Here is a 55,215-nt window from a genome sequence, read left to right as displayed (position 1 = left end):
ACCGTGGAGAAGCGCACGAACACCGGCGTCTCCTCGTCCTCGGCGAGGAACGCCGCCTTGGTCACGGAGGCCGCCGTGCCGTAGCTCTGGAACGTGCCGTGCGCCGCGGCGCCCCGGGCGTGGACCACGCGCTCCGGGATGCGCTCGTGGTCGAAGTGCATGACCTTCTCGCGCAGATGGTGGTCCTGGAGCAGTACCGGCCCCCGGGGCCCCGCCTTGAGCGAGTGGTCGGTGTCGTGGAGCCGGGTGCCCTGGGCGGTCGTGAGATAGCTGCCGGACTGCGCCGAGCGGGCCTGGTCGGCGCCCGTGGGCTGTCCGGTCGGCGACACCGTGTCGGGGCCGCTCTGGTCCGGCTTGGGCGGCAGCGGATCGCGGGGCTCCGTCGGCTCCGCGACGGACGGGGACTCGGGCGCGGGCTTGCCGGGAATGCCGTCCTCCGGCTTCCCTCCGTGGCCCTGGAGGCTGTCGGTGATCTTCTGGGCCGCCCGCTTGAGGGGGTTGGTCTCGGTCATGGGATGACAGTCCTCCGATGGGAACCGAAAATGTATAAAAAAGGACATTTGGTGTGTCACGCTCTCACGGCCCGGAGGGCCGCGCACCAGGCGCGTACCGATGGGGTGAACCTCGTGGCGCCGGGTTCGGTCGGACCATCGGGGTTTCCGCGCCGGGCCGGACCAAACGGCCTTCCGGCAGTCATCGCGCGGCGAGGCGGACGCGTACCGGCGCGTTTGGGCGGCCGCCGGCACGAAACCCAGCAGACGCGAGGGACGCATTCCAAGGAGGCGCGGAACCGATGGATCGTGAAGAGGTCGAGGCCCGGTTGCTCGACGGGCTGACGGTGGACGACCGCAGACCGGAGCAACCGGTGCTGCTCGACGGCGCCAGTCAGCCGATCACGACGTGGCGGGAGAACTATCCCTACGACCGCAAGGTGAGCCGCAAGGAGTACGAACGCACCAAGCGCGTCCTCCAGATCGAACTGCTCAAACTCCAGCGCTGGGTCAACGACACCGGCGCCCGCGTGGTCGTGATCTGCGAGGGACGGGACGCGGCGGGCAAGGGCGGCACCATCCAGCGATTCACCGAACGCCTCAATCCACGCGGCGCGAAGATCGTGGCCCTCGGCAAGCCCACGGACCGGGAGAAAGGCCAGTGGTACTTCCAGCGTTACGTCGACCATCTCCCCGGGCCGGGTGAGATCGTCTTCTTCGACCGCTCCTGGTACAACCGGGCAGGCGTCGAACGGGTCATGGGCTTCTGCACCCAACAGGCCTACGAACTGTTCCTCAAGCAGTGCCCGCTCTTCGAGGAGATGCTCGTCGAGGACGGCGTCATCCTGGTGAAGTTCTGGTTCTCCGTCTCCCGGGCCGAACAGCGGACGCGGTTCGCGATCCGCCAGGTCGACCCGGTACGCCAGTGGAAGCTCTCACCCACCGACGTCGACTCCCTCGACCGCTGGGACGAGTACACCACCGCCAAGGTCGAGATGTTCCGCGTCACCGACACCGCGCACGCCCCCTGGACGGTCGTCAAGAGCAATGACAAACGGCGGGGCCGCCTCGAAGCCATGCGCATTCTGCTGCACCGCATCGACTACGCGGCCAAGGACGCCGAGGCGGTCGGCAGTCCGGACCCCCTGGTCGTCGGCGCCGCCGCCACCCTCCTGGAGCCGGGCGAAGAGGACACCGTCCTGTCCCCGACCCCGCTGACCAACCGGACCCAGGGCCCCGGACGGCATCCCGGCGGCACGAACTCCTGAAGCGTGGCGCGGGTCCGTCGGCACGGGGGCCCGCACAGCGGTGCCGGCGAGGCCCTGGCAGGGGCGGGGCCGGTCAGAGGCGGCGCCGGCGCCCCCTCACGCAAGCGGCGGCGGCCAGCAGGCCCGCCGCCGTCAGGCTGACCCCCATGCCGATGTCCCAGCCGGACGGACCCGCGGTCACGGCGCCGCCGACGCCGCCGCGCACACCGAGGCTGGGCAGCGCCGCAGGGCTGATCGCGACCGGCGCCGCGCCGGTCGGGACCGGCGCGGGAATGCTCGTGGCGGGAACGAGGGTGGGCAGCGACCGGCGAGGGAGGACCTCGCAGGCGATGCCGTCGTCCGGTCCCTGGTCCTCGTCGAGGCGGTTGGGGTCGCTGGTGTTCCGGTCGAACTCCGCCTGGGCGTCCTCCTGGTAGGTGAAGTCGCGGCAGTCGAGGTCCTGGGCGTGGGCGACTCCGGACAGCGGAGCCAAGGTCATGATCGTCGCGGCTATGCCCGCGACGACGGTGCGATGGGGCATGGGTGTCTCCTCCCGGCCGGGCGGCCGTCGCTTCGACGCTAGGCAAAGACCGGCGCCGTCGCGCGAGGCGAGCGGCCATCCGAGTGGACCCGCCCCGATCCGCCGGGCCGCCGGCGGTGGCGTACCGGCGCCGGCGCGGCAGGACGACCTCCGACCGCCACGGCCGGGCGAAGTCGCGAGCGCTGCGTCCTGTACCGCGTGGGGGAAGACCCGGGCGCAGGCCCGACGTGTCCCGTTCGCGGCGGGGATGTCTTTCCCGCCGGTCATCGGGTACCCGGTGCGGCACCAAGAGGAAGGGGTGAAGGCGATGGCTGAAGCAGGACGGTACGGCACGGACGGCGAGCGCGACGCGCGGACCGCCGACGGCGGTGACTCGGCCGGCGACCTGGTGCAACGCGCTTCGCAGCAGCTGACCGAACTGGTGCGCGGCGAAATGCAGCTCGCACGGGCGGAGATGGTGGAGAAGGGCAAGCGTTACGGCAAGGGCGGTGGACTGTTCGGCGGGGCCGGACTCTTCGGCTTCCTCACCCTTCAGGCGCTGGTCGCCACCGCGATCGCCGCGATCGCGGTACCGCTCCCGGTGTGGGCCGCGGCCCTGATCGTCACGGCCGTACTGGCGGTGATCACCGCCGTGCTGGCCCTGACCGGCAAGAAGCAGGTCGGCGCGGCCGCCCCACCGGTGCCCGAGCGGACCGTCGACAGCGTGAAAGCCGATGTGTCGGAGATCAAGGAGAGTGCACGACGATGACCCAGCCACCCCACGACGAGCCCACCGCGGCCGGCCCCGAGGAACTGCGCCGACAGGTAGAGCAGACCCGCCATGAACTCGGCGAGACGGTTGAGGCGCTGGCCGCCAAGACGGACGTCAAGGCCCGCGCGCAGGAGAAGGCGACCGCGCTGAAGGAACAGGCCGGCACCACGGCGGCGCATCTGTCCGAGCAGGCCAGGACGAAGGCGGCCGAGGCGGCCCATCTGCTGGAGGAGAAGGTGCCCGCCCCGGTCAAGGACACGGCCGCCGCGGCCGCTGTCCAGGTCAGGGCCAAGGCCGGGCAGGCCGAGCAGATGTGGCAGGACAAGGCGCCCCGCCAGGTGCGTGACCACCGCGCTGCCCTCATCGGGGCCGCCACGGCGGTCGCCGTCGCCTACCTGCTGCTGCGCCGCGGCAAGAAGTAGCCGACGGCGGGACGGGCGCCGTCGGCCTCACCGGGCGGGCGGCGCCCTTCGCCGAACTGCGGATCATGCCGCCGGGCGTGAGACTGCGGCCGAAGCGATCGGTCCGTCCGGTCCCCGCCCGCACCGGCCGTCCCCGCCCACACCGGTACGACGGCCGTCCGGCCAGGCAGGCCGGACAGGCCGGGCAAGTCAGGCACAGTGGAGTCTTGATGGTGCTCGCCGTGGTGTTCGCCGTCCTCGGCGCCGTCAGTAACGCGGTGGGCACGGCGTTCCAGCGCAAGGCCGCCTCCACGGTGGAACAGGGCGGCGGAGTACGGCTGCTGCTCGCCCTCGTGCGGCGGCCCGCCTGGTCGATCGGCATCGCGGGCGTGGTGGGCGCCGCGGTGTTCCAGGCCCTGGCCCTCATCAACGGTCCCATGGCGCTGGTCCAGCCCCTGTTCATCCTCGAGCTCCCCTTCGCGCTGCTGTTGGCGGTGCCCCTCATGCACCGCCGGCTGTCGTCCGAAGGCTGGTGGGCGGTCGGGGGAGTGGTGGCCGGACTCGCCGTGCTCCTGGCGGCGGCCGCCCCCTCCGGCAGCCGGGAACAGGCCTCCATGGCGCGCTGGATCCCGGTCCTGGCGCTCACCCTGGGAGCGATGGCCGTGGCGTTCCTCCTCGCCCGCTCCGCCTCCTCACCGTTGTTCCGAGCCGCCGCGCTGGCCTCGGCCGCGGCGGTCGGCAACGCCCTGACCGCCGCCCTGCTGAAGTCCGCCACGGGACGCCTCGCCGACGCGGGCCTGCCCGCGTTCCTCACCGCCTGGCAGACCTACGGATTCGCGATCACCGGGGTCCTGGCCCTCCTGTTGCTGGAGAACGCCCTGCAGGCCGGCCCCCTGGCCGCGTCACAGCCCGCGCTGACCATCGGAGACGCGGCGGTGAGCCTCCTGCTGGGCGTGGCGCTGTTCGACGAAAGCATCCGAACGGGCTGGTGGCTGCTGCCCGAGGCGATCGGCGCACTCCTCATCCTCTGGGCCGTGGTGCGGCTCACCCGGGTGGTGCCCCACCTCGTCGACGTCGTGCGCTGAGACCCGCTCGAACGGGTGCGACGCTCGTGCATCCGGACGGCACGACCGGTGCCGCCGACCGTGCCGTGCTGTGCTGGGCGGGACGGGCGGGAGTCCCGGGCGCGAAGGAAGGGGCGAAGATGGGTGACCTCCACGGTCCGGACCACGAGCACCGGCGTCCCCCGGGCGTCGGCGACGCGACGGTGGAAGCGCTGGGCTCACTCTCCAAAGCGCTGGAGACGGTCGAGCGGGCCCGTGGGCACCTCTACTCGTTCCACCAGCTCACCGGCACCGCGGACCTGGAACTCGACCGGGCGGTCGCACTGCTGCGCAGCGCGGGCCACGAGACCTGGGCAGAACGTGTCGAGACGGAGATCCTGGGGCGCAACGTCATCCCCGGACACTGGACGTTCCAGCTCGTCGAAGCCTACGACGGGACGTACTACCGGGTCTTCAGACAGCTGGAACACGAGGCGGTGCAACAGCTCGCCCAAGGGCGCGACCACCTCTACGAGGCGGAGCTGAAGGAAGCCCGCCGCACCCGCGACCACCCTGATCACACAGCCACCCCCGCCACCCCCGCCACCCCCGGCACCCGCGACCCGTCCGGCCCTTTCGACTGACGGAAACGGAACGAGACCCTCGACGTCCTGTGTCAGGGCGTGGTCGAGGGTGCGGAGGAACTGGCGAGGCGGGGTTCGATGCGGGCGACCACCCGCTGCCCGGCCGGTTTGCGCGCGGCACGGAGTCTTGCCTCGGCGGCGAGGAGAGGGACGTACAGCAGCCATCCCCACAGGCTGAAGTCGACCAGCCCACTGGCCGTCAGGGGCCGGTTCACGGCGAAGAAGGCAAGGAACGTCAACCGCGTAGGCCGCGCAGCGGTGTGCCGGCAGCAGCCGAGGCGAGGACCCGCACGCCGCCGAACTGGCCAGCCGCCGCCGGTTCCGGGCGGGTCACAGGCGTAGGACGATCAGGGCCGTGTCGTCGGTGGTGCCGGTGGTGGGGAGGAGGTCGGTGAGGAGGGCGTCGGCCAGGGGTTCGGGGGCCGAGTGTCTGTGGTGGGTGAGGGAAGCGGAGAGCCGGGCCAGGCCCGTGTCGATGTCCTCGTCGCGGCGCTCGATCAGGCCGTCGGTGTACAGGACGAGGGTGGCGCCCTCGGTGAAGCCGGTGTGGGCCTGAGGGCGGGGGAGGTGCTCCGGGCGGGCGGCCAGCGGGGGATCGGTGGCCTGGTCGAGGAAGGTGACGGTCCCGTCGCGGTGCACGAGGGCGGGCGGCGGGTGGCCGGCGCAGCTGTAGGTGATGGTGTGGCTGTCCCAGTCGATGAAGGTCGTCACGACGCTGGTCGCCTCGGCGCCCTCGACGAAGCGGGCGTACAGGCCGAGGGCCTCCAGGGCCTGGGCCGGGCCGTCGGCCACGCGGCAGGCGGCGCTCAGGGCGCTGCGCAGCTGTCCCATGGTGCAGGCCGCCGCGAGGCCGTGCCCGACGACGTCGCCGACGGCGACGGCGAGATTGTCGCCGGGCAGGTCGACCAGGTCGTACCAGTCGCCGCACACGTTCAGCGCGCCGACCGCGGGCCTGTAGCGCACGGCAGCGGCGTGCGGCCCGGTCGGGCCGGGCGCGGGCAGCATCGCCGCCTGGAGGGCCAGAGCGACCTCCCGCTCGTGGGCGTGGGACCGGCGGAGCCGTTCGTTGACCTCTTGCAGCTCGCGGGCCCGGGTGTACAGCTCGGCCTCCAGGACCCGGGCTCGGGCCCCGCCGTTCGGGCCGCCGCGCGCGTGGATGAGTTCGGTGACCTCCTCCACCCGGTGCACGACCAGCGCCACGTGCCCGTCGGGGCCGTGGACGGGCGCGTTCACCGGGCTCCAGTAGTGCTCGCGCCACACGCCGGGCCGGTGGGGGTCCTCGATGTCATAGCGCAGTAGTGCCATCGTGTCGCGTTCGCCGGTGGCGACCACCCGCAGCATCGACTCCCGGGTCTCCCGCATGCCGGCCGCGGCCGGATCGTTCGGGTTCTCCGGGAAGACGTCGAAGATGTACCGGCCGAGCAGCTGCTCGCGGGTGCGTCCGGCCAGCCGCAGGAAGTCGTCGTTGGCGTCCGCGTAGATCAGGTCGGGGGTGAGGAGGGCCACCATGCCGGGCAGGGCTCGGAAGACCGCCACATAGTCGATCAGTGGTTTCCGCATGTCCTGCCGCCTGTCTCGGTGCCGAGCCTCACTGTGCCGTTCCACGATAGAAGGGAGATCGCGGCGGGGCCTGGAAACCGCGTCTCTCGAGACGGACGCGTTCCCCGATCGGCCACGGCGCAATCGGCCGTGGCCGAGGGCCGGCGGCATCCACCTCACCTGCGGAGGAAGCCGCACGAAAGGGTGGTCGGCGTGGCGGTCTCAGCTCCTTGCGCGGGGCTCTCCCGCCGCGCCGGTGGGCCCGCCCGCGCAGGTGACGTCCGCGGCGGGCAGCCTCCCGGTGCGCAGGTAGGCGTTGACCGTGCCGTCGACGCAGGTGCTGCCGTACGGCCCGTAGACGCCGTGCCGGTCGGAGCCGGTGACGGTGACCAGGAGGGAACCGTGGTCGCCTCCGTTCGGCAGGAGGTCCAGGGTTTCCGCGAAGTCGGAGTCCGGTACGGCCGGGCGGCCCTGCGCGGCCCGACCCATGGTGCGGATCGAGGCGGCGAACGACCGCCGCGCCTCGTCCGTGAGGGGGGTCGGGTCAGGGCGGGCGGGGACGATGCGGAGACCGGGGTCGCGGACGCCGCCGGCACGAACGCGGTGGCCAGGGACGCCGTCGCCGTGCACGGATCGTCGAGGAGCCCCATGCGGTCCGACGCCAGGCCGTTTCGCTCCCCGCCTCACTCCGGTCAGCTCCCCGTTCCGCCTGGTGCCAGCCTCACCGCCGGCCGTCGGGGCGGCCCCCGGCGCCTGGATCGTTGAGCGGTTGCCCGGACCGCGACGGCACGACCTCGCCATGGCGTGACCCGCCGGAGCGCGTCCGTGAGCAGCCACGTCAGTCCGGTGCGGGCGGCGGCTGTTCGCCCGGTCCGACGCCGGCGTTGCGGACGGCCAGGAGCGCCGCACCGATGTCGGCCACCGCGCGCGGGTCGGAGAGGGAACGGCCCGTCAACTCCTCGACACGGCGCAGCCGGTAACGGACGGTGTTGGGGTGGACGAAGAGGCCCCGGGCCGCGTCGGTGGCCGAGCCGGCGGCGCCGAACCAGTGTTCCAGGGTCTCCAGCAGGCGAGCGCGCTCCGCGACCGGGAGGTCGACCAGGGGCTGGAGGACCACTTCCACGAGGTGCGCCGCCTCCGCCGGAGCGGCGGCCACCACCATGGCCAGCGGGTTGTCGTCGAACCGCGCGACGCCGGGACCGGTGCCCCGCAGCCCGGCCAGGGCCAGACGGGCGAAGCGCAGCGCCTGTGGGGTGTCCCGCAGGGAGTGGAAGCACGGGCTGACGCCCACGCGGGCCGGGGCTTGACGCAGGACCCGCAGACAGGTGCTCTCCGCCGCCGGCGTGGGCAGGGCGATCACACCGATCTGATGGTCGGGCAACAGCCGCCAGGCCGAAGCGAGTTGGGCCTGGCGCAACACGGCTTCGATGCCCGCCGGCGGCTCCTCGCCGGGAGCGCCGGCCGCCGCCGCGGCCACCGCGTAGGGGCCGTGTTCCGGCAGGCCCAGCTCGCGGGCCGCCTCCCACAGCGTGGTCCGGTCGGCGATGACGCCGGTGAACAGCGCCTCCACCAGTGCCGAGCGCCGGGCGTGGCGCTGCGAGGTCAACTCGGCGGAGGTCTCGCGGTAGGCCACCGCCACCGCCTCCGCGTACAGGCCGAACAACGCCCAGATCTCCGCGGACTGGGACACCAACTGGTCGTCGGAGACCTCGGGATGCGTCCGTGACTCCAGCAGGATCTCCGTCCACAGCAGTTCGAAGCCGACCCGGTACGCGTGCAGGGTGTCCGCCAGGGGCACGCCCTGCTCGGCGCGCACCCGGCCGGTCTCGCGGGCCGGGCTCGGATCCGGGGCATCCGCGTCACCGAGGTGGCTCAGCACCAGGTCCGCGTTGGCGGTGCACGAGCGGCGCAGCGAGTCGAAGGGGATCAGCGACTCCTCGTCGTAGGCGTCGACGTCCGAGCGGATACGCTGCGCGATCCGCTCACCCAGTTCCGGAAGTCTGGAATGAAGGGCCGCGGCCACGCCCGAGATCTCCATTCCCGCAGCTTAACGCCATCGTTTTGTTCCCCGGGACAATCCGGGAGGGGTGGCGCTGTCCCGTCGCCCATGGTCCGTCGCCATGCGTGGCAGCACGATGTCGCGCAGGTGAACAGCGGATTTCATCGGTGACGTTCGTGGAGGCGGGTCATGGCCAATCTGGCGCAGTTCCTGGTGGAGACGGCACAGCGGCAGCCGGGGCGCCCCGCGCTGCGCCTGGGCGAGCAGGTCACCAGCTACGCGGAGCTGGACGAGCGCAGTGCCCGCGCCGCCACGCTGCTCCGGGCCGAGGGCGTGCGGCCGGGGGACCGCGTCGCCCTGATGCTGCCCAACGTTCCCGAGTTCGTCGTCCTGTACTACGCAGTGCTGCGCGCCGGGGGGATCGTCGTACCGATGAATCCGCTGCTGAAGACGCGGGAGACCGAGTACCACCTCGACGACTCCGGGGCGGTGCTGCTGTTCGAGTGGCACCAGGCGCCGGGAGAGGGCGCCCAGGGCGCGGCCGCCGCCGGAGTGCGGCACCTGGCCGTCGAACCCGCCGCCTTCGCCGCACTGCTGGCCGGGCACGAGCCGCTGCCCGAGACGGCCGAGACCGGCGTCGACGACGTGGCCGTGCTCCTCTACACCTCCGGCACCACCGGCCGCCCCAAGGGCGCCACGCTCACGCACGGCGGGCTGCGGCACAACACCGAGGTCAACACGGTCCACGTCCAGCGGATGACACCGCAGGACGTGGTGGTGGGCTGTCTGCCGCTGTTCCACATCTTCGGCCAGATCTGCACGATGAGCGTGGCCGTCCGCGCCGGCGCCTCCCTCACCCTGATCCCCCGTTTCGAACCGCAGACCGTGCTGGACGCCATCGCCCGCGACCGGGCCACGGTCTTCGAGGGCGTTCCCACGATGTACGCGGCGCTGCTCCAGCACCCGTCGCAGGCGGACGTGTCCACGCTGCGGATGTGCGTTTCGGGCGGGGCCTCGCTGCCGGTGGAGGTACTGCACGGCTTCGAGCGGCGCTTCGGCTGTGCGGTGCTGGAGGGCTTCGGCATGTCCGAGACCAGCCCGGTGGTCACCTTCAACCACCCCGACCGACCGCGCAAGGCCGGCTCCGTCGGCACCCCGATCCGTGACGTGCGGGTGCGGCTCCTCGACGACAAGGGCCAGGACGTCGCCCCGGGCGAGGTGGGCGAACTGGTCGTGCGCGGCCCGAACGTGATGAAGGGCTACTGGAACCGGCCCGAGGAGACGGCGGCCGCCGTCCAGGACGGCTGGCTGCGCTCCGGCGACCTCGCGCGGCAGGACGAGGACGGCTACCTGTACATCGTGGACCGCAAGAAGGACATGATCATCCGTGGCGGCTACAACGTCTACCCGCGCGAGCTGGAGGAGGTCCTGCACGAGCACCCGGCCGTCGCCCTGGCCGCCGTGGTGGGCGTGCCGCACACCCACCTGGGCGAGGAGATCGCGGCCGCCGTCGTCCTGCGCCCGGGCGCCCATGCCACGCCGGACGAGCTGAGGGAGTTCGTCAAGAGCCGGGTGGCGGCGTACAAGTACCCGCGCGAGGTGTGGCTCGTGGACACCCTGCCGACCGGCCCCAGCGGCAAGATCCTCAAGCGGCAGATCGCCGCGACCGTCGGGCCGGGGCGAGGCTGAGGCCGAGGCCGCGGAGAAGCCGGCGGGGAGGGCAACTACGCTGCCGCCATGGCCGATTCGGATGTTGCCGCCACGAGCTGTGAACGACTGGTCCGGCTCGTGGCGCCACCGGCCGAACCGGTGCACGCCCGCGGGGACTGGACCGCCGTGGAGGCCGGGATCGGCAGTCGGCTGCCCGTCGACTACCGACGGCTCGTGGAGACCTACGGCTGGGGGGAGTTCTGCGACTTCCTCTACCTCCGCACGCCGTTCGGTACGAGCAGGCACAACGGCATCGAATGGCGGAGCGCCGACCTCACGACATCTCCCGCATTTCCCGCAGCTTCCGCATTTCCCGCAGCTTCCGCAGCTTCCGCAGCTTCCGCAGCTTCCGCAGCTTCCGCAGCTTCCGCAGCTTCCGCGGCTCCCGCACGGGAGCGTGACTGCCGCCCGCATCCACTGCGCCCCACCCCCGGCGCTGCCCCGGAGGCGCTGCTGATCTGGGGCACCACCATGGACGCCGACCGGCTGTGCTGGCTCACCGGCGGGGCCACCGAGGTGTGGCCGGTCGTGGTGTGGAGCAGCGAGGGCCGGTACGAGACGCATCACATGGGCGCGGCCGAGTTCCTCGCCGGATGGGTCGGCGGACACGTCAGCTCCGGCTTGCTGTCGGACATGGAGCCGGACCTGAAACCGTGGTTCAACGTTTTCCGCCCCCGCACCGACCGATGCCTGCGACTGTCCGAAGGACCCCTCGCCCACGCCGAGCGCCTGCGGATCCTGCGCGACGCGCTGGCTCCCACCGTCGACCGGGGCTCATGGCGCTCCGCGCACGACGAGATGAGCCAGGACCACTTCGCGACCGTCGACACCGACTGGCATCTCACCTACGAGACAGCCGGCCCCCACCAGATCCGGATCGCCTTTCCGCCCGAGGACGGCGAACGGGTTCGGCAGCGCCTCTTCGCCGCCGTGCCGCTCATGGGGTGCGAGGTGCTTCAGGTGACGACCTCCGCCGGACTGCCCCTGCCGGCCTGGAACGCGCCCACGGACGAAGACCGGTCCGCCTGACCTGTCCCGGAACAACCGCATCACGGAAGGGGATCCTCGGCATGGCCGTCATCCACCGCACCGCCCTCAGGCCTACCAAGCTGGAACTGCTCACCTCCTGGCTGCCCTCCCGGCCGTGGTACGCGGGCGGCACGAACGGACCGGAACTGGCGAAGGCCGGCGGCTTCCGGCTGGACGACCCCCAGGGCGAGGTCGGGATCGAGTTCCTGGTGGTCACCGACACCTCCGGCAGCCGTCCGGTCACCTACCTGATTCCGTTGACCTATCGCGGCGCCCCGCTCGACGGGGCGGAGCATGCCCTCGTCGGCACCATGGAGCACGGGGTGCTGGGGCGGCGCTGGGCCTACGACGGCTGCCATGATCCGCTGCTGGCCGCCCAGTTGACGGCCCTGGTCGAGGGCCGGGTCCAGGCCCAGGACCAGTACACGAGTGACGCCCCCGACCGGGAGGTCACCCGCTCCTGCACCGGTGCCGGTTTCGCACCCACGGACTTCACCGCCGGTGCCATGGACGATCAAGAGGGCACCGCGCTGCCCGCACCGCAGGGCACGACCCTCCGCCTGCACCGGGTCCTGCGCCCCGCCCCGGACGACGAGCCCTTCCTGCCCCCGCAGGCGATCGGCCACGTCGCCGGCTTCTGGCGGCTGCCGGACGGTACTCGCACGCGGGGCCTCTTCGTCGTCCTGCACAGCGGCTTCCGTGCCCAGGACCAGGCCGCCGACGCCCAGGTGGACGTCGAGGTGGACGTCGACGTCACAGCGTGAACCGGTGCCACGGCCAACCTTCCTGTGCCGCATCTCCTCTGACTGCTGCTGATGAAGAGCGCGGATCGGGGTACCTGGGCCCACATGGCACAGAAAACTGATCACGTCGAATCCGTGCGTGCCGTGCGGCAGCTGCGGCGTATCCGCCCTGTCTACGCGGGCGGTGCGGCATTGTGGGCCGCATCGGCCGCCTGGACGGGATGGGACGACCCCGGGAGCCGGCAGATGTGGGTGTCGGTGCTCTTCCTGGTGGTCTTCGCCGGTCTGCTGTCGGTGACCTCGCTGTGGCTGTGGCGTCGGCAGACGGCCGGTGAGGGCAGGTCCGTGCACCACGCCGCTCCGCGAAGGACGGCCGCGCGCCGCCACGCCAACGCCTGAGGGACCGACAAATCCATGGCCCGCCACGCCCCCGGCGTCCTACAGTGAAGGCCGCCGGGTGGAGCAGGTAGGCAGCTCGCTGGGCTCATAACCCAGAGGTCGCGGGTTCAAATCCCGCCTCGGCCACCGAAGACCGGGCCCGCCGCACACGCGGCGGGCCCGCGTCGTGCGCCGGGGCGGGATGTCGACGAGCCTCGGCGGCCCGAACCGTCCGGCACGGTTCTCACGGAACTCCGACGTGAGCGGTGCAACGAAGCTTCGTCCGCGGCAGAACGCCCCGGGCCCGCTCACCGCGTGCCCGGGGCGTCTCTCCGGACGTGTGCCCGACTCGCACGGGTGTCGGTGCGCCTCGCCGCACCCCGCCTCGCGGAGGATTGCCGATTGCCGCGCGGGGTGTTCGGTGGTCCCATGGGGGCGCGGTGCCGCTACGACATGACGGGCGGTACGGCGTGGCCTTCGCGCGCGTGCGACTCGAGGATGGGGAGTGCTCATGTCAGGACGGTTCGAGGCGACGGTGGAGGTCGATCGGGCTGTCGAGGAGGTGTTCGCCTACCTCGCCGACGGGCGCAACGATCCGCAGTTCAGCCCCCGGGTGCTCAAGATCGAGCGGATTCCCGAGGCCCCGACCACGGTGGGCACCGTCTTCCGGAGCACGGTCAAGGACGCCGGGATGAAGACGGCGAGAGAGTTCCGCATCACCGCTCTCGATGCCCCGGTGAAGATCCGATGGGCCGAGGTCTCGAAGAACACCGTGACGGTACGTGAAGGCGGTTACGACCTGGCGCCGCTGCCCGGCGGCGGAACCCGGGTCCGTATCTTCAACGTTCTCGAAGGCCACGGGCTGGGCAAGGTCCTCGTCGGCCTGGCGCTGGCGGCCGCCCGCAAGGACGCTCCCGGCTTCGGCGCGCGCATCAAGGCGGCGGCCGAGGCGGCGATCGCGCCGCGTTGACGAGTTGACGAGTTGAACGCCTCGCGGGCGCCCCGCCGTCCACCGAACGGGCCTACGGCGGCGGGTCGCCCGCCCCCACGCGGCGCACGCCACCGCCGTGACCGCCTCACTGCGCCGCGAGGCCGACGCCAAGCGCAACCCCCCGCCCGCCGTCATCGCCGACGCCGTCGGCAGGGCCGTCACCGCCCGCCGCCCCAAGACCCGCTACGCCACCGGTTCCGGCGCCCGGCCCCTCGTCGCTCTTCGCTCTTCGCCGGATCCTGCCCGACCGCGCCTTCGACACCGTCATCTCCCGGGCGGTCGGTGCCCGGTGAACCATCGCGACGAGGCCGGTCAGCGGGCGATACGGTGCTTCCTTCCGCCACGGCGGAAGCGGACCGCGGCGTAGCAGAGATCGGCGAGGAGGACGACGGCGCCGATGATCAGCAGGTAGAACAGCCCATGGACGGCGAAACCGATGATGCCCAGGACGAGGGCCACAAGGATCAGAAACAGAAACAGGCTCATTGGCTCTCCCGCCGGCCTCGATGTGTCAACGACGGGCGAGGCGTCGCTCGCCGCCGACGCCCGGCGCGTAGTCCAGTTCGTAGTGCGCGAAAACCTTCGGTTCCTCCGAGGCGTGCAGTTCGCCGTCGAGGTCGATCGACGGGGCCTTCTTCACCGCGTTCTTGTCGTGGGCGACCTTCAGGTAACCCGGACCGACCGTCGCCCCGAGGAGCGGCACGAACACCAGACGACGACGGGTGGGAAGACCGACGGTCACCGTGGCGAAGCACGGCATGTCGGTCCCGGTGTCCACGTAGACCGACTCCAGGACGCCGATCCTGTGCCCCTGCGGGTCCACCACGTCATGACCGCGCCACTCACGGATATCGCTTGCCTCGAACATCAGCTACCTCCGCAGCTGCGGGTACCCGCCTTCGCGTCTCCGATGTCATGCGCACCCGCCACGACCGCACCCGCGGGGCTGTACCGGGCACTACGGACACGGGCGTGCCGGGGACCGCGCGGCACCGCATCGCCCGGGGCTTCGTCGGCGCCCGCGTCCCCGCGCCGCGATGGGGTACCCGGGGCCGCAGGAAGATCCGGAGCCGCTTTCCGCCGGAAGGGTAGGAGCGCCGTGTACGAGTACGCCCTCGACGGTCCCCTCGTACATCTGACGCTCTTCGACGCCATGGGGTATGACACCGCGGCCGGGCTGTGCGGGGCCCTGGCACTGGGCGCCTGCCGCAACTCCCGCCGACAGGGGAACCGGCCTCGTCGCCAAGGGCGAGGCCGTGGAAGCCGCGCTGATCGACCAGTACGGGAACCGCCGCTATGTCACCGGCATCCTCGCCACTCTCGACACCCGCACAGGCGTGCTGAGCTGGGTCAACCGCGGCCACCAGCCACCGATCATCATCCGCGGCAATCGCCGGAGCAGCCACCTGCACTGCCCTCCGGCCCACCCCATGGGCACCGGCCTGGGGCTGGCCGGCACTGTCTGCCGCGAACAACTGCAGCCAGGTGATCGCGTCGTGCTCTGCACCGACGGCATCACCGAGGCCCGCCGCCCCGGCGACAGCGAGTTCGGCCTCGAACGCTTCACCGACTTCCTCATCCGCCATCACGCCGACGGCCTGCCCGTCCCCGAGACCCTGCGCCGTCTCATCCAGGCCGTCCTCGACTATCACGGCGGGGAACTCCAGGACGATGCCACCGTCCTGATGTGCGAATGGCTCGGCCCTGCCGTGGACGACACCGCCTCCGCGGCGGCCCTGACGGGACTGTCGGCCACCGCCGACCTGCCCGCCGCCCACAGCACCCAGCACGGGAGCAGCCCGTCATGAACTCCGTCCTGCGCGTCGATGTCACCGACACCCGCGGGCAGACGACCGCCCTCACCGTGGCCGGTGAACTGGACCTGAACACCGCGGACATCCTGCACCGCACCGTGGAGGACGTCCTCCACGACCACCGCACCGCCATCCTCGACCTGACCGGCGTCACCTTCTGCGACTCCTCCGGCCTCAACGCCCTGCTGCGCCTTCGTCGCCACACCCAGGAAACCGGCGGTGGCCTCGTCCTTGCCGCACCGCCCTCGCAGATGCTGCGCCTGCTGACCGTCACCGGCGCCGGCGCCATCCTCACCGTCTACGGCAGTCTGGCCGAGGCCTGGGAGCCGCATCCCCCGACCGCCACCCCGCCCACGGCGTGACCGCACCCGCATGCCCGTCCGCCCGACCCATGCAGGGCCAAACACTCTGTGAACAGCGCGAATACGGGTTCGCGAAGGTCACTTCAAGGCCTACCGGCCGTCACCCGGGCCCGGCACGATCGCCCGTATGACGATCACCGCGGGCGCCCACGCACCGCACTCCCGTCGCCCCCGCCCGAGGCGGTTCGGCCCGCGTTCCCTGCCCTGCGAACGCATCCGCGCCCTGGCGGAGGAGGCCACCACCAGCCTCGGCGTCGACACCCCGCAGACCTGGCAGCTCACGTGAGCGAGCCGGTGAGGCCGTCGCGCGCCGCACGGCCTTGCCCGCTCCGTCCGCCTCCAGGTCGCCGTGCCGTCGGGGGCGGTCACGGTGACCCTGATGGCGTGCCCCGGTGCCCGGCCCAAACCCGCTGGCGATCGGCTACCCGCCCGGCGTGCGGATGCGTGAACGAGCCGACGGCGCGAGCCTGTGAGTGACGACGGATCCACTCGCACCGCCTTGTTCGAGGAGAACGCCATGCCGAAGAAGGACGACCCGAGCAAGGGTGACGAGGTCTCGTGGAAGAGCCACGGCCAGAAGGTGACCGGGAAGGTGAAGAAGAAGATCACCGACCGTACGGAAGCGGCCGGCCGCACGGTCGACGCCTCGAGTGAGGAGCCGCAGTACGAGGTGGAGAGCGACAAGTCCGGACGCTCCGCCGTGCACAAGCCCGGCGCCCTGCGCAAGAAGGGCGACCGGTTCTGATGACGGGGAAGCAGCGGCCCGCCGACCGTGACGAGACCGTCGACGCGTTCCACGAGGCGGTCAACATGACCGCCGACCGGCTGGAGAAGTGGCTGGCCACCGACGAGTCCAAGAGCGTCGGTCAGAGCGACGGCGGCGAAAGCGTCGGCCACGCCTCCGGGCGGCGCATCATCCGGCTTCTGCACACGAACAAGACGGACCTCACCGACGACGACCTCGCCCACATGCGCAAGGTCGTCGGCTATGTCCACCGTCACGTCGCACAGCGCCCCGACGGCGACATCACCGACATTCCGTGGCGCTACTCCCTCATGAACTGGGGCCACGACCCCGAGAAATGACCCACGCAGGCACGACATGGTGGGTGAAGGTTTCCTCGGGGGCCGCGCCCCGGCTGCGCGCTCACCGGCTTTCCGGTCCGTGTTTCCAGGTTTCCGGGCCGCCGCCTCGCCACTCGATGAGGGCGGACGACTCGACGTAGGCCTCGTCGGCGTCGTCCAATCCGGTTTCCCGGAGGAACTCGGCGACGTCCAGCAGGCCGTACGCCATCCCCAGGAAGTGGTCACCGGCGCGCACCCGTCGCCCGCCGTCCTCGGCGGGCGGATAGATCACCACGGGGTGCGCAAGGCCCATGCCAACAGCGTGCGCCCTTCGTCGAACGAGCGCATGCGGGCCTACGGCGGAGCGGCCGAGCCCGATACGGGCGCCGTCGTGGTTCCGCGCGCTGCGCGTGCGCTGCGCCGAACGGGTGAATCGCGAGTCGCGTGAATTCAGGCGCCGCATGGCCGAGGCGTGGCTGGGGAGAAATCCGGCATGTGATGCCGTACCCGGCGAGAGAGGGAGCCCGCGGGTGAGCGCAGTCGTCTTCACAGCTGATTTCTCCTCTGACCGTCAGTGGGTGGCGGGCCGTTCGTGGGCCTATCCCGACGGCGGTCCCACCAACCCCGGCGACAACAAACTGGACCATCTCACCGCCGACCCCGCGTACTCCCGCACCGGCACGTTCCGCGCCACGCGCAGAACCGACGGGCTGTGGAACGCGGGCCTGTTGACCACCGAGGAGAGCGACGAGGGCTTCATGGTCCGCACCGGAGACCGCCTCGACGCCAGGGTGCGCCTGCCCACCGGGCTGGGTTCCTGGCCGGCGATCTGGACCTGGCGGGACGGAGGCAACGAGGTGGACGTGTTCGAGTACCACCCGGACAATCCCGACCTGCTGGAGTTGAGCAACCACGTACGCGAGGGCCACTGTTACGTGCGCGACGGAGCCGTCCGCCCCGGTGGCGTCATCGACATGAGCGTGACGTTCGGCAGACGCAGCGTGGTCTGGTCGCTGAACGGGGAGCGGGTCTTCGCCGACGGACGGGGTGTCGGGTCGTCCTGGCACGCCTACCTCATCGTCAACCTCTCGGTGTGCGCGGGCCGTTACCACCCGCCTCCCGACGCCGTCACCACCGAGCTGTCGTACGAGGTGGAGAGCCTGGTGGTGCACCGTACGGTGAACCGGGGCTCCGGACCCTGACGGGTGGGAGCGACGGATCGGTGAGGTCGCCGGGCGGGCCGACGGTAATCCGGGTGCGGTGGGGTAGAGGGACGTCGATCGGCCCCTGACCGTGGTGGCCGGATGTCTGCCGTCGAGAAGGAGCCGAGCATGACCGACGAGGCCTACCTGTTTCTGCTGGACGACGCCTCCGTGGCGCTCGGCGTGACTCCGGCCGCCGTCGGTGACCTCGCCTGCATGGAGACCACGGCGGTACGCGCGTGGCTGGACGCTCAGGGAAGCACGGCCACGTCCCCCCGTCTGCGACTCGTGCCGCCGGAGGAGAGGGCGGCCGTTCCCGAAGGAGCGGAGCGGCTGCCGGTTCCGCTGAGCGAGGAGGAACTGAACCGTGTACGTCATCACCTGGCGCCGGCCGCGCACGCCCGGGTCGAGGAGGAACTGCTCGCCTACCGCGACTGCGCCGACGGCAGGGACGATCTGATCGGGCGGGCACTGGCCGTCGGCGTGCCGCCGCACCGCATCGTGGAACTGACCGGCGTCGATCCCGCGACCGTGACCGCTGCGGCAGGCGACCGGTGACGCGACGGCCGTACCCGCGGTCGTGGGGGTGATGGCGGGCGCGTGACCGGCGGCCGGCGACCCGCGACATGCCTGAGCGAAGGGTGCCCACGTGGCGGAGTCAGCGCGCGCGGCACACCGATGGTCAGATTTTAGGTAGACTGACCTACCTAAAATCTGAGAGGAACGGAATGGGTGACACCCCCGCCGCTGCGTCGCGACCAGGCAAGGGGCCCGGGAAGGGGCCCGGCAAGGCGCGCACGCGGTTGCTCGCCGCCGCCGCGCGCCGCTTCTACGCGGACGGCGTCTCGGCGACGGGGATCGACACGATCACCGCCGAGGCGGGCGTGGCGAAGATGAGTCTCTACAACAACTTCTCCTCGAAGGCCGACCTGGTGATGGCCTACCTCGATGCGCGGCACGAGGAGTGGCTGGGCCTGTACCGGCGGCGGCTCGGGGAGGTCCGGGACGGTCGCGGCGGGGTGCTGGCCGTCTTCGACGCGTACGCCGATCACGCAGCCTTCGCCTACGAGCACGGCTTTCGGGGGTGCGGGCTGCTGAACGCGGCTGCCGAACTGCCGGCCGGCCACGAGGGACGGGACGTGGTGCGCCGGCACAAGGAGGAGGTCGAGTCGCTGCTCTCCGGGCATCTGGGGGAACTGCTGCCCGACCGGCCCGAGGAGGCCGCCGCGCTGGCGGAGCAGCTGTCGTTCCTGCTGGAGGGCGCGATGGCACGCGCCGGCCTGGAGGGCGCGGGTACGCGGCTGGGGCATGCGCGGACCATGGCGGCGAACCTGCTGGACCGGCTTTGACACGGCCCACCGGACCTGCGGCCGGCTCGGTGGGCGTGGGCTCGTGGTGTGTGCTCGTGGCATCGGTGCTGTGGGGCACCACGGGTACCGCCGCGACCTTCGCCCCAGCCGTGGGTCCCCTCGCGATCGGGGCCGCCGCCATGGGCCTGGGCGGACTTCTCCAAGCCCTCGTCGCCGCCCCTCGTATCGCCCGCGAGATGCCCGCGCTGCGCGCGCAGCGCGGGGTGGTCTTGCTCGGCGCGCCGGCGGTGGGGGCCTACCCGCTGGCGTTCTACACCTCCATGCATCTGGCCGGGGTGGCCGCCGGCACCGTGGTGTCGATCGGCTCCGCTCCCCTCGCGTCGGCCGTGATCGAGCGGGTGGTGGACGGACGCCGCCTCACGCGCCGTTGGATGACCGGCGCCGCCCTGGGCCTGTCGGGAACCGTTCTGCTGTGCGTGGCCGAAGCAGCCCAGTCACAGTCCGGCTCCGGGGCCCGGTCGGTGGGCACGACCGTGCTCGGCGTGGGGCTGGGCCTGGTGGCGGGTTTCACCTACGCCCTCTACTCCTGGGCGGCCCACCGTCTGATCAGGCGTGGGGTGACCTCCGGCGCGGCCATGGGCGCCGTCTTCGGGCTGGGCGGCCTGCTGCTTCTGCCCGTGCTGCTGTCCACGGGCGCCCCGCTGGTCGGCTCCTGGTCCAACGCGGCCGTCGGCGCCTATATGGCCCTGGTCCCCATGTTCACCGGCTACGTCCTGTTCGGCTGGGGCCTGGCACACGTACCGGCGAGCACCGCGACCACGCTCTCGCTGCTGGAACCCGCCGTCGCGGCCGTGCTCGCCGTCCTGGTCGTCGGTGAACGCCTGCCCCCGCTCGGCTGGACCGGCATCGCCCTGGTCGTCGGCTGTCTCGCCGTGCTCACCACACCGACCCGTACCGCACCACCGACCCGTACCGCTCCACGGGCCCCTGTCTCCGCAGCCGAGCCGGGGGAGAGGGCCGGGAGGGCCGGGAGAGCCGGGTCGCCGGAGAAGGAGACGCCGGCGCGTCGACGGGCGGAGCGGTGAGGGGCAGGGGCGGCCGGGCCCGGGAGCCCTCCCCGCGACCCGGCCGGCCTGCCGGCAGGCCGGCCGGGTCTCATGACCCGGCGGCCGGGCGCAGCCGGAGTCCCTGCATACCGCCGTCGACGGCCAGAGCGGTGCCCGTCACGCAGGCGGCGGCGGGACTCGCGAGATAGACGATGGCGGTGGCTATCTCGTCCGCGGTGACCAGACGGCCCATCGGCTGCCGGGCGTGGAGAGCCGCCCGTTCGGCCTCGGGATCGTCGGCGGCGCACAGCAGCCGGGCCACCCAGGGGGTGTCGGCGGTGCCGGGGTTGACGCAGTTGACGCGGATGCCCTCGCGGACGTGGTCGGCGGCCATCGCCAGGGTCAGTGACAGCACGGCACCCTTGGTGGCGGAGTACAGGGCGCGTTGGGGCAGGCCCGCGGTGGCGGCGACGGAACAGGTGTTGACCACGGCGGCGTGGGACGAGCGCCGCAGATACGGCAGGGCCGCACGGGTCGTGCGCACCATGCCGACCACATTGACGTCGAGGACGTGGTGCCACTGCTCGTCGGGGTTGTCCTCGACGGTTCCCGCGGCGCCGGTTCCCTGTTGTCGACGAGGACGTCCAGGCCGCCGAACCGCCCCGCCGCTTCTTGGATCGCGGCCCGTACCGAGGCGTCGTCCGTGACGTCGGCCTTGAGCGCGAGCAACGGCTGTGGCACCCCGGCGGGGTCCCGGTCCAGTACGGCGGCCTCGGCGCCCTGCGCGGCGAGCAGTCGGGCCGTGGCCAGTCCGATGCCGGACGCGCCGCCGGTCACGACAGCCCAGAGACCCGAAGGGCCGCTCATGAGACCTGGTCCTCTTCGGCGAGGTCGGCGGCCCAGAAGGTGCCGTCGGGGTAGCGGTACTCGGCGAGGGAGCCGGGGTGCATCGCGGCGGAGAAGCCGGGGGACAGCGGCGCGGTGTAGTGGCCGTCGCGGATCACCACCGGTGCGAGGAAGTGTTCGTGGAGGTGGTCGACGTACTCGATGACCCGGTTCTCGGTGGTGCCGGACAGGGCCAGGTAGTCGAACATCGACAGGTGCTGCACCAGCTCGCACAGCCCCACACCGCCGGCGTGCGGGCACACCGGCACCCCGAACTTCGCTGCCAGCAGCAGGATCGCCAGGTTCTCGTTGACGCCGCCGACGCGAGCGGCGTCGATCTGGAGGACGTCGAGGGCGCCGGCCTGGAGCATCTGCTTGAAGACGATGCGGTTCTGGACGTGTTCGCCGGTGGCCACCTTCACGGGCGCGACGCCCTCGCGGACCGCGGCGTGGCCGAGGATGTCGTCCGGACTGGTGGGCTCCTCGATCCAGTACGGGTCGAACTCCCCGAGGGCCCGGACCCACTCGATCGCCTCGCCGACGTTCCAGCGCTGGTTGGCGTCGATGGCGATCCGGATGCCGTCGCCGACGGCGGCGCGGGCGGTGCGCAGCCGCCGGATGTCGTCCGCCAGGTCGGCGCCGACCTTGAGCTTGATCTGGGTGAAGCCGTCCGCGACCGCTTCCTCGGCGAGCCGGGTCAGCTTCTCGTCGGAGTAGCCGAGCCAGCCCGGCGAGGTGGTGTATCCGGGATAGCCGAGCTCCAGCAGGGCCGCCTCGCGCTCGGCGAGCCCGTCGCGCCCGTCCCGCAGCAGGGTCAGGGCGTCCTCGGGGGTGAGGGCGTCGGCGATGTAGCGGAAGTCGACCTGGGAGACCAGCCACTCGGGATCGGCGTGGGCGAGCAGACGCCACAGCGGCTGACCGGCCCGCTTGGCGGTGAGGTCCCACACCGCGTTCACCACCGCCCCGATCGCCATATGCATGACGCCCTTCTCGGGGCCGAGCCAGCGCAGCTGGCTGTCACCGATCAGATCACGGTTGAGCGATCCCGGATCGGCGCACAGGTCCCCGACGGAGCGGCCCAGGAGATGAGGGCGCAGGGCGCCGATCGCCGCGACCTGAACGTCGTTGCCGCGCCCGATCGTGAACGTGAAGCCGTGGCCTTCGAGCCCGTCGCCGGCGTCGGTGCGCAGCACCACGTAGGCGGCGGAGTAGTCGGGGTCCGGGTTCATCGCGTCGGAGCCGTCCAGTTCCCGGGAGGTCGGGAAGCGGATGTCGTAGGTGTCGACCGAGGTGATCCGGGCGGGGGTTGCAGACAAGGGGGTGCCTTTCACGCTTGGCCGAAGGTCTGCCGCTGGCCGCCGAGCCCGTCGATCTCGAGCTCGACGGTGTCGCCGGGACGGAGGTAGGCAGTGCCGGGCAGGCCGAGTGCCACACCCGCGGGCGTACCGGTGTTGATCACGTCACCCGGCTCCAGGACCATGTACTGGCTCAGGTACGACACCAGGTGGTGGGCCGGGAAGATCATGTCGCGGGTGTGGCCGTGCTGGCGCTTGACGCCGTTGACGGTCAGCCGGAGTCCCAGGTCCTGTGGGTCGGCGACCTCGTCGGCGGTGACCAGCCACGGGCCGAGCGGGTTGAAGGTCTCGCAGGACTTGCCGAGATCCCACTGCGGCGAGTACTCCAGCTGGAACTCGCGTTCGGAGACGTCATGGCTGACCGCGTATCCCGCGATCACCTGCGGTGCCTCTTCGGGACCCGCCAGATAGCGGGCGCGCCGTCCTGTGACGACCGCGAGTTCGACCTCCCAGTCGGTCTTGAGGGAGCCGCGTGGGACGAGCACCTCGTCACCGGGGCCGACGACGGTGCCCGGGTCCTTCATGAAGACCACCGGACGGGCCGGGATCGCGGCCCCGGTCTCGGCGGCGTGGTCACGGTAGTTCAGACCGACGCAGACGATCTTCCCCGGCCGGGCGACGGGTGCGCCGACGCGCAGGCCCTTCGCGTCGAGTTCCGGCAGATCGCCGGCCTCGACCGCCGCCCGCGCCCGGTCGACACCGCCCGAGGAGAGAAAGACGCCGTCGATCTCCGGCGTCACCGGGCTCAGGTCCAGCAGCCGGTCGTCGTCGACGCGGACCGCGGGCCGCTCCTCTCCCGGGGGACCGACGCGTAGCAGTTTCACTGGGCAACTCCCTTGCCATGGGGGCTTCATGGGTGCTTCGTCCGCGAGTGCGCATCCCGTGCCGCGAAGGGCCGCCGGGCGAGCCGGGCCGGCCTCTTTGCACAGGTCACCGGCCGGATCACGCGCACGGCCTGGACTCGACCCATATTCATCGGAGGAATGACGACTCCGTGACTGTAAGGGCTGACGGACGTCCGGGCAATGCAGTCCTCGGATGTATCCGGCGCGACCGGCCGCTCTTACCGAAGTCCGCAGCGAAGTGTCGGTGTTCGTCGGGTCGGCCTCGCCGGCCGGGCGTGGGCCATCGGACGAATGGCCTTCGGGTGTGTCACCCGGCGGATCGAAGGCTCCTTCGGTTCAGTGGCGCCACGTCCCCGGCCGTCGAGGCGCTCGGCGCGCCCGCCGTGGCGGCGACGGACGCCCTGGGCGTCCGGACATCGCCTCCGCACCGGGGCTGTGCCGAATCGTGAACTCCGGAACCCGTCGCGTCCCGAGGGGGCGGCGGAGGACAAGCGCAGCTCAGTACCGATCGGGCAGAGGTGACGAAGGTCGTCCGCCGGACTGGTGACCGCGAGCGGGGTGACGCTGTGGAAATCGTTGGGGACGGGACTCTTCTCAACGTCGGCAACGCCGTCGTTACGTCCACGTCGTCCCGGATACATCGGAGGAATCAGCTTCACTGTCTTCCCTCGGCTGTTCAGCTCCGCTTTCTCGGCCCTCCGCTTCACCCTCATCCCATCCCCGCCGGCCCGGCCCGCGCACACCCTCGGCGCAGACAAGGGCTACGACTACGACCACCTGCGTCGATGGCTACTGGCGCAGAGCACTTGTTCCGTGGCTGTCGTATTCCTGTGATGACGCTCTCTGGAAATCCCCCACCCCTGGCTTGGGGGTGGGAGAGCGGCTCGCTGAGATTCCCCACCCGCCCGTCGCCGTCACGCCCCCTCATGCGGTCATGACCGGTGCGGCACAATCGCGGTCAACTGGGCAGGCAACGGTGGAGGGTGGGAACGTGGGGCGTTTTGGCTCGCGAAGCCGACGTAAGGGCAGACCGAACGAGCCGGCACTGCTGGCGGCGGCTGCTGAGAATCCCGGTGGCAGCGTCGCCGAGATCGACCCGACGTATATCGACGACCCGAACGGCTACGTACCGCCCGAGGCGATCCGCGGCGCGTGGTTGGTGGACAGCAGCGGGAATCTGACAGGTGAGTACCAGGAGAATCCCCGTCACGGGGTGCCGCAGGACGACTTCAGCAAGCTCACCGACCCTGATCACTGGCTTAGCTGGCTCGGGGATGATCCCGCGACCGCTGTCCGGAAGGGCATCGAAGAGTCCTTGCGCGCCCAGGTGGCAGACGCAGCGGTCGAGTGGGTCAAGATCCTGGAAACGCCGCGGTTTCTCACAGGTGGGCGTCGGCATTCTGAGGACGAACAGGTCATGTTGGTGACCCGCGCGGCACTCGCCGCACCGTTTGCGTTGTCCGTGCGCACCACGCAGCACGGGCGTTCCATCCTCCTGGGGGTGTTCTCGTGTGCGGCGGTGAACCTCTCACCGCCCGGCGTCCGCAAGGATCGGCATTGGTTTGACCTGGGCGTCGGACTGGACTGGGCCGGTGAACGGCTTCAAGGGCGGATCTACGAGATTGACGGTGCGGACGGCACCGCCGAGCGGTAGAGCGGCAATGCCATTCCGTACCGGCGGTTAGGCCCCTCGTACGTGGCGCTGGGCCGTGCGAATTCGCTGGTCGGCAGGGGGCCGGTACGGGATGCTGCAGGCGTGATCGAGAGAGAAGCCGCAGTTCGGGCCGTCGAGGAACAACTGGAGCGCGACTGTCAAACGTGGCTGGCGTATCCGGTCCAGCGGGTGGCGTTGCTGATGCTGGTGCCGGTGAAATCGGCGAGGACGGACGCCGGCAGGTCTGTGGCCAGTGCGAGACGAGCGTTGTTGCGGCCGGCGCGGGGCGCGATGCCGTGTCGGCGGAGCTTCAAGTTGAGGTAGGTGGCTCCGAGAGGGCGGGCGGGATCCTGCCCTGGGAAGCGCCACAGTGTTGTGCTGGCTGTCTGATCGAGCCGCCAGCGTTCCTGGCACTGGTCGCGTCGCGCACGGACCAACCGGGCGACTTCGGGCGGCAGCGGAAGACGATGGCCTGCGAGGTCGCCTATGACGGCTTGTGCTGCCCCGGCCACACGGCCGGGGGCCCGGTGACGGATCCCTCACAAAATCCGCGCGCAAAGGAGTGGACCCGCGGCCCCACCCGGGCCGATCGTGGGCCCATGGGTGATCACCGCATGGAATCCGTCGACCCTGGTGGTACCGCCGGACCCGCCTCCGTGGGGGAGGAGGCCCAGGAGGTGCGCCGTTTCTGGGGTCGGCTCGGTCTTCCCGGCCTGGTCGACGTCCACACGCACTTCATGCCCGAGCGGGTCCTGCGCAAGGTCTGGGCCTACTTCGACGCGCTCGGCCCGCAGACCGGCGGGCTCGAGTGGCCGATCACCTACCGGGACGAGGAGACGGAACGAACGTCCCTGCTGAGGGAGTTCGGCGTACGGGCCTTCACCGCGATGCTCTACCCGCACAAGCCGGGCATGGGCCGGTGGCTGAACGACTGGGCCGCCGACTTCGCCCGCCGTACCCCCGACTGCCTGCACACCGCCACCCTCTACCCCGAACCGGGCGTCGAGACGTACGTCCGGGAGGCCGTCGAGGCGGGCGCGCGCGTGTTCAAGGCGCATGTGCAGGTGGGGGCGTACGATCCGGCCGACGAACTCCTCGATCGGACATGGGGGTTGCTGGCCGAGGCGGGGATCCCCGTCGTGATCCACTGCGGTTCCGGGCCCGCACCCGGCAAGCACACCGGCCCCGAGCCGATCGCGCGGGTGCTCGCGCGGCACCCCCGGCTGCGACTGGTCGTGGCGCATCTGGGGATGCCCGAGTACGAGGAGTTCCTGGGCCTCGCCGAGCGGTTCGGGGAGGTGCGGCTGGACACGACGATGGCGTTCACCGACTTCGCCGAGGGGATGATGCCGTTCCCCCGCCGGGCCGTGCCCCGGCTGGCCGGGCTCGGCGACCGTGTCCTGCTCGGCTCCGACTTCCCCAACATCCCCTATCCGTACGTGCATCAGCTCCACGCCCTGGAGCGGCTGGGCCTCGGGGACGAGTGGCTGCGGGCGGTGTGCCACGACAACGCGGCGCAGCTGTTCGGCCGCTGAGCGGGACGTCGTACCGGAGCGGCGTTCCGGCCGGGCGATGTGCGCCTGGCGGTGCGGCTGACGGGCGACCGGGCCGCAGCGGACAACGTCGAGTCCGTCGCGTCTCAGGGAGAGTCAGGGAGAGTCAGGGAGAGTCAGGGAGCGATGGGCAGTTGGCGCTTGTGCTCCGTGAGCCGGTAGCGATCGACGATCGTCCTGAAGACGCCTTCGTCCACGGGCTCGCCTTCCAGGAAGTCGTCGATGTCGTCGTAGGCGACCCCGAGCGCGTCCTCGTCGGTCTTGCCGGGATCGAGGGTCTCCAAGTCGGCCGTCGGGACCTTGTGCACGAGCTCGGCCGGCGCCCCCAGCGCGTCCGCCACGGCTCGCACCCGGCGTTTGGTCAGGCCGGTCAGCGGGACGAGGTCCGCCGCGCCGTCACCGAACTTGGTGAAGAAGCCGGAGACCGCCTCGGCGGCGTGGTCGGTGCCGACGACCAGTCCGTGGTGCCCGCCGGCCACCGTGTACTGGGCGATCATGCGCTGGCGGGCCTTGATGTTGCCGAGCACGAAGTCCTGGTGGTAGGCGTCGCGGAAACTCACCTCGGCGCCCAGCACGGCCTCGAGCGCGGCGTCACTCGCGGGCTTGATGTCCACGGTCAGCACGTGATCGGGCCTGATGAAGGAGAGCGCGAGCTGGGCGTCGTGCTCGTCGGCCTGGACGCCGTAGGGCAGCCGCATCGCGTAGAACCGCGCCTCGTGCCCGGCGTCGCGGGCTCGCTCGACCGCGAGCTGGCACAGCCGGCCGGCGGTGGTGGAGTCGACGCCGCCGCTGATGCCGAGCACCAGGGAGGACAGGCCGGTGGAGGTCAGCCGCTCCGCGAGGAAGGCCACCCGGCGCTCGATCTCCGCCTCGGCCTCGAAGGTCTCGGCGACCTCGAGTTCCCGGGCGATCTCCTGCTGAAGGGTGAGGGGGGCCGGCTCGTTCACATCTGCTCCTGGTTCGGGTTCACATGGTGCCGGCGCCCCACCTCTCGGGGACGGGGAGGATCGCCGGCAGATCAGTCTCGGACAGCCTCGACCGTCCGGCGCCGGGGCGCGCAGGACGGTGTCCCCCGACCGCGGTCGGACATGCGCGCTAGACGCGGGGCGCTCCCGTCACCGACATCACCAGCGAGTACAGCGAGGTGGTGGCGGTGATGAACAGGCGGTTGTTCTTCGGCCCGCCGAAGGTGATGTTGGAGACCGGTTCCGGCACCCGGAGCCGTCCGATGAGGGTGCCGTCGGGGTCGTAGCAATGAACGCCGTCGTCCAGGGCGGCCGCCCACAGGCGGCCCCGGTCGTCCAGGCGGATGTTGTCGAAGTGGACGCCCGCTCGTGCTTCGGCGAAGACCTCCTGCCCGGAGAGAGTGCCGTCGTCGTGGACGTCGAAGGCGTAGATGCGGGCGCCCCGCGAGTCGGAGACGTACAGCCGCTTCTCGTCCGGTGTCAGGATGACGCCGTTGGGCCCGTCGAAGCCGTCGGCGGCGAGGTGCACCCGGCCCGTCGCCGGATCGATCCGGTAGAGGTTGCAGGCGCCGATCTCGGGCTCGGCCCGATGGCCCTCGTAGTCGCTGGTGATGCCGAAGTCGGGATCGGAGAACCAGAGAGTGCCGTCGGATCGCACGACGGAGTCGTTCGGGCTGTTGAGCCGCTTGCCCTGGAAACGCTCGGCCAGGACCGTCACCGTACCGTCCGGCTCGGTGCGGGTGACCCGGCGGTTGCCCTGCTCACAGGTGACCAGGCGGCCCTGCCGGTCGAGGGTGTTGCCGTTGCTGTGTCCGGCCGGGTCACGGAAGACCCCGACCGTCCCGGTGGCCTCGTCCCAGCGCAGGATGCGGTCGTTCGGGATGTCGCTCCAGATCAACTGGCGCCAGGCGGGCAGGTACAGCGGACCCTCGGCCCAACGGCAGTCGCCGTACAGCACCTCCAGCCTGCCGTCGCCGCTCGTGCAGCGTCCGGTACGGAAGCGCTCGTCCAGGATCTCGTACAGGCCATCGGCGGGCATAGCGTCCCCTCGCATACGCTGATCAGAATCTGATTCAACGTAACACGTAGATCACCGAACAGGATATGGTCGAATCATGAAACCGATAGATGACATCGACCGTGGCCTGATCGGACTGCTCCAGCGGGACGCGACCCGGTCCTACGCCGAGTTGGGCAGGGGCGTAGGTCTGTCGGCGGGCGCGGCCCATGAGCGCGTGCGCAGGCTGCGGGAGCACGGGGTCATCAGGGCCACCACGATCGACGTGGACCCCGCGGCCCTCGACCGCGGGGTCCTCGCCTTCGTGCACATCGACTCGACGGCCTGGATGGGTGACCGGGCCGAGGACTTCGCCGGCGTACCGGAGATCCAGGAGGCCCACGTCATCGCGGGCAGCGCGGCGGTCCTGGTGAAGGTGCGCACGGCGAGCACGGAACAACTCCAGGACGTACTGCGCCGTCTGTACGCGATCGACGGAGTCAGCGGGACACAGGCGACCGTGGTCCTGGAGACGTTCTTCGAACGGCCACTGGACGCGGGGTAGTCGAGCCGGGCTTCATTGCGTCCAGCGCCGGGTGGAGGGCGTTTCAGGGCGTTGTCCATCCAAACGGGCTCTGCTCACCGTGCTGGGCACCGGCCGGTTCGCCGCCGACACGGAGCGGCACCAGGTGACCCACCCATGCCGTGCGCCCCGTTCCCGGCGGTTGCCATGCCGGGAACGGGGCTTGCGGGGCTGTTTCGTGCGGTGGGGTCAGGAGGCGATGAAGTCGGCGATCCGGCCGAGGACGACCGTGTCCGTCAGGTAGCCGATGTGGGTCTGGCAGAGCACGTTGTTGTTCGTCGCGCCGGTCAGCCGGGTGCTGGTGTACGGGATGATGACGCCGTCGCACGCCGAGTACCAGGTGGCGTACGCGGTGGTGCCCGGCGTCTCGTCGCCCGCGGTGATCCGGGCGATGAACGACGAGCCCGGGTACATCTGCTGACAGGTCGTGTAGACGAGGCAGGCGCCGGCGTACGTCGTTCCGTGGTTCGCGCCGGCGATCGAGGCGAGGTGGCTGACGCTGGTGTTGCCGCCCAGGACCTTCAGGTAGTACTGGCTGACGAGGCCGCCCATCGAGTGGTTGACGATGGCGACCTTGCTCGCGCCGGTCCGCGCCTTCACGGTGTTGACGAAGGTCGCGAGGCCCTGCGCGTTGGTGATGTTGTCGCCGTAGGAGTCGTACTCGTAGGCGAAGAGGTTGGAGCTGGACCAGCCGTTGAGCCGGAAGACGCTCATGGCGGTGGTCCAGTTGGACGCGCTGCCGGTGTAACCGTGGACGAAGACGACCGGTGTGCTCGTCGACAGCGGCTGGGTGGCCAAGGCGCCCGACGCGGTCGGGGCGGTCTTGGCGGCCGTGGTGGCGCCGGCCGTCGGCGCTGCGGAGAACAGGGTGAACGCGAGGGTGGCGGCCGCGAGAACACCGAGGAGCCGGCGCGGGGCATGACGCATGAAGCCCTCCTGACGAGGATGCGGGTGGCTGGACCTGACCAGAGTCCTGGCGCCGGACGAGGGCGCAATCAGCGAAATCACCGGCGTACGCGGCGACGCCGGGTGCCCCGGATCGTGGAGCCCTTCGTGCTGGCCGGCCGCCGCCGAGGTGGTTTCCCACCGGGGCGGCGACGTCGCGTCCTCGGTCGGGCCAGGCGCGCGGGCCCGTTGGCCGTCCGCCCCTCGGTTCGCGCACTCGGCCGTACGCGCCGCCCCCGCCGCCCGCCCCCGCCGCGCGTCTCCGCAGGCCTCGCGTCGACGTCGTTCAGTCCACCGTGCAGCAGCGGATCACGATGTGTCCGTCCTCCTCCCGAGCGAGGCCGACGAAGACCGTGCGCGCGAGCCAGCGGTGTGGCGGGGCGTCCGTGCGGAAGACGGGGGCGGTGCGGAAGTACGTGCCGGCCTCGGCGAGGCGGAGGTCGCCGTCGTACAGGTCGGGGCTGCCGGTGTGCTCGTGGTAGTAGCCGCGGTTGACGATGTCGATCACGGCACCGTCGTCGGCCCGCGGAAGGCAGCGGGCCTCGAGTTCGCAGACGGTGCCGCGGGTGTTGGACCGGTCGCCTCCGCCGGCCAGGACGGTGCCGCTGAGGAGGGGGCCGGCAGACTGGGGCGGGCGCCGTACAGGAGCCGGGACAGGATGTCCCGCCCGCTGATCGCTGCCGGGCGGAATCTCCGTTGCCCGGGGCCGCGGCGCCCGCGATCCTGAGGCGATGAGGTACTCCGTATGCGGCTGAGGCTGCAACAGTTCAGGCCCCGGACCGGGCCGCACGAGCACCGCGTCGTCCAGCCGAGGAAGCCTCTTCGCCACACGTCGCTGAGTGCCCCCGAGCCCATCGGCCTGCTGCTCGGCGACCATGACGGGCTGAGCCGGCTCGCGGGTCTGTTCTCCTTCGCCGCCTACTCCCGGCACACGATCGTCCATGTGCCGCTGCGCGACGGCATTCGGCCCGACGAGGGCTTCGGCACGCCGGTCGACCTCGTCCTCGTCCACGACACGCTCGGCCTGCGCCCCAGCAAGTGGCCCGAGCTGCGGCGCAAGCTGGTGAACGGCACTCCGCTGACCGTCGGCACCCACGAAGAACGCACGGCCAGGGATGCCGCCGGATGGCGTGAGCGCGGACGGCGGGCCGACTGCCGGGACGAGCTGCGGCACGCCACCCACGCCCGTACGTTCTTCCTCTTCGGCGACCGGGAGCTCTTCGCCGAGACCGCCACCTGCCTCGCCGACGCGGCGGGTTGGGGCCCGCGCCAGAAGGGCGTCGTCCAAGGCCACTCGGCACTGATGACGGCGCTTCCCACGCTGGTCCAGGAACCCGGCGGCGGGCACCCCTTGGAGGTGCTGATCTGCTTCAAGCCGTACCCGCCCTACGCCCACTTCCGGCGACCGGGACGCTGAGCAGGTCGCCGAACTCGCCCTACCTGCACGGACCTTCGCCGGCAACGGCCGAGGCGCGCCTGCGATGATCGTCGTCATGGGCATACAGATCGCTCCGGCCGGCGTCGCCGACTTCCACCAGGTCCTCACCGATCACGCCCGCTACTGGGGCGAACGCGACCTTCGGTCGCTGCATCTTCTGGCACTGGTGCAGGAGTTCGGTCCCACCTGTTTGGTCGCCCGCGCCGAGGACGGAATCCGTGGGTACGTCTTCGGGTTCGTCACGCCGCAGGGCACGGGGTACGTCCATCTGATCGCCACGCGGGACGACGCCCGGGGCACGGGTCTCGGGCATCGTCTGTACGCGGCGTTCGCCGAAGCGGCGCAACGGCATGGCGCACGGCGGCTGAAGGCGATCACGTCCGTCGCGAACACCGGCTCGATCGCCTTCCATCGCAGTCTCGGCTTCGAGGTGGAGATCGTCGACGACTACAACGGCCCCGGCCGGGCCATGGCCGTCTTCGACCGGGATCTGGTCCCGCCCGCCCTCGCTCCGTAGCTCAGCCGCGTGCGAATTCGAGGAGGTCCCTGTTGAACTTCTCGGCGAACTTCGGAACCATCGCCAATCCGTGGGGCGCACCGGAATACACCTTGTACACCGCGTCCTTGACCAGCTTCGAGCTCTTGTCGCCCGAAGCGACGATGGGAACGATCTGGTCGTCGTCGCCGTGCACGATCAGCGTCGGGACGTCGATCTTCTTGAGATCCTCGGTGAGATCCGTCTCGGAGAATGCCTTGACGCAGTCGTACGCGCCCTTGATGCCCACCGTCATTCCCCACAGCCAGAACTCGTCGCGCGTTCCCTGGGTGACGGTCGAGTCGGCACGGTTGGCGCCGTAGAAGGCCGCGCTCAGGTCCTGGTAGAACTGGGAACGGTCCGTTGCCACGCCTTCGCGGATCTCGTCGAAGACCTCGATCGGCAGCCCCTCCGGATTCGCGTCCGTCTTCAGCATCAGAGGGGGGATGGCGCCGACCAGGACGGCCTTGGCGACACGGCTCGACCCGTGTCGCCCGATGTAGCGCGTCACTTCACCGCCGCCGGTGGAATGGCCGACCAGAATGACGTCCCGCAGGTCGAGTGCTTCGATGACCGCGGCGAGATCGTCGGCGTAGGTGTCGAGGTTGTTGCCGTCCCAGCTCTGTCCCGAGCGGCCGCCGCCTCTCCGGTCGTGGGCTATGGCGCGGAATCCGTTGTCCGCCATCAGCTTCAGTTGCGGATCCCAGGCATCGGCGGTGAGCGGCCAGCCGTGGGAGAACACGACCGGCTGTCCCGAGCCCCAGTCCTTGAAGTAGATGTCCGTGCCGTCCTTGGCGGAAGCAAAGGGCATGGCTTTTCCCTCTCGTGCCGTTCCGGAACTCCGCAGCAGGCGGGTTCGACGCTCGAATCGGGTTTATCGAGAACCGTGCCGCGCCCGGCAGCGGGCGCACGTAAGGTCGACGGCCAGGGCAGCGGCGAACGGCGACCGGTAGGAGCACGTCTCAGGGAAAACTGTAGTCGACGGGCAGGTGCGGGGCGCGTCGGTCATGAGGCCGGACCACGGCAGGAGCCGCGGATTCAGTGGTCCAGCCGGCCGGCGCAGGCTCGCGGCCCCGTGCGACAGCCGTCCGTCACCCGCCTTGTCAGTGTGGCGAGAACGCCTGTATAACGTTGTAAAAGTCGAGTATGGGGCTCGGCGCTCGCCCACGGTGACGACCCCGTAGCCGCCCCGGCCATCATCCCGTCGGGACGCTGCGAAAGGGAATGCCGTGCGGGTCAGCCTCAAGGACGTCGCCGCGCACGCGGGGGTCTCCATCAAGACCGTCTCCAACGTGGTGAACAACTACCAGCACATCACGCCCGCCATGCGCGAGCGTGTGCAGCGGTCCATCGACGTGCTCGGCTACCGGCCCAACCTGGCCGCCCGGCATCTGCGCAAGGGGCGTACGGGCATCATCGCGCTCGCCCTGCCCGAACTGGGCAACCCCTACTTCGCCGAGCTGGCGGCCGCCGTCATCGACGCCGCCGCAGCGCACGAGTACATCGTGCTGCTGGACCACACCGGGGGGCACCGCGAGCAGGAGATCCTGGTCAGCCAGGGTTTCCGGGCGCGGGTGATCGACGGCCTCATCCTCAGTCCCATCGAGCTCGAGACCGAGGACCTGCGCGACCGGGCGGAGAACGTACCGCTGGTGCTGCTCGGCGAACGCGACTACGACCTGCCGTACGACCACATCGCGATCGACAACGTCGCCGCGGCCCGGGCCGCCGTCCGGCATCTGAACGGGCTCGGGCGGCGGGAGGTGGCCTTCATCGGCGCCCGGCGCGGGCGCAGCGAGCCCGCGCAACTGCGCGTACGCGGCTGGCGCGAGGAGCTCACCGCGGCCGGCCTCCCGGCCGACGACGGGCTCGTCGCCGCCACCGACGGGTGGGGACACGCGGACGGGGCGGCCGCCATGAACCGCATCCTGGATTCCGGACGGCGCCCCGACGCGGTCTTCGCCTACAACGATCCGATGGCCATCGGCGCGATGCGCGTCCTGCACGAGCGGGGACTGCGCGTCCCCGAGGACATCGCCGTCGTCGGCTTCGACGACGTGGTCGAGGGACGCTTCGGCGCGGTGACCCTCACGTCCGTGTCACCGGACAAGGCGGCCATCGGCCGTCTCGCGGTCGAGTCGGTGCTGGCACGGCTCGGCGGCAACGAAGTGCCCGAGCCGCGCCGCGTCCGGGCGGACCACCGCCTCGTGGAGCGGGAGAGCACCCTGGGGCGCGCGGCGGCGGGCGGCGGCGGGCGCGGCTGACCTCCCGGGCGGTGCGTGTGTGAATCACCTTGCGCCCGAGCCCTCGCAGGACTGTGTGACCCGCCCGTCGCCTCGACAGCCCTATCAAGTGCTCGCCCTGCCCGCCGTGTTGACCGGACGGCCGCACGCCTTCTGACGTCCGAAGTCGAGCGATCGGCCAACTCCACTTGGTTGAAACGGCGTTGCTCTTTGCGTGTGCGGTCGTGAGTGGCGTGGTCGCGGGCGGGGCGTCTTCGTGAGCGTGTCCGCCGCCCGACGGCGCCGCGAGGCACCTGGATTCCCCGGCCGTGACGCGTTCCCCGCCGCCACTCTTGAGGTCGCAGAGGCGGGTGGTGTTCCCCGACCCGCTCGCGGCGAGCCGCACAGTGCGTGCACAGGGGGTTTACAGCGCTCTTCCAACGATGTAAAAACCACTGTGCGGCGGGTCGAACGACCTTTCCCGCCAGGGGAGAAGCGTTTTCTCGGCTCAGCTACTGCTCGGCTACTGCACGGCTACTGCTCAGCTACGGCACGACCTTGCTCGCCTTGCTCGACACCCGCTCGTTCACCACCTCCCCAGTGTCCTTTCAGCGTCGCCCGGATCGGGGTCACCATGCAGCGCACCACCCACCGTCGTCGTCTTCTCGCCCGCCCCGTGGTCGTCTCCCTGGCCGCGGCGGTGGCGTTGACCGCCACCTCCTGTGCGAAGTCGGAGGGCGACACGTCGAGCGACACCAAGTCCTCGGCGGCCGCCGACGCCGCACAGAAGGTCGCCTCGCCCGCGCCGGGCGGCAAGACCTGCACCGTCGACGCGTACGGCGGTGAGAAGTTGGACCTCGAGAACGCCACCGTCGGCTTCTCCCAGTCGGAGAAGGAAGCCAACCCGTTCCGCATCGCCGAGACACAGTCCATCAAGGACGAGGCGAAGAAGCGGGGCGTCAAGCTGCTGACGGCCAACGCCCAGTCACAGTTCTCCAAGCAGATCAGCGACGTCCAGGACCTGCTGGCCAAGGGCGCCGACCTGCTGGTCATCGCCCCGCTCAACTCCGACGGCTGGGACCCGGTGCTCCAGGCCGCCGCGGCCAAGAAGGTCCCGATCGTCACGATCGACCGCAAGATCAACGCCACGGCCTGCAAGGACTACGTCTCCTTCATCGCCTCCGACTTCGTCGAGCAGGGCCGGCGCGCCGCCGACCGGATGATCGAGGCCACCGGCGGCAGGGGCGAGGTCGCGATCCTGCTGGGCTCGGCCGGAAACAACGTCACCACCGAGCGCACCAGGGGCTTCAAGGACCGGATCGCCGAGAAGGCGCCGGACCTGAAGGTGGTCTTCGAGCAGACCGGTGACTTCGCCCGCGAGAAGGGCCAGCAGGTCACCGAACAGCTCATCCAGTCGAAGCCCGGCATCAAGGGGATCTACGCCGAGAACGACGAGATGGGCCTCGGCGCGGTGGCCGCGCTGAAGGGCGCCGGCAAGAAGGCGGGCGACGTCGAGATCGTCACCGTGGACGGCACCCGCAACGCCGTCCAGGGCATCGTGGACGGCTGGATCAGCGGCGTCGTCGAGTCCAACCCGCGCTTCGGGCCGCTGGCCTTCCAGACGCTGGACACCTTCACCAAGGGCGAGAGCGTGGCGCAGGACATCGTCATCGAGGACGGCGCCTACACCACGGACAACGCCAAGGCAGGCATCGCCAAGGCCTATTGACCGGCGTCAATGCCAAGACAGGCATCACCAAGGCCTATTGACCGGCGTCAACGCCAAGACAGATATCGCCAAGGTCTATTGACCGGTCGTCAGTGTCAGGGCAGGTATCGGCAAGGCCTACCCGGCCGGTCTTCAACGCCAAGGCGGGCAGCGGCCACACCTACTGACCAGCCGTCAGGGGCCGGCCCGCCCGGCCGGCCCCTCCCGCTTCCCGTCACTTCTCGCATCGCATCCTGGAGGCACAGGTGGCACCCCCCGCCGAAGTGCTCGCCGTCCGCGCACTGGGCAAGACCTTCCCCGGCGTCCGGGCCCTGGACGACGTGGACCTGACCCTGCACGCCGGTGAGGTCCACGCCCTGATCGGCGAGAACGGCGCCGGCAAGTCGACCCTCGTCAAACTCCTCACCGGCGTGTACCGGCCCGACGCCGGCGAGATCGTCTTCCAGGGCCGCAAGGTCTCCTTCGCCACCCCGCTGGAGGCCCAGAAGGCCGGGATCTCGACCATCTACCAAGAGGTCAACCTGATCCCGCTGCTCAGCGTGGCCCGCAACCTGTTCCTCGGCCGCGAGCCGCGCAACCGGTTCGGCGTGCTGGACATGGGCCGCATGCACCGCGAGGCCGAACAGACCCTGAGCACCTACGGGGTGAGGGTGGACGTCCGCAGGCCGCTGCGCACCCTCGGGGTCGGCGCCCAGCAGATGGTCGCCCTGGCCCGCGCGGTCGCCACCGAGGCGCGCGTCGTCGTCATGGACGAACCGACCTCCTCCCTCGAACCGCGTGAGGTCGAGACCCTGTTCTCGGTGATCCGGAGCCTGCGGGACGCGGGCATCGCGGTCGTCTACGTCAGCCACCGCCTGGACGAGCTGTACGCCGTGTGCGGCACCGTCACCGTGCTGCGCGACGGCCGGCGGGTGCACCACGGCCGGCTCGCCGACCTCGACCGCCTCTCCCTGGTGTCCACGATGCTCGGCCGGGACCTGGGGGAGGTCCGCGCGCAGGGCCTCACCAAGTTCACCGGCGACCACGGCCCGGCCGACGCCGAACCGGTGCTCACCGCCACGGACCTGACGGTGCCGCACAAGCTGCACGGCGTCTCCCTGAGCATCCGCCCCGGCGAGGTCGTCGGCCTCGGCGGACTGCTCGGCTCCGGACGCACCGAGACGGCGAAGACCATCGCCGGCGCCCTGACCGCACGCTCGGGCGGCGTCACGGTGGCCGGTGTGCCGCTGCGCGCGGGCTCGACGCCGGCGGCCATCCGCGCGGGGATCAGCCTGCTGCCCGAGGACCGCAAGAGCGAGGGCATCGTCCCCGGTCTGTCGGTGCGGGAGAACATCGCGCTGGCCGTGCTGCCCCGGCTGTCCCGCTTCGGTCTGGTCTCCGAGGCCCGCGTCGACAGCGTCGTCGACACCTTCATCGAGCGGCTGCGCATCAAGGCCTCCTCACCGCACCAGAAGGTGGGTGAACTCTCCGGCGGGAACCAGCAGAAGGTGCTGCTCGCCCGGTGGCTCGCGATGAATCCCAAGGTGCTGCTGCTCGACGAGCCCACCCGCGGCATCGACGTCGGCGCCAAGGCCGAGGTGCAGAAACTCGTCGACGAACTGGCCGCCGACGGCCTGGGCGTCCTGCTCATCTCCTCCGACCTGGAGGAACTCATCGAAGGGTCCGACCGCGTGGTCGTACTGAAAGACGGCGCCGTCGTCGGCGAGCTGACCGGCGACGACGTCACGGAGGACAGGCTCATGCGGACCATCGCCGGGAACGACCCCGCGCGGGACGCCGGCGAGGAGGCGGCCGTCGATGGCTGAAGTCGCCCTCCGCAGCGCCCCGTTGGACAAGACCCGACTCCTGCGGTGGCTCCAGGCCTACGGCGTCTACGCCGGTGTGGCGGCCCTGCTCGTCGTCGACACCGTCATCACCCCGCACTTCCTGACCGCGGAGAACTTCCGCACCCAGGCCGTCCAGGTCGCCCCCGTCATCATCGTCGCCCTCGGCATGGCCCTGGTCATCGGCACCGAGGGCGTCGACCTGTCGGTGGGCGCCGTGATGGCGCTGGCGGCCTCCGTGACCGCCCTCTACCTCGGCTACGGTCTGCTGCCCGCGCTGCTGGCGGTCGCGCTGTTCGCCGCGGCGGTCGGGCTGGCCAACGGCGCGCTGGTCGCGTTCGTCGGGGTGCAGCCGATCGTCGCCACGCTGGCGCTCATGGTCGGCGGTCGCGGGGTCGCCCTGGTGCTGCTGCCGCAGCTGAAGGATCTGCGCAACCCCTCGCTGGCCTCCCTGGGCTCGGGCGACGTCCTCGGCATCCCCTACCTCATCCTCATCGCCACGGCCCTGGCCCTGCTGGTGGCCTTCGTGGTACGCCGCACCACCTTCGGACGCCAGCTCCTCGCCATCGGCGACAGCCGCCCCGCCGCCCGGCTCGCAGGCCTGCCCGTGCGGCGTGTGCTGATCATCGTGTACGTCGTCTGCGCGCTCCTCGCGGCTGTCGCGGGCGTGCTGGCCACCGCCCGCCTCCAGGCCAGCGACCCCACCTCGCTGGGCAACCTGATGGAGCTGTCCGCGATCACCGCGGTCGTCGTCGGCGGGACCCCGCTGACCGGCGGCCGGGTCAACATCGGCGGCACCGTGGCGGGAGCCGTCCTCATCCAGCTCCTCACCGCCACCCTCATCAAGCACGATCTGCCGCCCTCCTGGACCCAGATCGCCCAGGCCATCGTGATCGTCGCCGCGGTCTACGCGGCACGGGGACGGGGGAAGCGTTGACCACCACGAACACGGAAGCACCCGTGACCACTGCCGGTATCGAACCGCCGCAGGACGCCCACCCGGCGGGCTCCGCACGCTCCGAACGGCCGAGCGCCCTCGTCCAGCAGCACGGCGCACTGGCCGTCCTGCTGATCGTGTCCCTGGTGGCGTCGTTCTCCTTCGACGCCTTCGCCACCGGCGACAACATCAGCAACATGGCGACCAGTTCGGCCTTTCTGGCGATCGTCGCCCTCGGCATGACCTTCGTCATCATCACCGGCGGGATCGACCTGTCCGTCGGCTCCCTGTTCGCCCTCGGCGGCGTCCTCGCGGCCTGGGGATCGCGCCACGGAACGCTGGTGGCCCTGCTGCTGCCGCTCGCGGTCTGCGGGCTGATCGGCGTCGTCAACGGGCTGCTGGTCGCCCGCTCCCGTCTCGCGCCCTTCATCGTCACCCTCGCCGCCATGCTGGGCGCGCGCGGACTGATGCTGGCGCTCACCGACGAGGGCGCCGACACCTACCTCATCGCCAAGGGCTCCTTCCTCGCCGAGCTCGGCCAGGGCAGCACCCTGGGCCTCGCCAACCCGGTGTGGATCACGCTGGCCCTGTTCGTCGCCGGAGCCGTCGTCCTGCGCCGGACGCGCTTCGGGCAGCACGTCTACGCGGTCGGCGGCAACGAGGACGCCGCCGCTCTGATGGGTGTGCCGGTCGCCCGCACCAAGATCCTCGTCTACGCCCTGTCGGGACTGCTCGCCGGGCTGGCGGGCGCCCTCAACGCCGCCTGGCTCGCCTCCGGCGTGACCATCCTCGGCAGCGGCATGGAACTCGAGGCCATCTCCGCCGTCGTCATCGGCGGCACCCTGCTGACCGGCGGGCTGGGCTACGTCAGCGGCTCGCTGGCCGGGGTCCTGCTGCTGAAGGTGATCCAGAACGTCATCAACCAGATCGGCTCGCTCGACTCCTCCTACCAGCAGGTCGTCAGCGGCGCGTTCCTGGCGGTGGTCGTCATCGCCCAGACCTGGCTGGGCCGCCGCCGACAACTCATGTGACAAGCGCCGAAAAGCTCCGAACAAGCCTGAACCAGCCCTGTACAAGCTCCGAGCAGGCTCCGAACCAGCCCCGAACACGTACCGAACCAGCCCCGAGCCAGCCCTGTACAAGCTCCGAGCAGGCTCCGAGCAAGCACTGAACAAGCCCTGGACGGCGGCGGAGCCTCCCGCCCGGCCCCGCCGCCGCATCCGGTTCCGGGCGGCCGGACCTCCCCCGGCCGCCTCGCGCACGCGCACGTCTCCCCACCCCACGAGTCAAGGAGGCACGATGCGTCGAACACCCGCAGGCCGAAGTCCGTTCGCCTGGCTGGGACGACGAGCGCGGTGGGCCACCACAGCGTTCGCCGTGCTCACCCTGGTCGGGGGCACGGCACTGACGGCCACCGGCCCCGCGGCGGCCGCCGCCCAGGCGTGGACGCCCAAGCCGTCGCCGATGACCACCCCGTGGACGAACCAGGTCCCCACCGACACCCCCCTCCCCGAATATCCGCGCCCGCAGCTGACCCGCCCCGACTGGGCCAACCTCAACGGCATCTGGGACTTCGCGGTCACCTCGGCGGACGCCGGCCGGCCCGCCTCGTTCACCGAGCAGATCCGGGTCCCGTTCGTCGCCGAGTCCGCGCTCTCCGGCATCCAGCGCAAGATCACCCAGAACGACAGGCTCTGGTACCAGCGCACCTTCACCGTTCCCTCCGGCTGGAGCGGTCGCCGGGTTCAGCTCAACTTCGGTGCCAGTGACTGGCGTACGACCGTCTGGGTCAACGGACAACAGGCGGGAGCCGTCCACAGCGGCGGCTACGACGCGTTCTCCTACGACATCACCGGGCTGCTGAGCGGCGGCACCAACACCCTCGTCGTGTCCGTCTGGGATCCCACCGAGGTCGGCACCCAGGCCATCGGCAAGCAGCGCATCCGCGACGTCGCCCCGCACGCCGGCGGCGGCATCCTCTACACCGCCGCGTCCGGCATCTGGCAGACGGTGTGGCTGGAGCCCACCGCGCCCGCGTACGTCAGCCGCCTCGACCTGGTCCCGGACCCGGCGAACAGCCGCCTCGAGGTGACCGTCCGGGGCACCGGGACCGACGGCCGACAGGCCCGCGTCACGGTCTCCACCGGCGGCGTCACCGTGGGCACGGCCACCGGCGCCGTCGGCACCGAGTTCACGGTGGCCGTCCCGAACCCGCACCTGCGGAGCCCGGACGACCCGTTCCTCTACGACGTCAGGGCCGACCTGCTCTCCGGCACCACGACCGTCGACTCCGTCGGCGGCTACACCGGCATGCGAACCATCGGCCTGGCCAGTGTGGGCGGCATGCAACGCCCGGTACTGAACGGGAAGTTCGTCTTCCAGACCGGCACCCTCGACCAGGGCTACTGGCCGGACGGCATCTACACCGCGCCCACCGACGCGGCCCTGCGCCACGACCTCCGGAAGCACAAGGACCTAGGCTTCAACATGGTCCGCAAGCACATCAAGGTCGAACCGCAGCGCTGGTTCTACTGGGCCGACCGGCTCGGTCTGCTGGTCTGGCAGGACATGCCGTCCATGGAACGCACCCCCGACGCCGCGGCCCGCACCCAGTGGGAGGCCGAGTACGACCGGATCATCGACCAGCACCGCAGCTCGCCGTCGCTGATCGTGTGGGTCGACCAGAACGAGGGCTGGGGCCAGTACGACCAGGCCCGGATCGCCGACAGGGTCAAGGCGTACGACCCGTCCCGGCTCGTCGACAACATGAGCGGCGTCAACTGCTGCGGAGCCGTCGACGGTGGAAACGGCGACCTCCTCGACCATCACGTCTACGTCGGTCCCGGCACCACCGTGCCCAGCGCCACCCGTGTTGCCGTGCTCGGCGAGTTCGGCGGACTCGGGTACAGGGTCGCCGGACACGAGTGGTATCCCGGCGGCGGCTTCAGCTACGAGGACCAGTCCGACCCCGCGCACCTGGACAACCGGTTCGTCGGCCTCCTCGACGCGATCCGCGAGGTGCGTATGCCGCGCGGCCTGTCCGCGTCGGTCTACACCGAGATCACCGACGTCGAGAACGAGGCCAACGGCCTGCTCACCTACGACCGCCAGGTGGTCAAGGTCGACGAGGCCCGGGTCAGAGCCGCCAACCGCGCGCTCATCGACGCGTCCCAGGCCTCCACCACCCCGATCACCCTGCCCGTCGACCAGTACAGGTCCCTGCGGGTGACGACACCCGGCTACACCGACCGGTACCTGCGCCACAGGGACGGCGCGGCCTTCACCGAGGTCGTCACCGCCGGAAGTGACGCGTTGCTGAAGAACGACGCCACCTGGAAGATCGTCCCCGGACTGGCGAACGGCACCTGCTACAGCTTCGAGTCGCGCAACTACCCCGGCCAGTACCTCCGCCACCGCGACTACCGCGTCTACAAGGAGTCCGGCGGCACCGACCTGTTCCGCGCCGACGCCACCTTCTGCCCCGTCCGGGGCGCGAACGGCGCGGTGCGGCTGGCGGCGTACAACTTCCCCGAGCAGTGTCTGCGCCACTACAACGCCGAGGTGTGGCTGGCCACCCCGGGCGGTACGCACACCTGGGACAGCCCCGCCCTGTTCGCCGAGGACACGACGTGGTCCGTGGACGCGCCCTGGGCCCCGTGACTCCGGCGTAGCCGTCGACGGCAGCAGTCCCGTCGGCGGACCCGGTGGCGGGGGAGGTCTTCCTCCCGCCACCGGGACCGACCGACCTCCGTCTCTGCGCCAGCCGGTCACAGGTCGAGGACGGCCTCCGTCACCGGAGTGCCGCAGCACACGAGGGCGGTGCCGGGCTCGGGGAGTTCCAGGGGCGGGGTGGTGCGGGTGACGTCACCCGACACCAGAGGCGTGACGCAGGTGGGGCAGGACCAGCGGGTGGGGATGTCACAGGCCTCGGCGAGTTCGAGGAGCGAGGCGTGCGCGGCGGACCAGGGGGTGGTGAGACCGCTGCCGGCGAAGGTGATCAGGGGGCCGGTCCCCATGGGGCCCGGTGGCTGGTGCGGCCGGATCGCCGTACCGGCGGTGACACCGGGGTTGACGGCCGGCAGCGCGCTGAACCGCTATCGGTGGATCCGCTCGGCACTCGGTCCGTGCGCGCTCCGCATGCCGCCGATGTCGTCCGATCGGTAACGGCGGCGCGGCCTCGCCCACGAGAGGGCAAGGCCGCCACCGTCCGCCCGAAGCGGCGCCCTACGGCTTCGCCTCCGCGTACAGGCCGCTCACCTCCTCGGCGCCGAGCGCCCGGTCCGCGGCGTGGACCTCGTCGACCGCGCCGTTCCAGAAGTCGACGTTCGCGCCGTTCCAGTGGGCGCGCCCCACGGTCAGCGGACCGGTGCTCGGAAGTGCGGAGCCGCCGGTGGCCGTCGCCGCGAGCTTTCCGTCGACGTACAGCCGGATCTGGTTGCTCGTGGCGTCCCGCACGCCGACCAGGTGGTACCAGCGGCCCGTCTCCGCGGAGACGGCGACCTGGGCGCGGTGCTCGCCGGGTGTGCTGAAGGCGAAGGTGCCGTGTCCGTACTGGAGGTAGAAGGAGTTGACCGTGGCGCGGGAGTCCTGACTGACCGCGGTGGCGTAGTTGCCGGGGATCGCGTCGAGCCGCACCCAGGCGGACACCGAGTAGCTGCCGCTGGTGTCGAGTACCGGTCCGGCGGTCTCGGCGTACTGCTTCTGGCCGTCGAACTTCAGGGCGCTCCCGCTGACGCCGGGGGTCCAGGAGGCGCCCTCGCGGAGCGTGAGAGGCCTGGCGTTCGGGCCCTCGTCCCGCGCGGTGGTGCCGGTGCCCTCGTCGAGGCTCCAGTGCCCGCCGGCCTTCAGCGGTCCCTCGCGGCCCGCGGCGGCGCCGGCGGCGATCACCCGGTGGTTGATCTTCCGCACCTGGACGGGATCGACCTTGAGCTCGCGTCGGTCGTAGGTGTACAGGCCGTTCAGCTCGTTCTCCAGGTCGGTGATCTGCGTGTACACCGAACCCGACAGTTCGGCGCCGGCCTGGTCGAGATAGAACTGCCCGGTGTTCTCGACGTACTTGCGGGTCAGCTCCTCCTTGGTGCTGACGCCGCTGTAGATCACCGTCGGGGCACCCGGCCACATGTGGCCCGGGGTGCGCAGAACGAAGCCGCCGTGCTCGCCGTCCATCGCGGCCCGGCCGTCGCCGGGGAAGGCGGGGTCGGTGTTGTTGTAGTCGTGGTGGTCGATGATGTCGCCCTTGCCCGAATCACCCTTGGAGTTGCAGCAGTTGACACCACTGTGGGCGTTGACGACGCGGGACGGGTCGGCGGCCTGGACGGACTCGGTGATGCGGCCGGTCTCCTCGCGGTTCCACTCGCCCCAGCCCTCGTTGAAGACGATCCAGCCGATGACGGAGGGCGAGTTGTGGTGCTGGCGCACGATCTCCTTGCCCTGGTCGACGAACGCCTTCCGGCCCGTTTCGCCGGTGAGGTTCCCGGAGACGAAGTCCTGCCAGACCAGCAGGCCGAGCCGGTCGGCGTGGTAGAACCAGCGCTGCGGTTCGACCTTGATGTGCTTGCGGACGGCGTTGAAGCCGAGCTTCTTGTGCGCCTCGAGGTCGAAGGCGAGGGCTTCGTCGCTGGGCGCGGTGTAGAGGCCGTCGGGCCAGAACCCCTGGTCGAGCGTGGCGAGGGAGAAGATCGGCTTGCCGTTGAGGACGAGCTTGTCGAAGCCGCCCACCTTCTCGATGCCGACCTCGCGCATACCGAAGTAGCTGCCGGCCTTGTCGGTCGACCTGCCGTCGGTGAGTGTGACGTCGAGGTCGTAGAGGTACGGGTCGTCGGGGCTCCACAGGTGCTGTTCCGCCACCGGCAGGCGCAGTTCCTTGCCGGCGGCTCCGCCGACCCTGCCGACGACCTTGCCGCGGGCGTCGCGGGCGACGGCCTCGACCCGGGCCGCGGGGGAGGCGCCGGCGGAGTTCACCGTCACCGCGAGGGTGCCGGTGTCGATGTCGGGCGTGGTGACGATGCCCTCGACCGAGACGGGTGCGACCGGCTCCATCCAGACGGTCTGCCAGATGCCGGAGGTCTGGGTGTAGAAGATGCCCCCGGGGTTGGTGGACTGCTTGCCCGTGGGCTGGTCGGCGCCTCCGGTGTCGGTGACGGCGACGATGATCTCCTGCGGGCCGGCGCCCTTGAGCGCGTCGGTGATGTCGGCGCTGAAGGCGTTGTAGCCGCCGGTGTGTTCGGCGACCTTCGTGCCGTTGACGTAGACGGCGGCCTGGTAGTCGACGGCGCCGAAGTTGAGCTTGAGCCGGTTGGCCTGGCCGCTCTTGCCGACCTTCCAGCTCTTCGGGACGTCGACGACCTTGCGGTAGAACATGTGGTCCTCGTGCCGTTCGAGTCCGGACAGCTGGGACTCGACCGGGAACGGCACGATGATCTTCTCGTCGAGCTTCTTGCCGAAGACCGGCTGTTCTCCCGGCTCGGCCGCGCCGAACTGCCAAGGACCGTTGAGGTTCTGCCACTTGGACCGCACCTGCTGGGGGCGCGGGTACTCCGGCAGCGGGTGCTTCGCGTCGAGGTCGTCGCCCCACTCGGTGGTGAGCCGGTGGGTGGAGGCGTTGTCGGCGTAGCGGATGACCTTCGGCACGCTCTCGCCGCCGGCCGTCAGTCCGCCCTCACCGTCGTAGGAGGCCCTGACCAGTTGGTTCTTCTGGATCGGCGCCGCGAGGCCGATGTTCAGGGAGGTGGGGTCGCCGGGGACGGCCGTCACCGACTTGATCGGCATGGCGGTCGTGTCGGCCTCGACCTTCAGATGGTCCTGGAGGCCCTGGAGGCTGCCCACCCTGCCTTCGAACCGGGCGCGCAGCCGCCGCCCGTTCTCGGCGACGGACATCTCGACCGGGTACACCTCGAAGTCGGCCGGCGGGGTGAACGCGGACATCGGCACGATCTGCTGGGCCATCGTCGGCGTCGACCAGCGCAGGTACATGTTGGCGCCGCCGGTGTCCTGGAACAGCTCCAGACGGAAGTCGTGCTGCTCGCCGGCGGTCAGCCGGACGGCGGCGCTGGTCTGCTCACGGTCCCAGTCGCCCACCCAGTGGTCGATGACGGGCTCGCCGTCGATGAAGAGCCGGAAGCCGTTGTCGCCGATGGCGTGGAAGGTGTAGTCACCGGTGGCCGGGGCCTCGATCCGGCCCGTCCAGCGCGCGGTGGTGTGCTCGGTCCTGCCGGTCAACTCCTGGAAGGTGCTGGTCAGTCCGGAGAAGTCGATCTGTGGGTCGAGCAGGGTGCCGCCGAGTCGGTCGAAGTCCCGGGCGCCGGGCGCCGACATGCTGAAGTACTCGCCCTTCAGGCCGTGTGTCTCGACGGCCGCCTGTTCGGCGGCGGGGGCCGACGCGCTGCTCGGCGCCTCCGCGGCCGCCGCGGTGGGAAGCAGCCCGCTCGGGGGCAGGATCAGGGCCGCCGCGGCGAGCAGCGCCCACACTCTGGCTCTGGGGCGGGTGTCGTGTCGTGTCATCGAGCCCTTCCTCGTACAGAGGCCGTGACCACGCCCGGCGGGAGCGAGGGCTCCTGGCCGGCAGCCCGGGGAAGGCAACTGCACACCGGCGACGGGACGCTCGGTCGGGCGGCCTTTTCAACGTTGGAAATTCTGTGACAGCGGTATGACAGCACGCCCACAGGGGAGTGTCCAGACCTCACGCAGCACTCCGCCGCACCGCCGTCACGCGGCACCGCGGGAGATTCGGTCCGCGTCAACGGTGCTTCCGTGGCCGTGAGTTCGACGCGGGGCCGCGACCCGCGCGACCATGGAGCGTCGGCGGCGCGGGGCAGCCCGGCGCGACAGATCGGTGTGGTGGCCTCGTCCCGGGACCCTGCCCGGCGGGTCGAACCGTGAGACAGTCATATGAGGCGCCGGAGTCGGCGAGGCTCGGGCGCAGCGGTCCGGGGCGGTGGCCCCCGCCCGGAACCGTACGCATACGGTGCCGCAGCGGAGGGATCCGTCATGTCCGAGGCGAGTGAGGCCACCCAGGCCGACCGGGCGCTGAAAGCGAAGCATCGTGCCATGTGGGCACTGGGCGACTATCCACTCGTGGCCGCGGACGTCATCCCGGACCTGGGACCGGAGCTCGTGCGGGAGAGCGGCGTCCGGCCGGGGTCCCGCGTACTCGATGTCGCGGCCGGCTCGGGGAACGCCGCCATCCCCGCCGCCCTCGCCGGGGCAGACGTGGTGGCTGTGGACCTGACCCCGGAACTGCTGGAGGCCGGCCGTCAGCTCGCCACGGAACGCGGTGCCAAGCTGGAGTGGCGCGAGGGCGACGCCGAGGAACTGCCGTTCGCGGACGCGGACTTCGACACCGTGGTGTCCTGCGTCGGCGTGATGTTCGCCCCGCACCACCAGCGGGCCGCCGACGAACTGGTCCGCGTCTGTCGACCCGGCGGGAAGATCGGCCTCGTCAACTGGACGCCGGAAGGGTTCATCGGGCAGATGTTCGCCGCCATGCGCCCGTACGCGCCCCCGCCGCCGCCCGGAGCGCAGCCGCCGCCGCTGTGGGGCGACGAGAGCCATGTGCGCTCTCTGCTCGGCGACCGCGTGACCGGCGTCGACGCCCGTCGTCAGCTGCTGCGCATCGACGCGTTCTCCGGTCCGGAGGAATTCCGGGAGTTCTTCAAGCGCTGCTACGGCCCGGCCATCGCCGTCTACTCCGCCATCGCCGACGACCCCGAGAAGGTCACCGCCCTCGACACGGCGCTCACGGAGCTGGCCGCCGGGCACCTCGCGGACGGGGCCATGGAATGGGAGTACTTGCTGGTCACGGCCGACAAGGCCGCCGCCTAGCAGGGTTGCACGCCGCTCGCGTCCAGGCGGGCGATCCGCGAGCGGGGCCGAGCGGGCATCGGGCGCTCGCCGAGCTGTGGAGTGGAGGAGTGGTGGAGCGCGGTGGCCGGGAGGCGGTGGGCCCCCTATTACGGGGGCCCACCGGGTCGTGCTCAGTAGGCGTCGCGTCGCCCTGCCGCTCCGTTCGGGGTGCCGGTGATCGTGAACTGCGAGCCCGGTTCGATGAGGACGTCACCCTGGGCCGAGCCGGTGATCGTGCATCGACTCGGCGGCCCTGCCGGCCAAGGACCCCGACCTGCCGGACTTCGTCGAGGGCCGCGACCCCCACCCGTACGTCGACCGCGACGAACTGCACGAGATCTACCGCTCCTGGCGGAGTGTCGCCGACGCCCACGGCGGTGTCTTCGTCGGGGAGGTATGGCTGCCGGACGCCGAGCGCTTCGCCCGCTACCTGCGCCCCGACGAACTGCACACCGCCTTCAACTTCAACTTCCTGGCCTGCCCCTGGGACGCCGAGCGGCTGCGCGCGGCCGTCGACGACACCCTGGCCGAGCACGCCCCGGTCGGCGCGCCCGCCACCTGGGTGCTGTGCAACCACGACGTGACGCGTACGGTCACCCGCTACGGCCGTGCGGACACCGGATTCGACTTCGCGACCAAGGAGTACGACACCCCGACCGACCTGGCGCTCGGCACCCGCCGGGCCCGCGCCGCCGCCCTCCTCACCCTCGCGCTGCCCGGCTCCGTCTACCTCTACCAGGGCGAGGAACTGGGCCTGCCCGAGGCGGAGATCCCGCGCGAGCGCATCCAGGACCCGATGCACTTCCGCTCCGGCGGCGCCGACCCCAGCCGCGACGGCTGCCGGGTCCCGTTGCCGTGGACCGCCGACGCCCCGTACGCGGGCTTCGGCTCGCGCACCGAGCCCTGGCTGCCGCAGCCCGCGGGCTGGTCCGCGTACGCGGCCGATCTCCAGGCCGCCGACCCCGGCTCGATGCTGGTCCTCTACCGCACCGCGCTGCGGCTGCGGCTGCGCCGTACCGAGGCGGGCCTCGGCGACGGCCCTCTGGAGTGGCTGCCCGCCCCTGCCGGGGTCCTCGCGTTCCGCCGGGCGCCCGGCCTGGTCTGCGTGGTCAACCTGGCCGCCGCCACGGCCGCCCTCCCCGAGCACGAGCACGTCCTGCTCGCCGGCGGCCCCCTGGACGCGGCGGGCCGACTGCCGGGCGACACCGCGATCTGGCTGCGCGCATGAGCGGCGCGCACACCCTCTCCGGGCCGTGAGCGGTGCGCGGGACGGCGGCCAGGTCCGGGTCGGCGGCAGCGTCGGTGACCCGCGCCTCCACCGGCGGGACCACGCCCGGTGGAGGTGCGGGCGGGAGCTCAGCCGCAGGAGCCGGTGAAGATGTCCACCTGGTCGCTGCCGCTGCTCGCCACCACGAGGTCCTGCGTGCCGTCGGACGTCAGGTCGGCGGCCGTCGCCTCGTAGGCACCGTCCGCCGCCAGGTCGGTGAGTTCGGTCAGCGCACCGCCCGACGCGCCCTGGAACACGGATACGGAGTCCCCGTTGAGAGAGGAGACCAGTACGTCCGTCACGTCGTCGCCGTCGATGTCGGCGGCGCCGACCGAGACCGGAAGGGCGGACGTGGTGTAGTCGACGGGACCGTCGAACGTGCCGTCGCCGACGCCCGCGTAGATCTCCAGGGTGTTGGAGCCGTTGCTGACCGTGGCCAGGTCGGTCGCCCCGTCGCCGTCGAAGTCGCCGTGGGCGAGGGAGTACAGACGGGCGACGCTCGGGTACTCCGTGACCTCGCCGAAGGTTCCGTCGCCCGTGCCGAGCGCCACGCTGACACCGCCGGCGGTGGCGACGCTCGCGGTGGCGATGTCCAGGTCGCCGTCGTCGTCGAAGTCGCTGAGGACCAGGCCGTGCGGCCTGGCCACGGTCACCGCCTCGACCTCGACGGTGAACGAGCCGGTACCGTCGCCCGTGAGCAGACTGACGCCGCCGCCCGACTCCTCGGCCACCGCGAGATCCAGGTGGCCGTCACCGTCGAGATCGCCGGGAGCGAGCGAGCGGGCGCCCGCGCCGACGGTGTACCGGGTGGCGGTTTCGAAGGCGCCGTCGCCGGTCCCGAGCAGGACGCTGACGGTGCCGCCGTCGAAGTCGGCGGTGGCGATGTCCGGGTGGCCGTCGGCGTCGAAGTCGGCGATGACGGACTGGTACGGCTTGTCGCCCACCGCGTACGTGGTGGCCGTGCCGAAGGTGCCGTCACCGTTGCCGAGCAGTACGGACAGCGAGTCGGCGTCGTTGTCGGCCGCGACGACGTCAGCGTTTCCGTCGCCGTCGAGATCGCCGGCCACCACGTGCCGGGGGTTGTCGCCGACCGCGGCGGGGGTGTCCGACCGGGTGAAGACCACGCCGGACGAACAGTCGGCGGCCCTCGCCGCGAGTGGCGCGGTCGCCGAGGCCATCGCCGCGACGCTCGCGCCGAGGGCTAAGGCGCCGACCGTGCCGAGCACCAGGATGCGGCGGGACCTGTGCTTCTTGTGATTGCTCATGAGGGCAGGGGTGTCCTTTGCGTGAAGGATGAGCAGAGCCTTGTCATGGGCACGAGAACCTAGGCCGCGCCGCTGTGATTCACGTGTCACGGGACCGTGGTTTCGTTCAGCGCCCACTCCGCTGCCGCTGCTGCCGACGGCGCACCATCACGCACGACGGCCGTGGCTGTCCGGGCCGGTGCCGGACAGCCACACGGAACCTGGGCCCGCCGTCAGGCGCCCACGACGCGCCACCGGTTGTCGGCGGTGCCGTCGTCGGGCGCCTGGACCGCGTAGGCCCCGACGGCGGTGGAGTTGCCCGCGATGGCGAGCAGCTTGCCGCTGTGCACATTGCGGATCTTGTAGGTGCCGTCGCCCTGGTCGAGCAGCGTCCACAGGTGGTCCGCGGTGCCGTTGTCCGTCCACTGGAGCACGCTCGCGTTGTCCGCGGTGGACATGTTCAGCACACCGAGGACCTTGCCGCTGTTGACGTTCCGCAGCCGGACCGCCGTCCCGTCGACGATCACCTCCCAGTTGTGGTCGGCGGTGCCGCTGTCGGTCCACTGAAGGGCGAGACCGCCGTCGGCTGTGGACATGTCCTTGACGCCCAGCACCAGGCCGCTGGCCACGTTGACGAGGTGTACGGAGGCGACGCCGCCGGTGTTCCAGTAGACGGTGTAGTTGAAGCCGTGCGCGTCGTGGAACGGGCCCAGGCCGACGGCGGAGCCGCCCGCGGTCGCGGTGAAGGCGAGCGAAGTGCTGCTGGTGCGTGTGATGGTGGCGGTGTTGAGCAGCGGGAGCGTGCTGAGCGCGCTGTCCCCGTAGTCGCCGGCCAGCACGACCGGTCCGTAGGTGACCGCGGTGGTGTTCGCGTTGTCGGGGGCCGGCCGCAGTACGACCCGCATGGGCAGGCGGACGGTGACGGTGTCGCCGGACGCCCAGGTGCGGGTCAGGGTGGCGTAGGTACCAGGGGTGGTGGCGATGCCCTGCGTCACGCCGTTGACGCTGATCGTGGCTCCGGAGGTCCAGCCGGGAATGCGGATGCGCATCGCCCACGTTCCGGCGGCGCTGCCGGTGACCGTCAACGTGGACGTGTCGCCGGCGGGGTACGAGGTGGTCTGGGTGACGGTGATTCCGCGCTGGGACCAGGTGAGCACGGACGGCACGAACAGATTCACGGTGAGCGTGGTGCCGTTGCGGAAGTAGATGGAGTCCATCAGCCGGGTGTGCGTCTCCAGGCCGGTGCCCTGGCAGCACCAGAAGGTGCCGTAGTCGGTGCTCCAGGTGCCTCCGCCCCAGGCCGGGCCCACACCGCGCCGGCCGCCCGGGTTCAGCGGGGTGAAATAGGTGACGTGGCCGTGGGCGTCCGCCGGGTTCTGCTGGCCGATCATGTGGTTCAGCCAGGCCTGCTCGTAGAAGTCGAACAGCGCGGCCCGGTCCGGGGTCACCGCGTACAGGTCGCGGGTGAGCTTGAGCATGTTGTACGTGTTGCAGCTCTCGCAGGTGTCCTGTCTGAGGTAGGCGGCGATCGCGTTCGGCGCGCGGAAGTGCTCCGCCTGGCTGTTGCCGCCGATGGCGTAGGTGTGGGTGCCGACGGCGATGTTCCACGCGTTGGTGGCGATGTCCCGGTAACGGGTGGTGCCTGTGGCCTTGTACTCGCGCAGGGCGCCGATCCACTTGGGGACCTGGGTGTTGGCGTGCAGCCCGCCCAGCTGGTCCAGGCCGGCGGCCAGCGGATCGAACACGGCGGCATGGTCGAAGCGCTGGGCGGCGGTGAGCCACCGTGTGTCGCCCGTCTGCTGGTAGAGGTCGCACAGCACGTCGTTCATACCGCCGAACTCCACGCCCAGCATCGCCTGCATCTGCTGACCGGTGAGCCGGCCGGTGCGGGTGTCGACCCAGCCCGCCAGGGCCAGCAGGACGTCCCGGGCCTGGGTGCTGCCGATCAGGCGCCACACGTCCAGCAGCCCGGCGAGCGTCTTGTGGATCGTGTAGTACGGCACGTTGCCGTTGCTCAGGGTGCCCTGTTCGAGGGCGGTGAAGTCGGACTCGGGATAGCCGGAGAGGTAGCCGGTGGTGAATCCGGCGGCGCTGTCGTTCGCCTGGCACTTGGCCAGCTCCGCCACCATGTAGACGGCCTTGTCGCGGGCGGCCGAGTCCCCGGTGACGGCGTACAACTGCGCCCAGGCGGTGAGGAAGTGTCCCTGGACATGGCTGCGGAAGGGGAAGTCGGGCGCGTCCCAGCCGCCGTCGGCGGCGGCGCCGGCCGTGGAGAGCCTGTGGTTGGCGCGGAAGGTGTACAGCAGCCGGTCCACGTCCACGAACCGCAGATAGGCGGCTGTGCGGTTCTGGTTGTCCAGCCACCGGCTCGCGGTCAGCCGCACCTGGCCGAAGTCGAAGGCGTAGGCGGAGACCCCGATGTCGGCGCGGGCGGGAGGGACGGCGGCCCGGGCGGGAGAGACGCCGACGAGAGGGCCGGCCGCGGAAGCGGCGAGCGTGGCTCCGCCAGCTTGCAGGAGGCGCCGTCTGCTCAGTGAGGAGGACATCGTTCACCTGTTCCTTGATCGGGGGAGCGAGGACGGGGAAGGGCCGGCGCCTCGTGCCGCCGGGTGGTGACGTGTGGTTCGCCGGCCCTGCCGCCGCGCCCGGTTCCCTGAGCGCGGCGGCAGGGCCCTTAGCGCTGCCCCTTCGTGGCATGACGGCCGTCGTCGGGGTGAGGGCGCACCGTTGTGGGGCGCCCGGCGCAGACGCGGATTTCCGGTTCTCGTGCGGACGGCTCGGCCGCACGGACAGTCGCGGTGCTCGTAGTGTTCGTGATACCGAACATTGGTCGACTCTTCGGCAACCACGGATGATAGACGCCCCAACGAGTCGGCCAACACCCTTCGTGCCGCGATTTCAGCGGATGGCCGTCAACTCGAAGGTTGTTTCGGCGACTTTTTGTGCCACGCCTTGACGCCCCCGATGTGCGCAGGGTCCCGTTGTGCGGGTGCCGTCAGCGTGAACGTGACGGCAGGCTGAGCTCCTCGCGGGCTTGTGCCACCCAGCGCAGCACACCGTGGGAGTCGGTGCTCTCGGCCAACTCCGTCGCTTCCGCGAGCAGCGCCGCCGCGTCATCCCGCCGATCCTGCTGGGCGGCCAGATGAGCCAGCCCGATCAGGTTCGCCGCCACCCCCGGCAGGAACCCCAGCTCCCGGCGCAGCCGGGTGGACTCCTCGAAGCGCGCACGGGCCTCGTCCAAGCGGCCGAGCATGTGGTCGGCGAAGCCGAGGTGCCGCAACGCGTAGGACTTCGTCAGGCGGTCGCCGGCCCGGGTGGCGAGGTCGAGGGCCCGCTCGAAGGAAGGCACGGCGGTGTCGGCGTCGTCGCGGACCACTTGGTGGAAGGCGCCCACCCAGAACGCCGCCTCGCCCTCGCCGCGCACGTCACCGAGCCGCCCGTACAGCTCCGCCGCACGCTCGAAGAGCTCGAGCTCCCGCGCGTTCGCGACCCGCTCGTCCAGGAAGCGGGCGTGGATCACCTGGCCGCGAGCGAGTGCGAGATCCGCCTCGACCTCGTCGAGGCTGCGGTCGGCGGACACCAGCGCACCGCTGTCGCCGCCGAAAACGGTACGTTCGTAAAGGAGTTGGGCTTGTCCGATGCGCTCGTCAGCAGTCATGCCGTGATCGTATCGAGCGCGTGCCGGACAATCCGATGCCCTTCGAACCAGCTGGAATCGAGTGTCCGGGTCTGCCTCTTGATCGTTTTCTGGGCTGCGCCTACGCTTCCATGCCCATGGGGATGGGGGAGCCGGACCGTGGGCACAGGCCGTGGTACGCCCGGCTGGTCGGACATCGTGTGACCGCGGCTCTGCTGACGGGCACGGCGGGGCTGGCCGTTCTGGGCGCGGTGCTGGTCCTTCTGCCGGGTGTGGTGGTCGACCATGATCTCGCCGGGGCGAGGGTCGCCGCGCAGGACCGGCTGAAAGCGGTGAACGACGTCCGTACGACACTGCTCCAGGCCGTCGGCGGCCTGGTCGTGCTGTTCGGCGCGTACGCCACCTGGCGGCAACTGCGTGTCAGCCAGGACGGCTTGCGCGCCACCCAGGAGGGCTATGTCACCGACCGGTTCAGCACGGCCGTCGATCAACTCGGCAGTGACAAGCTGGAAACGCGCATCGGCGGACTCCACGCGCTGTGGCGGATCGCGGAACACTCCGCCCGCGACCGCGAGGCCGTCATCTCCATCCAGGCCGCTTACCTGCGTACCCACCTGCCCTGGCCGCCCGCCGGACCGGGAGCCGCAGCGGCGGACGTGCCCATCAACGACGTCGTGCCGCTGGAGGTCCGAGCCGCCGACGCCCAGGTGGCGCTGACCGGCCTCGGCGTGCTGTTGTTGCAACCCCGGGAGCAGTCCTGGGTCAACCTCGGTGTCACGGACCTGCGCCGGGCCGACTGCGACGGGCTGTGGCTGCACGAGGTCAACCTCGACCGATCCTGTATGGAGGCGGCGGGTCTCTACCACGCCAACCCGACCCAGGCGTCCCTCGTCGCGGTCAACCTGCGGCACGCCGACCTCAAGACGGCGGTCCTGCGCCGGGCCCGCTGCGTTCTGGCCGACCTGCGGGGCGCACGACTCGTCGAAACGGACCTGCGTGACGCGGACTTCACCGACGCCGACCTGCGCGAGGCGAACGTGCGCCAGGCCGATGCGGGGGGCGCTGTCTTCCGCCGCGCGGACCTGCGCCTGGCCGACCTGCGCGGCTCCGACCTGAGTACGGCCGACCTGCACCAGGCGTGTCTGACCGGCGCGCTGGCCAGCGAGCACACGCGCTGGCCGGCTGGTTTCGACCTCTCGGCCGCAGGCGTCGTCGTCACCGAGGATCCCGGCCCCGAACCTCCGCCGCTGCTCCAGCCTTCAGGGATAACGACGCAGCACCCGCGACTGCGGTCCATGTCGTGACCGAGGCCTGGATGCGGGTGTGTCCGGTGTCCGGTGAGGTCTCTCCTGCCTGGTGTCAGGTGGTGTAGAGGTCGTAGGTGGGGGTGTGGTGGGGGTCGGCGATGATGTCGAGGCGGGGGTCGACGGTGAGGATGGCCTGGTGCATGCGCT

The 55,215-nt window shown here is 71.1% G+C and carries 53 protein-coding genes, 1 tRNA gene and 3 pseudogenes (1 of these 57 only partly in view); 34 read left to right on the top strand and 23 right to left on the bottom strand.

Going from position 1 to position 55,215, the window contains the following annotated elements:
• Window positions 1–512, bottom strand: the beginning of a protein-coding gene (locus ACFWBD_RS21745; RefSeq protein WP_385669043.1) for a catalase. It extends 1,765 nt beyond the left edge of the window; the window shows 512 of its 2,277 coding nt (coding positions 1–512); the start codon lies at window positions 510–512; its stop codon lies off the left edge, out of view.
• A 281-nt stretch (window positions 513–793) separates the two neighbouring features.
• Between ACFWBD_RS21745 and ppk2 the strand changes: the two genes are divergently transcribed.
• Window positions 794–1,759: a polyphosphate kinase 2 gene (gene ppk2 / locus ACFWBD_RS21740; protein WP_385669040.1), complete on the top strand. Its 966-nt coding sequence runs from the start codon at window positions 794–796 to the stop codon at window positions 1,757–1,759.
• Between the two features lie 73 nt (window positions 1,760–1,832).
• Here ppk2 and ACFWBD_RS21735 read toward each other — a convergent pair whose 3' ends face one another.
• Complete coding sequence (locus ACFWBD_RS21735; protein WP_385669037.1) at window positions 1,833–2,279, bottom strand: excalibur calcium-binding protein; 447 nt, start codon at window positions 2,277–2,279, stop codon at window positions 1,833–1,835.
• Window positions 2,280–2,586: 307 nt separating this feature from the next.
• Here ACFWBD_RS21735 and ACFWBD_RS21730 point away from each other — a divergent pair, with 307 nt between their 5' ends.
• The 4 genes from ACFWBD_RS21730 to ACFWBD_RS21715 all read left to right on the top strand — a co-directional run bounded on the left by ACFWBD_RS21730 (window position 2,587) and on the right by ACFWBD_RS21715 (window position 5,118).
• Window positions 2,587–3,027 carry a phage holin family protein gene (locus ACFWBD_RS21730; protein WP_385669034.1) on the top strand — a complete coding sequence of 147 codons (441 nt, stop codon included), beginning with the start codon at window positions 2,587–2,589 and terminating at the stop codon, window positions 3,025–3,027.
• Complete coding sequence (locus tag ACFWBD_RS21725; RefSeq protein ID WP_385669031.1) at window positions 3,024–3,452, top strand: DUF3618 domain-containing protein; 429 nt, start codon at window positions 3,024–3,026, stop codon at window positions 3,450–3,452. Before ACFWBD_RS21730 ends, ACFWBD_RS21725 begins: the two co-directional genes overlap by 4 nt.
• Before the next feature lie 206 nt (window positions 3,453–3,658).
• Window positions 3,659–4,516 (top strand): DMT family transporter, encoded by an 858-nt coding sequence (locus ACFWBD_RS21720; RefSeq protein WP_385669028.1) that lies wholly within the window; start codon window positions 3,659–3,661, stop codon window positions 4,514–4,516.
• Window positions 4,517–4,635: 119 nt separating this feature from the next.
• Entirely contained in the window at window positions 4,636–5,118 is a 483-nt protein-coding gene (locus ACFWBD_RS21715; protein WP_385669025.1) for a hypothetical protein, read from the top strand.
• 32 nt (window positions 5,119–5,150) lie between these two features.
• On the opposite strand, the gene ACFWBD_RS21710 is transcribed toward ACFWBD_RS21715, so the two are convergent.
• From ACFWBD_RS21710 to ACFWBD_RS21695, 4 genes are all read right to left on the bottom strand, one after another.
• A complete protein-coding gene (locus tag ACFWBD_RS21710; protein ID WP_385669022.1) occupies window positions 5,151–5,333 on the bottom strand; it encodes a hypothetical protein in 183 nt (60 codons plus the stop codon).
• A 115-nt stretch (window positions 5,334–5,448) separates the two neighbouring features.
• Window positions 5,449–6,678 carry a PP2C family protein-serine/threonine phosphatase gene (locus ACFWBD_RS21705; protein WP_385669019.1) on the bottom strand — a complete coding sequence of 410 codons (1,230 nt, stop codon included), beginning with the start codon at window positions 6,676–6,678 and terminating at the stop codon, window positions 5,449–5,451.
• A gap of 201 nt (window positions 6,679–6,879) precedes the next feature.
• Window positions 6,880–7,146, bottom strand: a complete 267-nt coding sequence (locus ACFWBD_RS21700) for an alpha/beta hydrolase (protein WP_385669016.1) — start codon at window positions 7,144–7,146, stop codon at window positions 6,880–6,882.
• A 349-nt stretch (window positions 7,147–7,495) separates the two neighbouring features.
• A complete protein-coding gene (locus ACFWBD_RS21695; protein ID WP_385669013.1) occupies window positions 7,496–8,695 on the bottom strand; it encodes a PucR family transcriptional regulator in 1,200 nt (399 codons plus the stop codon).
• 150 nt (window positions 8,696–8,845) lie between these two features.
• On the opposite strand from ACFWBD_RS21695, the gene ACFWBD_RS21690 reads away from it, so the two are divergent.
• The 6 genes from ACFWBD_RS21690 (at window position 8,846) to ACFWBD_RS21665 (ending at window position 13,486) form a co-directional block, all read left to right on the top strand.
• Window positions 8,846–10,345 (top strand): long-chain fatty acid--CoA ligase, encoded by a 1,500-nt coding sequence (locus ACFWBD_RS21690; RefSeq protein WP_385669010.1) that lies wholly within the window; start codon window positions 8,846–8,848, stop codon window positions 10,343–10,345.
• Between the two features lie 48 nt (window positions 10,346–10,393).
• Complete coding sequence (locus tag ACFWBD_RS21685; RefSeq protein ID WP_385669007.1) at window positions 10,394–11,395, top strand: hypothetical protein; 1,002 nt, start codon at window positions 10,394–10,396, stop codon at window positions 11,393–11,395.
• 41 nt (window positions 11,396–11,436) lie between these two features.
• Entirely contained in the window at window positions 11,437–12,159 is a 723-nt protein-coding gene (locus tag ACFWBD_RS21680; protein ID WP_385669004.1) for a 1,4-alpha-glucan branching protein, read from the top strand.
• A gap of 84 nt (window positions 12,160–12,243) precedes the next feature.
• Complete coding sequence (locus ACFWBD_RS21675; RefSeq protein WP_385669001.1) at window positions 12,244–12,537, top strand: hypothetical protein; 294 nt, start codon at window positions 12,244–12,246, stop codon at window positions 12,535–12,537.
• A gap of 52 nt (window positions 12,538–12,589) precedes the next feature.
• A tRNA-Met gene (locus ACFWBD_RS21670) sits at window positions 12,590–12,663 on the top strand.
• 364 nt (window positions 12,664–13,027) lie between these two features.
• Entirely contained in the window at window positions 13,028–13,486 is a 459-nt protein-coding gene (locus ACFWBD_RS21665) for an SRPBCC family protein (RefSeq protein ID WP_385668998.1), read from the top strand.
• Window positions 13,487–13,819: 333 nt separating this feature from the next.
• On the opposite strand, the gene ACFWBD_RS21660 is transcribed toward ACFWBD_RS21665, so the two are convergent.
• Both ACFWBD_RS21660 and ACFWBD_RS21655 read right to left on the bottom strand, forming a co-directional pair.
• Window positions 13,820–13,993, bottom strand: a complete 174-nt coding sequence (locus ACFWBD_RS21660) for a hypothetical protein (protein WP_385668995.1) — start codon at window positions 13,991–13,993, stop codon at window positions 13,820–13,822.
• A gap of 25 nt (window positions 13,994–14,018) precedes the next feature.
• Entirely contained in the window at window positions 14,019–14,375 is a 357-nt protein-coding gene (locus tag ACFWBD_RS21655) for a PRC-barrel domain-containing protein (protein ID WP_385668992.1), read from the bottom strand.
• Window positions 14,376–14,600: 225 nt separating this feature from the next.
• On the opposite strand from ACFWBD_RS21655, the pseudogene ACFWBD_RS21650 reads away from it, so the two are divergent.
• The 5 genes and pseudogenes from ACFWBD_RS21650 to ACFWBD_RS21630 all read left to right on the top strand — a co-directional run.
• A pseudogene (locus ACFWBD_RS21650) lies at window positions 14,601–15,315 on the top strand (PP2C family protein-serine/threonine phosphatase); the annotation flags it as partial.
• A complete protein-coding gene (locus tag ACFWBD_RS21645; RefSeq protein ID WP_385668989.1) occupies window positions 15,312–15,683 on the top strand; it encodes an STAS domain-containing protein in 372 nt (123 codons plus the stop codon). The pseudogene ACFWBD_RS21650 and the gene ACFWBD_RS21645, both read left to right, overlap by 4 nt.
• A gap of 127 nt (window positions 15,684–15,810) precedes the next feature.
• Window positions 15,811–15,969 carry a hypothetical protein gene (locus tag ACFWBD_RS21640; protein WP_385668986.1) on the top strand — a complete coding sequence of 53 codons (159 nt, stop codon included), beginning with the start codon at window positions 15,811–15,813 and terminating at the stop codon, window positions 15,967–15,969.
• A gap of 231 nt (window positions 15,970–16,200) precedes the next feature.
• Complete coding sequence (locus ACFWBD_RS21635) at window positions 16,201–16,428, top strand: DUF2945 domain-containing protein (protein WP_385668983.1); 228 nt, start codon at window positions 16,201–16,203, stop codon at window positions 16,426–16,428.
• On the top strand, window positions 16,428–16,769 hold the full coding sequence (locus ACFWBD_RS21630; protein ID WP_385668980.1) for a DUF3140 domain-containing protein: 342 nt from the start codon (window positions 16,428–16,430) through the stop codon (window positions 16,767–16,769). Before ACFWBD_RS21635 ends, ACFWBD_RS21630 begins: the two co-directional genes overlap by 1 nt.
• A gap of 61 nt (window positions 16,770–16,830) precedes the next feature.
• On the opposite strand, the gene ACFWBD_RS21625 is transcribed toward ACFWBD_RS21630, so the two are convergent.
• Window positions 16,831–17,061, bottom strand: a complete 231-nt coding sequence (locus ACFWBD_RS21625) for a hypothetical protein (protein WP_385668977.1) — start codon at window positions 17,059–17,061, stop codon at window positions 16,831–16,833.
• A gap of 217 nt (window positions 17,062–17,278) precedes the next feature.
• Here ACFWBD_RS21625 and ACFWBD_RS21620 point away from each other — a divergent pair, with 217 nt between their 5' ends.
• From ACFWBD_RS21620 to ACFWBD_RS21605, 4 genes are all read left to right on the top strand, one after another.
• Window positions 17,279–17,950, top strand: a complete 672-nt coding sequence (locus tag ACFWBD_RS21620) for a beta-glucanase (RefSeq protein WP_385668975.1) — start codon at window positions 17,279–17,281, stop codon at window positions 17,948–17,950.
• A gap of 129 nt (window positions 17,951–18,079) precedes the next feature.
• Window positions 18,080–18,508, top strand: a complete 429-nt coding sequence (locus ACFWBD_RS21615) for a DUF6003 family protein (RefSeq protein WP_385668972.1) — start codon at window positions 18,080–18,082, stop codon at window positions 18,506–18,508.
• A gap of 170 nt (window positions 18,509–18,678) precedes the next feature.
• On the top strand, window positions 18,679–19,299 hold the full coding sequence (locus tag ACFWBD_RS21610; protein ID WP_385668969.1) for a TetR/AcrR family transcriptional regulator: 621 nt from the start codon (window positions 18,679–18,681) through the stop codon (window positions 19,297–19,299).
• 50 nt (window positions 19,300–19,349) lie between these two features.
• Window positions 19,350–20,345 carry a DMT family transporter gene (locus ACFWBD_RS21605; protein WP_385668966.1) on the top strand — a complete coding sequence of 332 codons (996 nt, stop codon included), beginning with the start codon at window positions 19,350–19,352 and terminating at the stop codon, window positions 20,343–20,345.
• A 70-nt stretch (window positions 20,346–20,415) separates the two neighbouring features.
• On the opposite strand, the pseudogene ACFWBD_RS21600 reads toward ACFWBD_RS21605, so the two are convergent.
• The 3 genes and pseudogenes from ACFWBD_RS21600 to ACFWBD_RS21590 form a co-directional block, all read right to left on the bottom strand.
• A pseudogene (locus tag ACFWBD_RS21600) lies at window positions 20,416–21,173 on the bottom strand (SDR family NAD(P)-dependent oxidoreductase).
• Window positions 21,170–22,507 carry an L-fuconate dehydratase gene (locus ACFWBD_RS21595; protein WP_385668963.1) on the bottom strand — a complete coding sequence of 446 codons (1,338 nt, stop codon included), beginning with the start codon at window positions 22,505–22,507 and terminating at the stop codon, window positions 21,170–21,172. Before ACFWBD_RS21595 ends, ACFWBD_RS21600 begins: the two are co-directional and overlap by 4 nt.
• Before the next feature lie 11 nt (window positions 22,508–22,518).
• Window positions 22,519–23,370 carry a fumarylacetoacetate hydrolase family protein gene (locus tag ACFWBD_RS21590; protein ID WP_385668960.1) on the bottom strand — a complete coding sequence of 284 codons (852 nt, stop codon included), beginning with the start codon at window positions 23,368–23,370 and terminating at the stop codon, window positions 22,519–22,521.
• 1,012 nt (window positions 23,371–24,382) lie between these two features.
• On the opposite strand from ACFWBD_RS21590, the gene ACFWBD_RS21585 reads away from it, so the two are divergent.
• Window positions 24,383–25,045 (top strand): hypothetical protein, encoded by a 663-nt coding sequence (locus tag ACFWBD_RS21585; protein WP_385668957.1) that lies wholly within the window; start codon window positions 24,383–24,385, stop codon window positions 25,043–25,045.
• Between the two features lie 158 nt (window positions 25,046–25,203).
• On the opposite strand, the gene ACFWBD_RS21580 is transcribed toward ACFWBD_RS21585, so the two are convergent.
• Complete coding sequence (locus tag ACFWBD_RS21580; RefSeq protein WP_385668954.1) at window positions 25,204–25,359, bottom strand: hypothetical protein; 156 nt, start codon at window positions 25,357–25,359, stop codon at window positions 25,204–25,206.
• 300 nt (window positions 25,360–25,659) lie between these two features.
• On the opposite strand from ACFWBD_RS21580, the gene ACFWBD_RS21575 reads away from it, so the two are divergent.
• Window positions 25,660–26,580 (top strand): amidohydrolase family protein, encoded by a 921-nt coding sequence (locus tag ACFWBD_RS21575; protein WP_385669209.1) that lies wholly within the window; start codon window positions 25,660–25,662, stop codon window positions 26,578–26,580.
• Between the two features lie 134 nt (window positions 26,581–26,714).
• Here the strand turns inward: ACFWBD_RS21575 and nadE are convergent, their stop codons facing one another.
• Together nadE and ACFWBD_RS21565 are read right to left on the bottom strand one after the other, a co-directional pair.
• Complete coding sequence (gene nadE, locus ACFWBD_RS21570) at window positions 26,715–27,545, bottom strand: ammonia-dependent NAD(+) synthetase (RefSeq protein ID WP_385668951.1); 831 nt, start codon at window positions 27,543–27,545, stop codon at window positions 26,715–26,717.
• 148 nt (window positions 27,546–27,693) lie between these two features.
• On the bottom strand, window positions 27,694–28,602 hold the full coding sequence (locus ACFWBD_RS21565; RefSeq protein WP_385668948.1) for an SMP-30/gluconolactonase/LRE family protein: 909 nt from the start codon (window positions 28,600–28,602) through the stop codon (window positions 27,694–27,696).
• Between the two features lie 85 nt (window positions 28,603–28,687).
• Between ACFWBD_RS21565 and ACFWBD_RS21560 the strand changes: the two genes are divergently transcribed.
• A complete protein-coding gene (locus ACFWBD_RS21560; protein WP_385669206.1) occupies window positions 28,688–29,125 on the top strand; it encodes an Lrp/AsnC family transcriptional regulator in 438 nt (145 codons plus the stop codon).
• A gap of 207 nt (window positions 29,126–29,332) precedes the next feature.
• Here ACFWBD_RS21560 and ACFWBD_RS21555 read toward each other — a convergent pair whose 3' ends face one another.
• Both ACFWBD_RS21555 and ACFWBD_RS21550 read right to left on the bottom strand, forming a co-directional pair.
• Complete coding sequence (locus tag ACFWBD_RS21555) at window positions 29,333–30,070, bottom strand: esterase/lipase family protein (RefSeq protein WP_385668945.1); 738 nt, start codon at window positions 30,068–30,070, stop codon at window positions 29,333–29,335.
• 304 nt (window positions 30,071–30,374) lie between these two features.
• Window positions 30,375–30,878 carry a DUF3237 domain-containing protein gene (locus ACFWBD_RS21550; RefSeq protein ID WP_385668942.1) on the bottom strand — a complete coding sequence of 168 codons (504 nt, stop codon included), beginning with the start codon at window positions 30,876–30,878 and terminating at the stop codon, window positions 30,375–30,377.
• On the opposite strand from ACFWBD_RS21550, the gene ACFWBD_RS21545 reads away from it, so the two are divergent.
• Window positions 30,834–31,505 carry a hypothetical protein gene (locus tag ACFWBD_RS21545; protein WP_385668939.1) on the top strand — a complete coding sequence of 224 codons (672 nt, stop codon included), beginning with the start codon at window positions 30,834–30,836 and terminating at the stop codon, window positions 31,503–31,505. The genes ACFWBD_RS21550 and ACFWBD_RS21545 overlap by 45 nt on opposite strands.
• A 64-nt stretch (window positions 31,506–31,569) precedes the next feature.
• Window positions 31,570–32,043: a GNAT family N-acetyltransferase gene (locus ACFWBD_RS21540; RefSeq protein ID WP_385668935.1), complete on the top strand. Its 474-nt coding sequence runs from the start codon at window positions 31,570–31,572 to the stop codon at window positions 32,041–32,043.
• Window position 32,044: 1 nt separating this feature from the next.
• Here ACFWBD_RS21540 and ACFWBD_RS21535 read toward each other — a convergent pair whose 3' ends face one another.
• Window positions 32,045–32,872: an alpha/beta fold hydrolase gene (locus ACFWBD_RS21535; protein ID WP_385668932.1), complete on the bottom strand. Its 828-nt coding sequence runs from the start codon at window positions 32,870–32,872 to the stop codon at window positions 32,045–32,047.
• 418 nt (window positions 32,873–33,290) lie between these two features.
• On the opposite strand from ACFWBD_RS21535, the gene ACFWBD_RS21530 reads away from it, so the two are divergent.
• The 6 genes from ACFWBD_RS21530 to ACFWBD_RS21505 all read left to right on the top strand — a co-directional run bounded on the left by ACFWBD_RS21530 (window position 33,291) and on the right by ACFWBD_RS21505 (window position 42,432).
• Window positions 33,291–34,325 (top strand): LacI family DNA-binding transcriptional regulator, encoded by a 1,035-nt coding sequence (locus tag ACFWBD_RS21530; RefSeq protein ID WP_385668929.1) that lies wholly within the window; start codon window positions 33,291–33,293, stop codon window positions 34,323–34,325.
• 592 nt (window positions 34,326–34,917) lie between these two features.
• A complete protein-coding gene (locus ACFWBD_RS21525) occupies window positions 34,918–36,012 on the top strand; it encodes an ABC transporter substrate-binding protein (RefSeq protein WP_385668926.1) in 1,095 nt (364 codons plus the stop codon).
• A 245-nt stretch (window positions 36,013–36,257) separates the two neighbouring features.
• The gene (locus ACFWBD_RS21520) at window positions 36,258–37,817 is read left to right on the top strand and encodes a sugar ABC transporter ATP-binding protein (protein ID WP_385668923.1); all 1,560 of its coding nucleotides are present in this window, start codon (window positions 36,258–36,260) and stop codon (window positions 37,815–37,817) included.
• The gene (locus tag ACFWBD_RS21515; RefSeq protein WP_385668920.1) at window positions 37,810–38,772 is read left to right on the top strand and encodes an ABC transporter permease; all 963 of its coding nucleotides are present in this window, start codon (window positions 37,810–37,812) and stop codon (window positions 38,770–38,772) included. The genes ACFWBD_RS21520 and ACFWBD_RS21515 overlap by 8 nt, the downstream gene beginning before the upstream one ends.
• A complete protein-coding gene (locus tag ACFWBD_RS21510) occupies window positions 38,769–39,803 on the top strand; it encodes an ABC transporter permease (protein WP_385668917.1) in 1,035 nt (344 codons plus the stop codon). The genes ACFWBD_RS21515 and ACFWBD_RS21510 overlap by 4 nt, the downstream gene beginning before the upstream one ends.
• A gap of 268 nt (window positions 39,804–40,071) precedes the next feature.
• Complete coding sequence (locus ACFWBD_RS21505; protein ID WP_385668914.1) at window positions 40,072–42,432, top strand: AbfB domain-containing protein; 2,361 nt, start codon at window positions 40,072–40,074, stop codon at window positions 42,430–42,432.
• Between the two features lie 107 nt (window positions 42,433–42,539).
• Here the strand turns inward: ACFWBD_RS21505 and ACFWBD_RS21500 are convergent, their stop codons facing one another.
• Window positions 42,540–42,788 (bottom strand): hypothetical protein, encoded by a 249-nt coding sequence (locus tag ACFWBD_RS21500; RefSeq protein ID WP_385668911.1) that lies wholly within the window; start codon window positions 42,786–42,788, stop codon window positions 42,540–42,542.
• Window positions 42,789–42,996: 208 nt separating this feature from the next.
• Window positions 42,997–46,272, bottom strand: coding sequence for a LamG-like jellyroll fold domain-containing protein (locus tag ACFWBD_RS21495; protein WP_385668909.1), 3,276 nt, complete (start codon window positions 46,270–46,272; stop codon window positions 42,997–42,999).
• Between the two features lie 486 nt (window positions 46,273–46,758).
• Between ACFWBD_RS21495 and ACFWBD_RS21490 the strand changes: the two genes are divergently transcribed.
• Together ACFWBD_RS21490 and ACFWBD_RS21485 are read left to right on the top strand one after the other, a co-directional pair.
• Window positions 46,759–47,592 (top strand): class I SAM-dependent methyltransferase, encoded by an 834-nt coding sequence (locus tag ACFWBD_RS21490; RefSeq protein WP_385668906.1) that lies wholly within the window; start codon window positions 46,759–46,761, stop codon window positions 47,590–47,592.
• Window positions 47,593–47,851: 259 nt separating this feature from the next.
• A pseudogene (locus ACFWBD_RS21485) lies at window positions 47,852–48,841 on the top strand (alpha-amylase family glycosyl hydrolase); the annotation flags it as partial.
• Between the two features lie 128 nt (window positions 48,842–48,969).
• Here the strand turns inward: ACFWBD_RS21485 and ACFWBD_RS21480 are convergent.
• The 3 genes from ACFWBD_RS21480 to ACFWBD_RS21470 all read right to left on the bottom strand — a co-directional run bounded on the left by ACFWBD_RS21480 (window position 48,970) and on the right by ACFWBD_RS21470 (window position 53,782).
• Window positions 48,970–50,145 carry an FG-GAP repeat domain-containing protein gene (locus tag ACFWBD_RS21480; protein ID WP_385668903.1) on the bottom strand — a complete coding sequence of 392 codons (1,176 nt, stop codon included), beginning with the start codon at window positions 50,143–50,145 and terminating at the stop codon, window positions 48,970–48,972.
• Window positions 50,146–50,357: 212 nt separating this feature from the next.
• On the bottom strand, window positions 50,358–52,670 hold the full coding sequence (locus ACFWBD_RS21475) for a beta-L-arabinofuranosidase domain-containing protein (protein WP_385668900.1): 2,313 nt from the start codon (window positions 52,668–52,670) through the stop codon (window positions 50,358–50,360).
• Window positions 52,671–53,119: 449 nt separating this feature from the next.
• Window positions 53,120–53,782, bottom strand: coding sequence for a tetratricopeptide repeat protein (locus ACFWBD_RS21470; protein WP_385668897.1), 663 nt, complete (start codon window positions 53,780–53,782; stop codon window positions 53,120–53,122).
• A gap of 179 nt (window positions 53,783–53,961) precedes the next feature.
• Here ACFWBD_RS21470 and ACFWBD_RS21465 point away from each other — a divergent pair, with 179 nt between their 5' ends.
• The gene (locus tag ACFWBD_RS21465) at window positions 53,962–55,065 is read left to right on the top strand and encodes a pentapeptide repeat-containing protein (protein WP_385668894.1); all 1,104 of its coding nucleotides are present in this window, start codon (window positions 53,962–53,964) and stop codon (window positions 55,063–55,065) included.
• Window positions 55,066–55,215 lie beyond the last annotated feature (150 nt).

This window comes from Streptomyces sp. NPDC060002 (assembly GCF_042737245.1).
Taxonomy (GTDB): domain Bacteria; phylum Actinomycetota; class Actinomycetes; order Streptomycetales; family Streptomycetaceae; genus Streptomyces.
This window is presented reverse-complemented; position numbering and strand designations above follow the sequence as displayed.

Excerpts from the sequence above, each read along its gene's own strand:
- ppk2 (WP_385669040.1), top strand. The coding sequence starts at position 794 with ATGGATCGTGAAGAGGTCGAGGCCCGGTTGCTCGACGGGCTGACGGTG.
- ACFWBD_RS21735 (WP_385669037.1), bottom strand. The coding sequence starts at position 2,279 with ATGCCCCATCGCACCGTCGTCGCGGGCATAGCCGCGACGATCATGACC.
- ACFWBD_RS21730 (WP_385669034.1), top strand. The coding sequence starts at position 2,587 with ATGGCTGAAGCAGGACGGTACGGCACGGACGGCGAGCGCGACGCGCGG.
- ACFWBD_RS21725 (WP_385669031.1), top strand. The coding sequence starts at position 3,024 with ATGACCCAGCCACCCCACGACGAGCCCACCGCGGCCGGCCCCGAGGAA.
- ACFWBD_RS21715 (WP_385669025.1), top strand. The coding sequence starts at position 4,636 with ATGGGTGACCTCCACGGTCCGGACCACGAGCACCGGCGTCCCCCGGGC.
- ACFWBD_RS21705 (WP_385669019.1), bottom strand. The coding sequence starts at position 6,678 with ATGCGGAAACCACTGATCGACTATGTGGCGGTCTTCCGAGCCCTGCCC.
- ACFWBD_RS21700 (WP_385669016.1), bottom strand. The coding sequence starts at position 7,146 with ATGGGTCGGGCCGCGCAGGGCCGCCCGGCCGTACCGGACTCCGACTTC.
- ACFWBD_RS21695 (WP_385669013.1), bottom strand. The coding sequence starts at position 8,695 with ATGGAGATCTCGGGCGTGGCCGCGGCCCTTCATTCCAGACTTCCGGAA.
- ACFWBD_RS21690 (WP_385669010.1), top strand. The coding sequence starts at position 8,846 with ATGGCCAATCTGGCGCAGTTCCTGGTGGAGACGGCACAGCGGCAGCCG.
- ACFWBD_RS21685 (WP_385669007.1), top strand. The coding sequence starts at position 10,394 with ATGGCCGATTCGGATGTTGCCGCCACGAGCTGTGAACGACTGGTCCGG.
- ACFWBD_RS21680 (WP_385669004.1), top strand. The coding sequence starts at position 11,437 with ATGGCCGTCATCCACCGCACCGCCCTCAGGCCTACCAAGCTGGAACTG.
- ACFWBD_RS21675 (WP_385669001.1), top strand. The coding sequence starts at position 12,244 with ATGGCACAGAAAACTGATCACGTCGAATCCGTGCGTGCCGTGCGGCAG.
- ACFWBD_RS21665 (WP_385668998.1), top strand. The coding sequence starts at position 13,028 with ATGTCAGGACGGTTCGAGGCGACGGTGGAGGTCGATCGGGCTGTCGAG.
- ACFWBD_RS21660 (WP_385668995.1), bottom strand. The coding sequence starts at position 13,993 with ATGAGCCTGTTTCTGTTTCTGATCCTTGTGGCCCTCGTCCTGGGCATC.
- ACFWBD_RS21655 (WP_385668992.1), bottom strand. The coding sequence starts at position 14,375 with ATGTTCGAGGCAAGCGATATCCGTGAGTGGCGCGGTCATGACGTGGTG.
- ACFWBD_RS21645 (WP_385668989.1), top strand. The coding sequence starts at position 15,312 with ATGAACTCCGTCCTGCGCGTCGATGTCACCGACACCCGCGGGCAGACG.
- ACFWBD_RS21640 (WP_385668986.1), top strand. The coding sequence starts at position 15,811 with ATGACGATCACCGCGGGCGCCCACGCACCGCACTCCCGTCGCCCCCGC.
- ACFWBD_RS21635 (WP_385668983.1), top strand. The coding sequence starts at position 16,201 with ATGCCGAAGAAGGACGACCCGAGCAAGGGTGACGAGGTCTCGTGGAAG.
- ACFWBD_RS21630 (WP_385668980.1), top strand. The coding sequence starts at position 16,428 with ATGACGGGGAAGCAGCGGCCCGCCGACCGTGACGAGACCGTCGACGCG.
- ACFWBD_RS21625 (WP_385668977.1), bottom strand. The coding sequence starts at position 17,061 with ATGGGCCTTGCGCACCCCGTGGTGATCTATCCGCCCGCCGAGGACGGC.
- ACFWBD_RS21615 (WP_385668972.1), top strand. The coding sequence starts at position 18,080 with ATGACCGACGAGGCCTACCTGTTTCTGCTGGACGACGCCTCCGTGGCG.
- ACFWBD_RS21610 (WP_385668969.1), top strand. The coding sequence starts at position 18,679 with ATGGGTGACACCCCCGCCGCTGCGTCGCGACCAGGCAAGGGGCCCGGG.
- ACFWBD_RS21575 (WP_385669209.1), top strand. The coding sequence starts at position 25,660 with ATGGAATCCGTCGACCCTGGTGGTACCGCCGGACCCGCCTCCGTGGGG.
- ACFWBD_RS21565 (WP_385668948.1), bottom strand. The coding sequence starts at position 28,602 with ATGCCCGCCGATGGCCTGTACGAGATCCTGGACGAGCGCTTCCGTACC.
- ACFWBD_RS21555 (WP_385668945.1), bottom strand. The coding sequence starts at position 30,070 with ATGCGTCATGCCCCGCGCCGGCTCCTCGGTGTTCTCGCGGCCGCCACC.
- ACFWBD_RS21545 (WP_385668939.1), top strand. The coding sequence starts at position 30,834 with ATGCGGCTGAGGCTGCAACAGTTCAGGCCCCGGACCGGGCCGCACGAG.
- ACFWBD_RS21540 (WP_385668935.1), top strand. The coding sequence starts at position 31,570 with ATGATCGTCGTCATGGGCATACAGATCGCTCCGGCCGGCGTCGCCGAC.
- ACFWBD_RS21535 (WP_385668932.1), bottom strand. The coding sequence starts at position 32,872 with ATGCCCTTTGCTTCCGCCAAGGACGGCACGGACATCTACTTCAAGGAC.
- ACFWBD_RS21525 (WP_385668926.1), top strand. The coding sequence starts at position 34,918 with ATGCAGCGCACCACCCACCGTCGTCGTCTTCTCGCCCGCCCCGTGGTC.
- ACFWBD_RS21515 (WP_385668920.1), top strand. The coding sequence starts at position 37,810 with ATGGCTGAAGTCGCCCTCCGCAGCGCCCCGTTGGACAAGACCCGACTC.
- ACFWBD_RS21505 (WP_385668914.1), top strand. The coding sequence starts at position 40,072 with ATGCGTCGAACACCCGCAGGCCGAAGTCCGTTCGCCTGGCTGGGACGA.
- ACFWBD_RS21500 (WP_385668911.1), bottom strand. The coding sequence starts at position 42,788 with ATGGGGACCGGCCCCCTGATCACCTTCGCCGGCAGCGGTCTCACCACC.
- ACFWBD_RS21495 (WP_385668909.1), bottom strand. The coding sequence starts at position 46,272 with ATGACACGACACGACACCCGCCCCAGAGCCAGAGTGTGGGCGCTGCTC.
- ACFWBD_RS21490 (WP_385668906.1), top strand. The coding sequence starts at position 46,759 with ATGTCCGAGGCGAGTGAGGCCACCCAGGCCGACCGGGCGCTGAAAGCG.
- ACFWBD_RS21480 (WP_385668903.1), bottom strand. The coding sequence starts at position 50,145 with ATGAGCAATCACAAGAAGCACAGGTCCCGCCGCATCCTGGTGCTCGGC.
- ACFWBD_RS21475 (WP_385668900.1), bottom strand. The coding sequence starts at position 52,670 with ATGTCCTCCTCACTGAGCAGACGGCGCCTCCTGCAAGCTGGCGGAGCC.
- ACFWBD_RS21470 (WP_385668897.1), bottom strand. The coding sequence starts at position 53,782 with ATGACTGCTGACGAGCGCATCGGACAAGCCCAACTCCTTTACGAACGT.